Here is a 57,671-nt window from a genome sequence, read left to right on the forward strand (position 1 = left end):
TGAGTTATATTACCTAAACTTTTCGCTACATCATCAAAAACCTCCCGCAACCGATGACGGACAGCTAAAGTCTGTCCTTGATTCCATTTACTTCCTTCTGTAACATAAGGTGGATGGTGGAAAAATATTACCCGTCCCCTCACAGCAGAATTATGCCAAGATGCAATTAATCTATCTTTTAACCACGCCAATTGTTCAAAATCAACATTAGTATTAGTATGAGATTCCAATTGCTTTTCAATATCAATTTTTACCCCATTTATTTGGTCTAATTTAGCACTAAGTTCAGCCAGTAGTTCTGCTTCATCAGGTTTTTCTGAATTGAGTTTGTCACACTCTGCCAATATCTGTAATTCTTCCCTGTTAATTTCTTGACGACGTTGTGCTAATTCGCGTCGGAAATTATCCCCAGATTGGTTATTAGGTAAAGGATCTGGAGTATTAAAAGTATTAGAATCTAAGGCAAAAAAGTCAATACCACCGTAACAAAAATTATAATAGCGATTAGGTAAGCGAGTATAACTTCCTGGTTGATAACGTAAACATCTACCCGTATCAGTTTTAGCAATATAATGCTGATTTAAATGCTGTTCTAAATCGGCTGGAGAAATTGCCGCCAAATAATCTAAAAATGCTCTAGCATAAGCATCACCTTGATTTGATCCATGCCAACCAATTTCAATATCTTTATAACGGAACATTTTCCGCAAAGACAAAGTTGGGCCAGTTAGCAACCGATAGAGTAAAGGGACATCATAGTAATCATGATTACCCAAAACTGGCAAAATTGGCAACTTAAACACCATTTGATCATAAGCAATATTTTGCGGCTGATTACCACCAACCAGAAATTCCCGATAAGGTTCAATAAAATTTGTTGGGTAATATTCACGAGAACCCACCATATAAATCACATCACCCGTATGCAGCACAAACCGGCAATCATTACCATGATTTAAGATCATTTTCGCCACTTCCCGTTGGGGATGGTGGACAGAAGAGGATTTACTCCCAGTATCACCCATCACCATAAACGAAAACTCTGGACTTTGCTGGCTGCCATCATCTATTACCAGACAGGTTTGGTCAATTCCCTGTTGTAGAATACTTGAATGTTTCCACCTTACCCGTTGTTTCATCTTTTGAATTTTGACCGGAATCGCTGGTTCAGAAATTAGTTTCATATCTAAAAATTAGTTGAATTTATTTTTGAATTGGTTATCCTGCTCATCCTTAAATCCTGGATATCCTGATTCAGACAATTTCTATTCGCCCAATACTGGTAAACTAGCGAACACCTGTTTCACCAATTCTTGAGTTTTAGTTTCTAAGTATTGCCAATCCACATCACCATATTCATCAATTAAAGTAGTATCAATATCAACCGCTGTATTCTCTGAACTATAATTCAGAAAACATACTTGATAACACAAATCCCACAAATCTATATTGACTTGTTGTGCGTCACGTTGTAACAGCAAGTGATATCCTGGATGGGGCATGGGCAAACTAGCCAGAGTTTTTCTAATTTCCTCCGCTTGTATTGGTGTTGCGGTTTCCATTTCTTGCACCAACTGAGTTACCAAGGCTTTTGTTTCATCAGTAGTGTTAGCAGGCCAAGTCAACACATCTTGGTAAGTCCCTTTCCAGTCAGAGATATCCAACTGCTTGCGAATATTATCAATCACGCGAATAAAAGCAGGTTGCATCAAGATTTCAGCTTGTTGCCATGAGGTAGAATTAGTTATCTTAGGTGGCATAGCTAGTAAATAAGGACACTGATAGTAAAATTAACAATTTGGTTCGATGAAAAAACTATACTTTTAATTTAAATCTTTTCTCAAGATACCTGATTTCAGAAAGAGAAATTTGGAGATATTTATTACTAGCGGCAAAATTAGGCTGTAAAGCTGGAGAGGGAAATTATGATAGGAAAATTACTAGATCATCGCTACCAAGTCATTCGCGTCTTGGCCACAGGGGGATTTGGACAAACCTATATTGCCCAAGATACCAGACGGCCAGGCCACCCCATCTGCGTGGTTAAACACCTGAAACCAGCTAATTCTGACTCTAACATCTTTGTTACTGCTAAACGGCTGTTTAATAGCGAAGCAGAAACCTTAGAAAAATTGAGCAACCATGACCAAATCCCTAGACTTTTAGCTTATTTTGACGAAAATAAAGAATTTTTTTTAGTCCAAGAATTTATTGACGGACATACTCTCAACGAAGAACTCATTCCCGGACAGCCTTGGAGTGAAACCCAAGTCATGCAAATGCTACTGGAAATTTTGAGTATTCTGGAGTTTGTTCACCAAGAAGGTGTAATTCACCGCGACATTAAACCTGATAATATTATTCGCCGGGCGGCTGATTATAAATTAGTTTTAGTAGACTTTGGTGCAGTTAAACAATTACGCTCCCCCTTGGTCACGGTAGGCGGACAACAAACGGCTACAGTAGCTATTGGTACGCCTGGCTATATGCCGACAGAACAGGGACAAGGTAAACCCCGCCCTAATAGTGATATTTATGCTTTGGGGATTATAGCCATTCAAGCATTAACGGGAGTCCCAGCTAGTCAATTACAAGAAGATCCAGATACAGGGGAAATGAACTGGCAGCATTTAATTCCTATTAATCCTGAGTTAGTAGCAATTTTAACGAAAATGGTGCGTTACCATTTCAAAGAACGCTATCAAACAGCAACAGAAGCCTTACAAGCTTGTCAAGAATTGGTGAATGTCACCCCGGAATTTTCCCAACCCTCCCTATCTGGGCAAATTATTTATCAATCTCCTCAACCCCTAACTTCAAGATTTACACAGAAAACAATGGCGGTTTCTCCCGCTAATCATCTTCCTTTGCAACCTGAACCTCAACAATATATTCCCCAAGAATCCAATAAACCCGATCCTTTACCTTTATTAATTGGCATATTATTAGTAGGTAGTGTAGCCGCTTTATTTACAAATATATCCCCAAATTTCAAAAATTTAACTGGTAATTGGAAAGAAGAAAATACCAAATCAACAAATCATTGTATGGCTATAGTTGCAGCTAATTCTAATATTCGTTCTGAACCCAGTGCCATCAATTCTGATAATATTTTGAAAACCTTGGGTGCAGCTAGTGAATTTGAGGTGACAGGTAAACGGACCAATCGCGGCTGGGTAGAGATTAAACTTTCATCTGGTCGCTTGGCTTGGGCGCATTCTGATGTAATTTCTAATCGTGAGAAATGGACTGATTGCCGGCGAGATCAAGGTTTGGCTATTCAAACTGTAGATGATATTCCTTTAATTACATCTCGTCCAGTTCCTCTAGTAACAACAAAACCTATTCTCGAAACTCCCACACCTAAATCATCATTACCACCTGCTGAGAATAAGGAAAAAACGGTGGCAAAAGCTCGACAAAAATTTGAATCAGGAGATTTAGATGGAGCAATTTCTCTGCTAAAATCAACTTCAGGAAATGCTGTTTCTGGAATCAAAGAAACGGTTGATACTGTTAATCAATGGCAGAATGATTGGACAAAAGCCGAAGCTTTAGCTAAGGATATTAATAAAGCCATTGATAATGGTCAATGGGATCAGGTTTTAGCTTATCGAGATCATCCCGAAAAGCTCCCGAATATTAAATACTGGCGTGATAAATTAGAGCCAATGTTTAAACAAGCTGCTGAAAATGCCGCTAAACAAGTATTACCCCAAGAAAATAAACCCACTCCCACAGAAACGCCAAAAAATTGATAGAAACTTAATCACTATTCAATTGATAGCGGTTCAATTTTTCTTTATATGTTCGCCAATTGGGCATAAATTGATCCATTAAAGCCTGAAATTTAGCCCCATGAGTGCGTTCTAAAAGATGAGTAATTTCATGCACTATCACATATTCTAAACATATAGGCTCTTTTTTTATCAATTCCAAATTTAACCAAATGCGTTTATCTTGAATATTGCAAGTTCCCCATTTGGTTCTCATAATTTTTATTCCCCATTCATTTATATTCACATTAATTACTTTTTCCCATTTAGCTATTAATGGGGGAAGTTCTCTTTTTAATTGTTGACGATACCAAGAATTAAGGACTTTTTGACGTTGTTCTTTGTCGCTTCCTGGTTTTACATATAAATCCAGATATTGATTATTTCTAATTTCTACTTGGGGAGAATTTTGATAAATTACATTTAATATATAGCTTTTACCTTGAAAATAATGATTTTCTCCTGATAAATATTCTATGGTTTCTGGGCATAGTTCTGATTGAAATTTACTTTGATTTTTTTTAATCCATGGTAATTTGGAAATTGCAAATAATCGTACAGATTCATCATTAATATGTAACGGTGTCGCAATCCGCACTCTACCATCTGGAGGATAAACCGCTAAATGTAGGTTTTTAATATTCTTTCTGACAACATCTATAATTATTTCACCGACGGTTATCTGATAGGTTTGCATAGTTTTATTAGGAGTCATGAGTTAGTTATAATATAGCCAGGGAATAAATTCCCTGTCTAATAGCGAAAGTACGTTAAAACGTACTATTATTAACAATCTAAATTTATCATCCAACATCAAATAAATAAAATCAAAATAGTCGGTTTTAACCGACTTTAGCTTTTAGACAGGGAATTTATTCCCTGGCTTCTGGCTTCTGGCTTCTGGCTTTATCAATTATTTTAATAAGTAGGTGTGGTGTTTTGCAGTTGGGTAATTAAGTCTTGTCCGCTTTTCGTGCGGTAGATGTTTTCGTTGACACCTAAAAAAACGCCTTCGATTTGGTCGTCCAGTTCTTCGCGGTCGGTGATAATTAAGACACGGGCATTAGGATTAAATTCCCGAATCCATTTGGTTAACCAGACCATTGTTAAGCTTTTTCCACTACCTTGAGTGTGCCAAATTATGCCACCTTCTTGGCGGTTTATGTGGTCTTGGGCGGCTTTTATGCCTAGATATTGGTGAGAACGACAGAGTTTTTTGATACCACCGTCAAAGAGAATAAAGTTATAAATGATGTCGAGAAAGCGGTGTTTTTCGCACAGTTGCAGCAGGTGTTTATCTAAAATTTCTGTGATATGTTGATGACTGTCCTCTTTCCAAGTTAAATAATATTTTTCTGAGGTTTTTGTTGTTCCATAGCGTAGTCCTTGGGTATCGTTACCTGCTGCGACTAATTGAATTGTATTAAAAAAGGATTCAATAAATAATGAGGTTTGATTGTCTAGGTTTTGACGGATAGCTTCGGAAACGCTGACGGTGCTGCTTTTGAGTTCGAGAACTGCTAACGCAATACCATTAATGTATAAAACTATATCCGGTCGTTTATTATTTTCGCCTTTAATGCTGACTTCTTCGGCGATATAAAAGTCGTTTTTTAAGGGTTCTTGCCAATTTATCAGGTAAACGCTTTGAGTTTTTTCACTTACTTAGGCTTTGATGTTGATACCGTAACGCAATAAGCCATAAATTTCTTTGTTGATGTTGTAGAGGTTTTGGGTTGTGTCTGTGGTGAGTTTATTTAGTTCGTGAAGGGCTTTGGTGATGATGTCTTGATCATATTTTTGGGTATCGCGTAAAAATGCGATGAGTAGGTCGGTTTCAACGTTGCTGTTATTCTCGCGTTTGTGCCAATTTCCTAAGTATGTATAATCTAGTTGTTGCTGGAATAATTGCACTACGCGGTTTTGGGTTGCGCGTTCTGGTTGTCCGACTTGACTCATTACGTTACTCTTTGTTAATGATGGTTGTTAATGATTTAGATATTTTACTTTGTATTAGTTTGTTGGTGTAATAGTATTTTTACGTAAAGATGCAAATAATATCTTATATGTTATTATTTAAGATAATTAACTAATTGAGCAAACCATAAAAACATAACTGAAAATTTCCAGGAGAACAAAATCAATGATCACTTTAGAAATGGCAATTGCTAAAATTAGATAGTGATTTTATCATTTATCGTAAACATCGCAATCAAATCATTCCTTTGATTATGCCAGATATGGTTTGAGGGTCTAATCTTCATCTAAAGTCCTTTCTTCTGGTTCTGTTACTATTGCTAAACCTGCTAAAATTTGTCTAATTCTTTCTTTAGATAATGTACCGATTTTCTCCGTTAATAAGGCTTTATCAACTGTAAAAATTTGTGATACATTTACCACGCTTTGTCTATCTAAATTGGCTTCTCCTAATTCTAATAAAATATTACCAATTGCTTTAGCTCGTCTCAAGTTAGAAGTTAATGCACAAACTATGACTGTCCTGATTTGAGAACGATTGAATAAGTCATTTTGAATAACTACATAAGGACGCAGATAAGCTGGTTCTGAACCTATCGGTTCTCCTAAATCAATCCAGTATATATCACCTTGTTTAATTACCATTCTTTTTGTTGTAATTTCCCTTGATGATGTCGCATTTCTTCTAACATGATTTGTTCTGGTTCATCTAAACCATCTGCATAAGCTTCATTGATACTTTCTAATATTTGATGATGTTTTTTACGGTGTAAATATTCCTCGATTGCAATAGCAAATAACTTACTCCGGGGTATTTTCATTTCAGTTGCTAAAGCGTTGACTTGATCATACAATGATTGTTCTATAGAAATGGCTGTTTTGATGCTGGTCATTTAGTTATACCTTTTTTATGACTCAGGGTATAACTTGATTTTACTGTGTTTCTATAATTTTGACAACCAAGAAACTAATCAACAGATATTGCAGGGGTTTAGCATTGCGCTTTACCCCTACCCCGACGCAGGATATGGGTTTTCTACTATATAGTTAAGAATTTGGTGCGTTACATTATCGTTTTAGCGTAGCTATAGCCGCAGGGCTATACACACCATACGTATCCTTAAATCATATTTATTTTATGGTATGATGTCATCTAGTTTAAGTTTTAAATCTGGAAATAAAGGAGAAAAAATACTATTTCCTAAACGATATTTTTCTTGTTGATATACTCCATTAATTAATTGACAAATTGTTAATGTCGGTTGTTTAGGATTGCCAATAAATTGGATTCCTCCTAATGCCCGAAAGTCTATTATCCAATATTCTGGTATTTCTAAAAAAGCATATTCTTCTATTTTTCTGGCATAATCAGCTTGCCAATTTGTACTTACAACTTCTGCAACTAATTTAATGGTATTCCCATTACAAATTATTGGTTCTTTTTGCCAAAGTGGTTCTTGATTAAGTTTTATTTTATCTAAAACTATGACATCTGGACGGAGGGCTGTAGCTAACGCAGCAGGAGGTTTAATTAAGCAGGTTTTGGGAATTAACCAGTTTAATTTATTATGAATAATCTCGGTGTAAATTCTGCCGGCAATATTTCCAGCAACTTCTTCATGGGGTCCTGTTGGTTCGGTGTCTCTGAGTTCTCCGTCAATTAGTTCATAGCGGGTATTGTCCCCATATTCAATTAAAAATTGCTCAAAGGTGAGGGTTTTTACTGGGGTGTAAGTCATAGGTTTATATTGTCTCTGACGTTGATTTTATTTTAACGAATATTTAAGCCAGGGAATAAATTCCCTGTCTAATAGCTGAAGTCGGTTAAAACCGACTATGTTTTTTATTTAGAATATTACCAGCATAAATTTTTAATTATCATAGTGATGATTGAGATGTAAGTTCTAAAGCAGCCGCTAATATATCATCATCAGATTCTAGCTGATCTAAATTATCTAATTTGATATGTTCTATAATTTGACGGTGAGCTATTTCATATTGAATATTTACTAAGGTGCGTGCTATTTGGTGGGTGAGTTTTTGCCAATCTTCAGATGATGCTGTTGCATCTATATGTTTTAATGCTGTGTAAGCTTCTACTGGTAAATGAGATAAAAATTTTAAGGCTAAAGTAATATTTTGGGCTGGTGTTGTTTCTGCTATTTTAGATAAATCAATCATTTATACTGCACCTAATCATACTTTTCATATTATACAATATCCTGAAAACCCCCACCTTCAGGGACTTCGATAGTGGCATCTTCCACACCTGCATATCTGTCAGAAACGTATTTAACAAATAATAAAACCAATACATAATTTTTATACTGAGAGGCATCCATACCCCCCCGCAATTCATCACAGCTTTTCCATAAAGAACTGTAAAGTTCACTTTTCTTTATTGCCATTTTGTGTAGTAGCCTCAGATCCCCGACTTATTTAATCAATCCTCTAATTTATCATATAGCGGTATGCACTTGAGTAATATACAATCAGCAAATCGTAAAGCCTGTAGGGACGCAGTCCCTGCGCCCAGGATTATATTTCATCTGCGTTTATCTGCGTTTATCTGCGTTTAATTATTATTATCTAGTTCCCAATCTCTGACTGGGAATGCTACCACAGATTAGGGAAACGAGAAATCAGGTATTTCCCAAAAAATATCCCCACCGTAGGGGTAAAGCAAGAGCCTCATAGGTGTCAACTTAACATAAAACCGATGTCCCGCCTGGGAATGATAGCGTAGCGTGGCGTAAGCCATATTCCCAGTCTAATAGCCAAAGTCATCTAAAGATGACTGAATATCTCGAAAATCTTTAGTCCACTAAAGTGGACTTGAGCTATTAGACAGGGAATTGATTCCCTGTCGGGTGTGGAAGCCAAGGGATAAGTAGGGGCGTATTGCAATACGCCCCTACTTAAGTTGACACCAATAAGCACTGCTAAATCCCTACCTGCTTAGTGCATATCGTCGTATTCTGCCGTTTCCACCCTTCTAGATTCCATCCGTGAGGAAGGTAAAAACTCAGCCCGACGCACGGGATTTAAAGACGGTGTTTGTCCATTGTAGGGATGAATTACCTGAACAGTCCGGGTAGCCCGCTGTTTGGGTGCAAATAAGGAGAGAACACCAGCCACCACTACACCCCCACCAATAGTCAACGTAGCACCACCCACAGCCCAAAGCATTGGTGAAGACCACCAGTTATTTTGTTCGGGTTGTTGCTGTGCAGTAACCATTTTTTGTTGATTAGCTTGTTGAGCTTGCCATTGCTGTTGAGTCCAGCTTTGAGCTTGTACCTGGAATTGTTGGTTTTGTAACTTTAGTTGTTCATTGTCAGTTTTCAACTTCTCTATCTGCATATTCATTTTCAGCTTTTCCATTTCTAGCCGCTGATCAGAATTAGGAGCGGTTGGGGGCTGATTAGAATAGACAGGTTGCCCATAATTACCATACTGCATAGGGGGCTGCATCATCTGGGGTGCCATGACTGTCCCCGGCATTTGGGGGCTGACAGCAAAGTTAGATGATAGAGGGGTATTTGTCCCTTTCAGCAAGACTAAAGCCGCTAACCCAGCTACCGCGACTCCGCCAATAAATGCCATACTTTCACTCATTGCTGTTACCCCTCAAATCCTAATGAACAGTAACTCAGTTGTAACTGATGCACTCTCTCACACATAATTTTTTGCCTACTTCGATATTATATTAAAAGTCAAGATAACCCAGTGTATTAGTTAGTTTTTTTTCTATCCTAAGATATGCTGTTATTATTTAAGACGATTACAGTCAAATTGTCCAGTAAAAAATAACAAAAAAATACACTGTCTCTCAATTTCTCTCTTGGGTTTAAGAGGGATTTTTGATGGCTGTCTTGAGACTTTGGCAAAATTGAGCGATCGCTTCTAATCCCTGTTCTGGTGTGCCTTCTGCCAGTCGCTTCACAATGGCACTACCGACAATTGCGGCATCTGCGCCCCATGCTTTCACTTGTCGCGCTTGCTCAACATCAGAAATCCCAAACCCAACACCGATAGGTTTATCTGTCACATGACGAATTTGCTGGAGCAAATCAGAAACTCGTCCTTGTAGTTCGGTTCGGATTCCTGTGACACCAGTAACACTGACCAAATAGATAAATCCTTGGGAGGCGCGAGCGATCGCTTCTATTCTTTCAGGAGAACTCGTAGGAGCTACCAATAAGGTTAAATCTATTCCCATTTCTGCCGCTGGTTTGATTAGTCCTGCTGACTCTTCCAAGGGCAAATCAGGCACAACTAAACCGGATACTCCAGCATCTTTAATTTGTCCCAGAAACTTATCCACGCCTCGATATAAAATCGGATTGTAATAGGTAAATAAAATAATAGGCGATCGCAAACTCGGACTAATGCCTTTGAGCATTTCTAATACTTGCTCTAAAGTAGTCCCCCGTGCCAAAGCGCGAGTAGCCGCAGCTTGAATCACTGGACCATCAGCCAAAGGATCAGAATAGGGTACACCCAACTCAATAATATCAGCGCCAGAATTATCTAGAACCTGCAAAGCCTTAGCTGTAGTTTCTAAATCTGGATCACCAGCCGTAATAAAGGGAATCAACGCGCATTCTTGATTCCGTCTCAAATTTTCAAAGCAACGAGAAATAGCAGTCATTTGGGCTAGTCAGTGGTTAGTGGTCAGTGGTCAGTGGTCAAGAAACAACTGACAACTGAACAATAATAACCCTAAACCTGAGATTCTTTGTCTTGTGCCATCTCAGCTTGAAGTTTGGCTAATTCTTCAGGAGAAAGTTCATCAAGACGCTTTTGCAAAAAAGCCGTTTCATAAGCTTCTCGTTGTTGATGGTAGGTCATTTTATTCCCCATTGCTCGGAAAAGATAGGTACATAACCAGCCAATTAAGCCAGCTATCAATAAAACTTGACTCCAGATACCAGCATTCTGACTATCTAACCCTACTAGCTGCAAACCCACATAAGCCAAGCCACCAGCTACAAAAACGCCGAAGCCAATACCAATCGCGTCAATACGTCGCATGAGTTTTATGACCTACCAAAACTTATTTAAACAATTTGTCGGGGACGGGGATTCAAATTCACAAACGGGGAGAGAACAAGCAACCCCGGAAAGAAAAAGAACACTAAAAAGTACATAAACACCCGTTCCACAGAACCACACGTATACCATCTTAAGTTCAAGTAGAAAAAGACAGCAATGGGTATTACCAGCAAATAAGCGCCAGCCAAACTCAGATACAGTAGTGCTACAACCATATTCCTTACCGCAATTTGAACTATATTTGGTGCATTCACTTCCTATCTTATGCTGAATGGCTGGTTTGAGGAAATCGGTAATTGTCTTATTTTCCATCTTCCCAAATCCCATTGCCCAAAAATCGAAACTTATGATATAGTTGTCTACAGCCGTTAAGCGCGAGCTACATGGCTAAATTAAGATTTTGTTTCGGTGCTAAATGTCAAATATTAGCGTTAGCAAATAAAATTCTCAAATCTACTTGCCAAAAAAAAGCAATTAGTGGTATAACAGACAAGCGGGTGAATAACGCCCCAAAAAACTGGATAACACTTCGGGAGTGTGGCGGAATGGTAGACGCTACGGATTTAAAATCCGTTGACTTTAAACGGTCGTGGGGGTTCAAGTCCCCCCCCTCCCATCTAAAAAATAACTAAAAATGTGCTAAAACGCTAGGTTGGTTTTTTCCAAAGGTTTTGTTTAGCACATTTTTTTTTGGAGCCTAACAACCTATAGCAATAATGTGCAAGATCCAAACACACGCTATGGGACGGCTATATACAATCCAGGATTTGCTCAAACTCTCCTCACTTTGGATGTTAAAGGAAAAAATGCCCTTTCTTTACAGAATTTCACCCAATTCACAGATAATAGTCAACGGCAAAACTATTCTTCAATTGAGAACTTTAAACGTTAAATCTCTCAATGTAGGATAATAAAGCGATCGCTCTCAATCAGCATCATAACGAGCAATCTAATATCTAAAGTAGAGATTTAGCAATGCTCATTGGTGTCAACTTAAGTAAGGGCGTATTGCAATACGCCCCTACCTATCCGTTGGCTTCCACACCCGTGGTGGGAATCAATTCCCTGTCTAATAGCTAAAGTCCACCCTTAGTGGACTAAGGAATTTTCCCGGTGTTTAGTCATCTTGAGATGACTTCGGCTATTAGCAAGGAACTTGAGTTCTCTGCGGGATGTAGGTTTTACGTTAAGTTGACACTTGTGAAGCTCTTGCTTTACCCCTACTAATAACCAAAATAGAGATTTTCTGTTAATACTATAAAAGTTCAAATTCCTATTCTGTAAAATATATCTATGTCGCCAAATTATAATTCAATTAATAACTACAACAAAACCATAAAAATAATTAGTCTTGCCACAATAGCATTATCTCTAACTGCTTGTACCAGCACCTCAATTACACCACAATTAAAAACAAACACTGAACCATTAAAACTTGCTATTCCTAATAATCAAGCTAATTCCAAATCACAGCCACCGGCTAAAGTTGAAAACCTGACTTTTACCGTTCCTGAAAAATATCAAGCCAAAACAGTTTATAAAGTTGAACCCAGCAATAAAGAAAAAGTCATTGCACTAACAATTGATGATGGTCCATGGCCAAAAACCACCGCAGAAATGTTAGATATCCTTAAACAAAATGATGTGAAAGCCACATTTTTTTGGGTAGGAAGTGCGTTACAGGAAAATCCCGAAATAGCTAAACGAGTTGTAGCTGAAGGCCATGCTATTGGTAATCATACCTGGCATCATTGGTATCGAAATATGGATGAAGCCACAGCCAAAAGTGAAATTGAACGCACAAATGACCTAATTTACAAAACTACAGGTGTGAAAACATCCTTTTTTCGTCCTCCAGGAGGCTATTTAAACAACGGATTAGCCACTTATGCTAAAAGTAAAAAGAATTCCGTTGTTATGTGGTCAGTGACTTCAGCAGATACAGATCCGCGCGCAAAATATCAAGTCTTTATTAAAAATATTCTCAGAGATGCTAAACCCGGCGCTATTGTTTTAATGCACGATGGTGGCGGAAATCGTGAAAGAACGGTAAAAGCCTTGCCAGAAATCATTAGCGGACTTAAACAGCAAGGCTACCGATTTGTGACAGTTCCTCAACTCCTGGAAATGGAGCATTGAGAATTGATTTTGGGCGCTGTGCGCGTGCGTAAGAATTAATTTTGGGCGCTGTGCGCGTGCGTAAGAATTAATTTTGGGCGCTGTACGCGTGCGTAAGAATTAATTTTGGGCGCAGGCCCTGCGCCCCTACAAATGGGAAATTTACTCATTGACACTCTCAGGGCTAAAGCCGCTGAGATTCTTTGATCAAAGACATGACTTGCTCGTCCAGGATTTCTCCAGCACAAGTAGAGGTCTTATCTCCCAAAGCGTTGCTCATGTCTAGCATGAAAGTTCCGGTATGCCCTACCGTACTCAATCCTCGACTTAGGATATTTCTAGCTGCATTTTCATCTCTATCCATCACACAACCGCATTTACAAATATGCGTTCTGGTGGATAGAGATTTTTTGACAATTTCACCACAGCCAGAGCATTCTTGGCTTGTATATTGCGGATTGACCGCTACTGTGACTCTCTTGAATACTTTCCCGAAATATTCAAGCCAGACACGAAACTGATACCAAGATGCGTCGTTGATAGACTTGGCTAGACAATGATTTTTCACCATATTTTTAATTCTCAAATCTTCGTAGGATATCAAGTCGTTTGACTGAACTACGCACCGTGCTAATTTCACAGCATGGTCTTTACGTTTCCTACTTATTTTGAGGTGGCGTTTACCTAAAATCTGTCTAGCTTTGCCTCTATTTTTTGAACCTTTGACTTTTCTGGAAACACGACGTTGTGAACGTTTAAGAATCTTTTCTCCAATACGCAGAAATTTAGGATTCTCAATCATCACACCATTGGAGTCAGTGTAGTATTCTTTCAAGCCTACATCTAATCCAACTGTATTTCCTGATGGAGTTATATCTTCTTGGCGATTAACATCAATGCAAAACTGACAATAATAGCCATCAGCCCGTTTAACTAACCTAACTCGTTTAATTTGATTTATTTGATAAAAATGCAAATCACGAGTCCCTTTGATCTTTAATCTACCAATACCTTTTTTATCAGTGAATGTGATAGATTTACGATCTTCTGAAAGCTTCCATCCTGATGTTTTGTATTCGACAGAACGGCAGTCTTTTTGAAACTGAGGATATCCCTTTAATCCAGGAATATTCTTTTTACAGTTATCGTAAAACCGAGAAATAGAAGACCATGCTCGTTCGGCGCTGGCTTGTCGTGCCATTGAGTTAAGTTCATTAGCGAATGGAAAATTAGCCGCCAAAACAGCGCAATATTTCTGCAAGTCGTTTTTGCCCGTATCTTTTACGTCCATCCATAGCCGAATACAGCTATTCCGAACGAATTGAGCGGTGCGAATTGCATCATCTACTGCGCTAAATTGAACTGATTTCCCGTAAGTTTTGAACTCAAAAACTAGCATCGCTTTTACCTCCAACCTTATACTACTCTTCATGGCGTAAGATTGTCAAGATATTTAGCGGTACAAGATTTAAATAGGTTAAAACCTATCGTGTCGCTTATATCTCTTTCTCTGAAGCCACTGAGCTTTACGCTTACCGGATACTTCTGTAACGACGGCAGCACAGACTTGAGCCTCTTGCCAAAGTTTGTCCAAAATAAACTCCGCGCTATAGCTCATAGTCGTGACAAATACACCTACAGCATCATTATTGCCATCACATAACCAAGAACCTTCCAGGGTAACTTCTAGGTATTCAGTATCACAGTTAGATAAGCAGATGATTTCACTGTCATGGTGCTTCAATTCCGTCTTCAGTCTTTCTACTCCTGGCAAATCAAGAGGTAGCAAAAAGGAAGCTGTCGTGGGTTCAACACGCAAAGCTTGACTGACACGCAGTGCCAAAATCACCCTTTGTGCTACCCATGTTTCCAGAGATTGAGTGAGACACTCTAAATAAAAACCATTTTCCGTGTAAGTTAATTTCAGCATTCCTCTTGCTCTCCTGTTATTCCAGGTTTGCTTGCATATCAATCCAAAACTTCTCAGCAAATGTCACAGTCGGATGAACAGGTGCTTTAGGTAATTTCCGCAAGGGCATCCCAGCTTCAGCAGGTGTTTTATCGCCTTTACGAGAATTACATTTCGCGCAAGCTATGACTACGTTATCCCAAGTATGTCGGCCGCCTTTAGATCGGGGGATGACATGATCTAGGGTGAGATGTTTGTTAGTACCGCAATATTGACAACTGCTATGATCTCGTCGCAAAACCTCCCGACGATTCACCGCTGGAACTTTCCACATTCGTTCTGTCGCAGTAATTTTTAAGCGAATGTGTTTGGGTACAGAGAGGACAAATCTAGATGAGTGAATCAACCAACCTTCTTCTGTAGAAAATTCCAATGGTTCGGCTTTATTGCTGACTAGCAACACTATCGCCCGCTTGATATTTACCCGACACAGTGGCAAGTAATTCTGGGAAAACACGACCACAGATTGCTCTAATACTTGGATTGCGCTGATCACAGCCTGACTCCTTATCAAAAAACCCTCGCTTCTGTTTTAGACATAGCGGGGGTTAACAATTGACCTGATGGTTTTTCGTCTTATTTTGGTACAGCATTTTTTTGCTTTTACCTTTTGATGTCCTATTCTTTGCTCCCGCGTTTGATCTCTATTTGTGATTTTGTATTCATTGACACTCTCACCGTCTTTAGACACTGAAATTATTTAATCAATGAGCCGACTTGTTTAAGCAGGATTACTCCAACAAAAATAGAGGTCGATTCTCCTAAAGCGTTAATGACCGTATCCCTACCGGACTCGATATTGACATTTTATCTTTTACCAAATCTAGCTTTCCTAAACTGCAATACCGTTAGGTATGACTACGCACTTAACAAATCTAGTTAAGTTTTTACGCTGTTTAGTTATACTTAAATTATGGAGTTGCTCCTATTATATCACATCTACTGCGACCAGTTAATTTCTTACGTGACTAAAGTCACTCGAGTCGCTTATATCTCAGGTCTAAAGACACTGAGCTTTACGCTTACTGGGTAATCTTGTAAATTTATGTTGGGATATTTAAAATCATAAAACTTCGCGGGATGTGGGAAACTCAGTCACAAAGCGTGCTGAGAGGGAAACGGCACGAGCGGTAATAAAGGCAGTCAGTCTTTGCTTAACCATTACCGCCTTGGAGTTGTTCGATTCGGTGTGCTTTTGTATTGCACTTTCAATGGGACAATTACCATTTCAAATTTCACAACCCTGTACGCATAATGTTTTGCTCAATAGAGCCTCCCATTTCTGGGGTGATGTTAGCAACGACTGCGTTATAAGAGCTTGTTAGGCTGAAAGCACTGTTCCAGTGACTTTAGAACTGTTTAACTTACAGCGACAGAGCGGGGAACTAGCTTCGCATTCCGAGGTGTCGTGACTCAAATAACGGCTACCCTTCGACATCGCTTGTGGGTGGTCTGGTCAGTACAGCTTGTTTGATTTCTCTTACAAGCTCAATCCCTTTAGGGTTGAGTTACTGACAATTGCCTTTTGTGCTTTGCCCTTGATGTTGGCTATTTTTACCCATAAATGAATACTCCACCTCCGCAGCAGCAAATTCCCAACTGCCGGGGCATTTGGTAGCTTGTGAAGAAGTAGAGATGGGATAAATAGATTTCACAGAAAATTTCACTTATTGAACATTCCTTTAAACATACTACACTTGTATTACTATCCTGTCTATACCTTATAAGGAGAAAAAATCATGCAGACCATTACACGCACCCCAACAACTGATATGGAAGTTACCAGTATTCGTCTAGAACGGGAACTGAAAGAGAAACTCAAAGATATCGCTGGTAATCAAGGATATCAATCTCTAATTCGAGATATCCTCTGGAATTATATCCAGCAAAAATCAGGTGAGTGGAAACCCCGTTTTTCTAAATCTGATATTCGCGCTAGTATTGCTGCTGTGGCGCAACAGGAAGAGTTTTGTGTCCTCACGGGTAAATTAATTGAATCGCAACAGCCAATGTTATTAGGATTGACGAGGAATGGTGATATGGTTCCTCTGTGTCTTGAGAGTTTAGCTGGCTAGTACAGTAATTATAGTTAATTTTACCCAGATGCTACCCTGGTAACTGGGTAAAATACCAATTTTGAGATTTATTTAAGACAATTTCCCAGATCAAGTCAGGTTTACCGTGTAAATTCGGATGCAAAGCATGAGATTTCCGGGTTAATTATAAAGGAATTACGGTTTATATCTATTTCAAGAGACAGGATATCCTAAATGCCAGATTCACTCAATATCAAACTCTCAAATATTATTTTCACCATAACTGTTAATCAATTTATGGTTCTTGAGGAATAACAAAAGTATGATCTAAAGATGGATAACCAATGAGAAAACCTTTATTATCACCGCAAAAATATATAAATAATGGACAACAACTACATACATCTTCAGGTAATATGATGCAGCGCCAAGAGGAAATTGCTGATATTTTACCACAAAAGATTAATAAAATTATTGCTAATAGTTCGCTCACATCCTCCATTCTACCAGACATTGCTCATGCCATAGGAGTAACATTTAACATAGACTTTTGCTTGGTTACAGCAGTAAGTGATACATCTGGTGAAACGATAACGGCTTATTGGTGCAGTGAACAATTTTTGGGTCTATCACAAGTTAAAGAGATATTAGCTGATAAAGAATTGCTGTTTGAGTTACCCGTGGTGCAATGTGCAGATCAAAAATTAACTATTGAGGATATTTCTCTTATTCAAAAAACCTTAGTCAGTGGTTGGCAAGATATACCACTACCAATGAAATCTGTTTTGTCCATTTCTACACGATTTAATGGTCAAAGTAATGGCGTAATTAGTCTGATTAAATTCCAACCTTATCAATGGCAAGAATTAGAAATTAGAGGATTACAATCAATAAATTCATGTTGTGCCATCGCTTTTGTGCAAATAGCACAATTACAGATTTTAGCTACTCAAAAACAACATCTACACAAGGCTAATCAGCATCACAATTTGATTCAACAATTAACTATCTTTAATCGGAGTAAATTGGGGTTGAATCAAATGCTCCAGTTAGTTATTACTTCCACGGCTCAAGCCTTAGAAGTAGATCGGGGGTTATTGATTTTATTCAAATATGCAGATCCATTATTTAGAAATCTTCCTCAGCAGCAAATACCCAAGGTTAAAGCAACTTTAGTAGGAGCATGGACTAAGGACACACATACTACCGCTATTGGTGAATTAGATAACTTGGAGCAGTTTTTCTGGGTATCTGATTGTAGTTTATGTCAGCTTTTATTTACAGATCCAGGAAAACCAATCATGACTAATAATTGTACAGATAAAAATACTAGTAATCCTGCTGCTTTGTTTGCAATTGAAGAGTTTCCGCAGACGATGCTAATGCCTTTAGAAAGTCAAGGTAAAGTTTTAGGATTTGTAGTTTTACAACAAGCTACTACCCGCAATTGGGAAACAACAGACTTAAATTTCATAGAAATGCTTTGCGCTCAATTAAGTGTTGCTGTCATTCAGTCCCAAACATTACGACAAGTGCAAACTTTAGTAGATGAACGGACCCAACAACTCAAACGCAGTTTAGAAGTACAAGCAAAATTGTATGAAAGAACTCGGCAATATGTAGAACAACTACAAAAACTTAATGACCTCAAAGATGAATTTGTCAGCAACATTAGCGATCGCTTGCGCTATCCTTTAACAAATATGCTCATGTCTATTCGTAATTTACGTCTACCTGGAATATCTCCAGAACGTCAAGACCGATATTTAAACATCTTAGAATCAGAATGTACTAAAGAAATTAACTTAATTAATGACCTGTTAACCCTCAAGAAACTGGAATCTCACCAAGAAGCACCACAATTTGAAAGTCTAGATTTAAATACTAAGATTCAAAACCTCCTCACTTCCTTTGATCAACAATTTATAGATAAAGAATTAAGTATTTCCGTAGAATTACCGAATCAGCCTTTAAAGCTGCAAACAGAAGTAGAAAGTTTTGATCGAATTATCCAAGAACTATTAACCAATGTTTGTAAATATTCGGAGCATGATACAACTGTTCGGGTAAGAGTCACTCACCAAGTTGCAGATGAACTTGATCAGGCTATTATTAGAGTGACAAATACAGGACAGGGAATATCTGAAGAAGAAGCAGCTTATATCTTTGATAAATTCCGTCGTGGTAAAGGCCGCTGGATTCCCGGAACTGGCTTAGGACTTGCTTTGGTGAAGTCTTTAGTGCAACATCTTCATGGAGCGATCACTGTTGAAAGTGTTTCCATTCCTGATTCCCAACTCAGTGAAATTAGTTTTACACTAACTATTCCCCTATCTTCTCCACCTAATTAGCTTGTATTTCCAATAACTGACCACAATCTCCCCTAAAAAAGAATTTGAAGGTAACTGTTGCAGTGGTAGAAAACAAATAACTAAAAATTACCTTTAAAATCTGATAAATTGAGTGACATGGAAAAGTAGTGCCTAAATCAGATAGAGCATATCCTCCTGAAATATTCTCATAATTCTGACTTGGTGAAAATAACTTAATTTTTATAAATTGATTTTTTGTTTTTTTCGTTTACTTTCAACACACTGGACGCTTATTGTTTTTATTTATGATCGCAAAATCTAAAAAATTTCGTTGGCAAAAAACTAAATATTCGGTTTTATCTCGACAAATAGACATTTTCATGGCTGCGGGTAAATTTATGTTATATCTTTGGTGGGATAGTATTTTTCCCCAAGATTCTTTACAACATCAGAAAAATCGCGCCGCTTGGTTGGTTAATACTTTAATTGATTTAGGACCTACTTTTATTAAAATTGGTCAATCTTTATCAACCCGTGCTGATTTATTACCTTTAGAATATATAGAGGCTTTGGGAACTTTACAAGATCAAGTTCCCGCTTTTAGTAGTCAAGAAGCCATGAGTATGATTCAATTAGAATTAGGTAAACCTGTTCAACTTATCTATAAAGAATTTGAATCTAATCCTTTAGCTGCTGCTAGTTTAGGTCAAGTTCATAGAGCTAAATTATACACAGGTGAAGATGTAGTTGTTAAAATACAACGTCCAGGTTTAGAAGCTTTATTTAATTTAGATTTTAAGATATTATTACAATTAATTAAATTTTGTAATCGTTATTTTGTGGGAATGAGGAAATATAATTTAAACTTAATTTATGATGAATTTTTTAATTTATTATTTCAGGAAATTGATTATATTCAAGAAGGTAAAAATTCTGATAAATTCAGAGAAAATTTTCAGGGACATTCTCACATAATTGTCCCTAAAGTATATTGGCAATATACCACTACTAAAATATTAACTTTAGAATATAAACCGGGAATTAAAATTAATGATAAAGCTACATTACAAGCCTGTGGTATTAATCTTACTAAAATAAATGAAAGGGGTATTAGTTGTTATTTAAAGCAATTATTACAAGATGGATTTTTTCAAGTAGATCCTCATCCAGGAAATATGGCAATTAATCCAGATGGTAGTATTATTTTCTATGATTTTGGCATGATGTCAGAAATCGGAACTTTAGATAAAGATCAAATGATTAAAACTTTTTTTGCTATCTTAAAAAAGGATAGTAATGAAGTAGTAGATACTCTCATAAGCATGGGATTAATTGAACCTATGCCCAATATGACTCCAGTTAAAAGATTAATCACATTTTTATTAGATAAATTTACTGATAAACCCTTGGATGTTAAAGCATTGGGTGAGGTAAAAAGTGAACTTTATGAAATGTTTGAACAGCAACCATTTCGCTTACCGGCTCAAATGATATTTATTCTTAAAGCCTTAACCACATTAGATGGTATTGCGAGAACTTTAGATCCTCAATATAATCTTACAGCATCAGCCCAACCGTTTGTCAGAAGCATAGCAATTACAAAAAGTAAAGGCAATGCGATAGCTCAATTAAGTAAACAAACTAAGGATTTTCTGCAATATCAACTCACAAAACCGAATAGAACCGAAGTTTTATTTAAAAAATTAGAAGAAAGAGTTGAAAGGGGAGAGTTACAATTAATAGTTAAAAATGTTGAAAGCGATCGCATATTAAGACGAATTTATCTAGCAGTCAAAGCCTTAATCTATGCTTGTTTAACCGGATTTAGTCTTTTATCAGGATTAATCTTGATGATCAATAAGTATAATAATTGGGCAATAGCGGTTTTTTGTATATGTGGTTTTTGCCTGTATTTATTGGTGAGATCACTAACGAAATTAGCAGTGAGAGAGAAAATAGAAAAAATGGGTTAAGTCGCACTTGCCTAGGATGTTACAGCGGTTTCCGCTCTTATGAGGTACATCTTAGCCCCCTCATTGCTTGCGGGGAGGGGGTTGGGGGTGGGGTTCTTGTACCTCATAACATCGGGAAGTGCTGTAATTTTGTGGGTGACAGTCAGGGCAATTTATTTGTCAAAATTAACACCCTAGTGGTCTGTCAAGAACTAATTGACGGGTTCATTCGTTGCCGTTTTGATTCTTCCTTCTTCCTTCTTCCTTCGTGTCCTTCGTTCCTATATCCCTCCGGGACGCTCCGCGAACGTGGTTCGTTTCTTATCCGTCAAAATTTACTTGACAGACTACTAGGACGAGCATGAAAGTAAAGTACCAAAGACTTAACGGCAATATAAAAGTTTAACTTTATTCGATTGGTACATGATTAAATTTCAAGTCCCTTAACCTATTTTTATCTCTTTAGATAAATATAATGCCAAACGATGAGCTAAAGCCATAATTGTCAACGTATAGTTCTTTTCGGATATTTCAGGAATAACGCTGCCATCACAAATGTAAAGATTTTCGTGGTCGAATGACCTTAAATTTTTATTCAAAACTCCTTCATAACTATTGTTGGCCATGCGGCACGTACCAGCATAGTGAATTGAGTTTCCCGGCTTGGATGTATACGCAAACATCACAGTTCCTGAGCATTTGCGGAGGATCTGCTTCCCGTAGGAAATCATGCTTTGCTGCATACGAAGGTCATTTTCTGTTACTTCATAATCAACATCAACTTTGGGAATTCCATAAATATCTAGCTCTTGACTGGGAACAACACGGTTTGATTTCTTAACTTCAGGTTTGCCTTGAAAAAGTATGACAGCATAGCTTTTAAACAGTAATTTTGCTAGATGCTTTTTCATCCAACTTGGACAAGTTTCCAATCCATCTAAATAGTAAGGTCGTTTAGGATATGAATTATGGTATTGCGCCATATACCCACCGCGAAAGTTTTTATTATCAAACAAAAATCGAGGTAGTAATATATTATCTCCAAAACCAACATCATATTTTTCTTGCCTGCCAATCAGCTTCAGTAAAGAAGTACCTACGTTGGCCTTAATATTATCTTGCAGGTAACATCCTAAAGTTTCGGAACTATTTGCATATCCTTGTGGGAATAAATCATCGTGAGAATTAAATAGGATTCTTGGTGTTTCCATAGCACCAGCAGCTAGGATAAAAATCTTAGCCTCAATTTGAAATCTCTGGGACGTTTTAATATCTATATATTCGACAGCAGAAATTTGATGAGAATCTTGTTTCCTTTGCAAACGGATGACTTTACAGTTATATCTAATTTGGTAGTTACTTCTGTGAATTATTTGTGGAAGTAAATGGCTAGAAAACTTATACATACTTCCAGAACTACAGCCATAATGACAAGCACCACAACTTTGACAATGATGAGCAACTTCTGGACGTGTTTCCACCGCTTTCCGATTGGGAATAGCTTTAATATTCACACCACTGACTTTTTTTACGGCTTCCATCACAATTTTGTCAGCAGGACGCAGTGGTTTGGCTGGAATAAATTCTCCATCTGGTAAACAATCGAGACCTTCTTTAGTCCCACAAACACCTATTAATCTTTCAACTGCTGTGTAATGATCTTCAACATCGGCGTAGCTAATTGGCCAATTTGAATTAGAATCTCCGTAATCTTGACCGCGAAAATCTCTTTCTGAATATCTTAGGCAAACACCATTCCATAAATTTTGCTTGCCATTAAGTCGAAAAATCTGATGGTTACGAAAAACTTCTGCGGAACTGGATGAAGTCGACAATATGTCACTTTTAGCATACAGTTGATTTGCCTGAAAGTTATCATAGTGAAATGATTCTGGTTGGTCTAAAGGCCAAGGCATATCAGCAGCAATTCCGAAATTTTCCTCATGTTCAGGATTTAATTGGTTTGAGAAGTAATTGTTATCAATTTTTTCTCCATGTTCTAAGGAAATTACTGAAAAATTATTCATTGCTAACTGATGTGCTAATATTCCTCCTGCTGCACCAGTACCGACAATACAAATGTCCCATTTTTTTCCTGGAAAATTATTATCTAGGCTCATATTCACACTCAGAAATTGTTTATAAAGTAAATCTTAAATAGATCAATACCTTCACCATTTTTTTGCTTTGTCGGGTTTGGTTAAGAGGTTGTTTGATAGCGAAGCATGGCGTAGCTATAAAGTCATGATTGATGTATCCAATATCTTTTTACCCCACCCTAACCCTCCCCTTGTAAAGGTGAGGGAACTTGATTTTCCGGTTTCCCCCCTTTGTAAGCTACGGTGTACACACAAGTCTTCTAGAGTTGCCCCACAACGTTTAGATCCCCCCAACCCCCCTTAAAAAGGGGGGCTAAATTCTTCAAAGTCCCCCTTTTTAAGGGGGATTTAGGGGGATCGGATCACGTTTAGCATCCTGTCTAGAGATGTGTGTACACCGTAGCCTTTGTAAGGGGGGATTAAGGGGGGTAAAAAATCACAATGGATTACTTTTCAAACAACCTCTAAGGTATTGATAAATAATTTCTCACAATACTTTTGTCAGAAAATCATCGGATGCAAAATAGATATATTCAAAAAGCTTATTAAAAGTTTGCTGATATTTTTTATGTTTGCTTGGATTTATCTGAAATTTTCCTTTTTTGTCATTAAATATGTTCTCATCCACTAAGTCTGCTAAAAAATTGTTTAAATAATGATTCAACTCACAAATTCTATAAATTTCTGGAAGTTTCGGGAATAGAAAACTCGACAATGAGTGAGATTTGACCATTTCTCTTAGATAAGCGATTACTTGAATATTACTATTATTCATGACTTCTAAAAAAGGCATATTTTCAGAGATAAAACCTTGATCATAAAAGTATTTAATTGTATCTAAAATTGTCGTAGCAATTGGAGTTATATTATAGCCAAGCTCACTGATACTTTTTTTAGATTCACCATAATAATAAAGACAAGCGGGTTTAACAAAATCTGGATGATATGAGTTTTTGACTATATTAGGAAATAGCGAAGATAATTTCTTAAGCAACAACGACATGGAATGGGCTATGCCAACAGGTAACTCTTGAGGACTGCCAAAGCCAGTTATCATTACTATAAGATGATAAATTTCTGCCATGGTAAGATTATGTCCAGAAACAATATAGCGATCGCCACTTTGTCCATAAGTAAGTGCTGTAACATGAGCTTTTGCCACATCCCGAACATCGCAAACTGAATATCCTCCATTTACATAAAATGGGAAATTATGCTGACAGAACCTCAAAACCAAGCCTGATGTAGTAATTTGTGAGTTGCTAAAAGCTCCAGGTCCTAACATAAAACCTGGATTGATGATGACAATGTTATGATTTTTTCTAACGGATTCGAGTGCTATTTGTTCGCAGCCAATTTTTGCTAAATCATCAGGACTTAAATAGCTTTCGCTGATATGAGTCCGGTCAGAATCTTCAGAAAATATTATCGGTGTTTTACTACCAGCAATAGTAGATAGAGAAGATGTATACACTACGCGAATATCTTGATGATTTTTAAGGGCTGTAAAAAATTTCTGCGTAATTTCTACATTGCTGTTACATTCTGCGGCAAAGATAATTGCATCCATTCCCTCTAAGCATTTCTGGATATATTGGTAATCTTCTAAATCACCTTCATAATAAGTTATTTGATTGCTAAAGGTATCTGTAGAGTATTTAGACTTATTTGCGAGAGCAGCATATACATTAAAATTGTTTTTTACTAATTCCTGAATAATATGTTCTCCAAGAAAGCCTTCTGCACCAAAAACAATTATCTTGGGAGATATATTCATACAATATTTTTGCAAAATGACAATTTCAGCATTACATACATTGTAATTTTAGATGGTTCATTGGAAACAATTTACAAAGTTTTTATAGTTTTACCGCTCTCCTGAAATATTAGACTGTAATATTTATGCTCTATTTCTCTTTTCTCTAATATAATCAAAATGCCTCTAGGGCAATTAAATGTTCACAAGCGATTAATTAAAATTTTTTTGAGAACTGATTCCATCGTAGGGGAGAAATATTGTTCGCTTTCCTAATCGGTAGAATCATTTTGAGAAATCACCTAAATCAAAATTTTTGCTGATTCAGTGGCAACTAAACGGTCTTCTTGAAGAATTCCCAAAAGCTTTTCAAAGTCTTTTTTTTGTTCGTCTTCAAATAACTCTTTAGATTTCAGTTCAATCTGTTTTTCCAGTTGCTTCATAAAAGAAGATTTACCGCTACCCCATTCACCCTCAACAGAAATAGTTAGTGGTGCTTTAGTTTCAGGATGAGTTAAAAACTCAGTCATAGCAATGACATAAGGTGTCAAACCCAGACTATCTTTTCCCGTAGGTTGATCGCTAATGGTAATATTCTTTTGGTTCGATTCATCTGTAGATGCTGACATGATGATACAAAGCTAATAGTTTTGATATTCATGGTATAATATCATTCTTAAGTGCTTATGTAAATATAGCAAAACACACAACTATTAGACATATCCAGAAATGAAATGTGCAGTTTCTATAACCTTTGTAGAGACGCTCCATGGAACGTCTCTACTCTACTAAATTCTGTAGATATGCCCATACAAAAACTATATAAACATTAAAAAGGGATAAAAAAAGATTTCTCTTTTTCTATCCCTGATTTTAGTACCCCCAAGGGAATTCGAATCCCTGTTACCTCCGTGAAAGGGAGGTGTCCTAGGCCTCTAGACGATGGGGGCGTGTTTTTTTCTTCACTTTTAGTAATATAAAGGTTTTTTTTAGATATGTCAAGAGGTTTTGCAAACTTTTTTTTAGCCATAGGATTCAGGGGTGCAGGGAGACATTCACGATATCTCAGATGTCAGGGCAGGGAATGTCTCGGTTAAAAGTATCAGAATCTCTATCTATGGGTTTTTCCCTTTTGCAAGAAAAAATAATCAGACTACAATTTTTGTAAACTTAATGTTTATGATTCTTTAGAGAGGATTTTGAAATTAATGGCTCAAAATCTACAACATGGAAGCACCTTTTGAAATCACCCTCCAGATGGTGATCACTGTTTTTGCAGGCATTAGCGCTCAGGTAATGGCTGCATATTTCAAACTACCCAGCATTGTCTTACTACTCCTATTAGGCATCCTTTTAGGTAAAGACGGTCTGGGACTATTGCAACCGCACTTACTAGGCACAGGATTAGAAGTGATTGTTTCCCTAGCAACAGCAATCATTCTGTTTGAAGGTGGACTCAAATTAGATCGACGGGAGTTGGGCAAAGTTTCCCTCAGTCTCCAGTTACTTGTGACACTGGGAACACTGATCACCCTGCTAGGGGGAAGTTTAGCCGCTCACTGGTTAGGTGAGTTTCCTTGGAATATAGCAGTTCTCTATGCCTCTATTGTCGTCGTTACTGGACCTACTGTAATTGGTCCATTGATTCAACAAATTAATGTAGATCGACAAGTAGCAACGCTATTAGAAGGAGAAGGGATTTTAATTGATCCCGTGGGAGCTATCCTAGCTTACGTTGTCCTAGATACAATTTTAAACGGTGATACAGACCCAATTAATGCCATTATTGGTCTAATTTTACGTTTCGCGGTGGGTGCGGGCATTGGTGGCGTTGGTGGGTACTTAATGAGTTGGATGTTCAAAAGTGCCAACTTCATTTCCTTTGAACTGAAAAATCTGGTTGTATTGGCGGTGTTATGGGTGTTGTTTGCCCTAGCGCAAATGATCCGTTCTGAATCGGGAATTATGACCACAGTAGTGGCAGGTGCGGTATTTGCTAACTCCTCAGTTCCAGAAGAGCGGTTATTGCGAAGTTTTAAAAATCAGTTAACAATTCTCAGCGTTTCTGTATTGTTCATCCTCCTAGCGGCTGATTTATCTATTGCCAGTGTGTTCGCTTTAGGTTGGGGAAGTCTATTCACCGTTTTGGTGTTAATGTTTGTAGTCCGCCCAATTAACATTATTTTGTGTACTTGGAATAGTGATCTGAATTGGCGACAAAAACTGTTTTTAAGTTGGGTTGCACCTAGGGGCATAGTTTCCGCATCTGTAGCTTCCTTGTTTGCGATTTTACTGACGCAGCGAGGCATTAATGGTGGTGACTCGATTAAAGCTTTAGTTTTTTTGACAATTATTATGACGGTTTTTTGTCAAGGTTTAACTGCTGGATGGTTGGTTAAATGGTTACGAATCACCTCTCAAGATGCAACTGGGGCGGTAATTGTTGGTTGTAATCCCTTGGGTTTATTAATTGCCCGCTTTTTTCAAGAACGGGGAGAAAGTGTAGTCATGATTGATACTGACCCAGAATGTTTAGCTCAAGCTGAAGCTCAAAATCTCCGCGTGATTGCTAGTAGCGCTTTGGACGGAGAAATCCTGGAAGAAGCTGGAATTGGTTCTATGGGGACTTTTTTGGCCATTACAAGTAATGGTGAAGTAAATTTTGTCTTAGCACAACGGGCTGCTGAGGAATTTAATCCCCCCCGTGTTTTAGCTATATTCCCTCGTCACCCTCAAGGTTCTCCTTCGGAGAATAGTAAGGTTAATCAAGCTTTTGTGTCAGATTTACCGATAAAAACTTGGAATGAATATTTGAGTAGTGGACAAGTGAAGTTGGGAACAACAACATTAAATGATGCAGAATTTTCCTCTCAAAAACAACACATACAAGAAAAAATTCAAGATGGGATTTTAGTCCCACTATTGTTAGAACGAGAAGAACATCTACTAGTAATGTCTGCTACTGAAGAATGGGAAATAGGCGATCGTATTATCTATCTATTATATGATGCCCGTCCTAATCTTTTAAAACTTCTATCCGGTGCCAGTCAATCCACACCCCTAACGGTAGAAACATTAGCAGAAGTTGAAGAAGTAAGAGTTAAAAATACTAATGTTTAAAACAAGTTTCTTTTGTTATCCCCATAATCTTCTTCCGGCTTTACCTTCTAATCTATCATGGGTATCTTTGAGCAAAGTAGGAATATCTAAATTTTCTGGACATTTGGGCAAACAATCACCACATTCTGTACAACGATTCGCTTTCATTCCCGGAAACCAATGACCAGCATTTTCAAACATTCCATAACGATATTTACCATAATCTGTCATATCGTAGGCTACGGCTAAATTTCGTAATCTTAAAACTTCGGGAATATGAATATTTTCCGGACAAGGTAAACAAGCATAACATTGACTACATTTATCAGTTAATAAAACATGATTTTGCTGATGTTCTAATTTTTCAAAAATAGCAATTTCGGCTTTTGTTAATTCGTTATTATGATCAAAAAGTTCTGGAGGTATTACTAACTCTTCCGGTTTTGATGGTCCAACACTCAAAGTAGTAATGCGTTTGTCACTAAGCAGAAAATGATAATTTAAATCTAATGGTGTGAAGGGATGACAGATTTCTTTTAACCTTTGGGGTGGAGTATATAATTTTCCGCCTTTATCAGCAGGAGAAATAATAAAAACGCCCATATCTTTCTCTATTGCTAACTGAATCGCGGGGGCATTATGTTGGAAAAAATAGTAATAATGGAGATTAACAAATTCAAATAAATTTGTATTTATAGCTGCTAGAATTACATCTAATGAACCGTGGGTAGAAAAACCAATATGTCGCACTCTCCCATCATTTAGAGCTTCCTCTACTGCTTGCATACAACCGTTTTTAGATTGTACCCATTCTAAATGTTGCCAAGTATTTAATCCATGAATTCCTAAACAATCCAGATAATCTAAATTTAACCGGTTTAAAGATTCATCAATATACTGACGCATAGTATCAGCATCCGCTGTGGGGGGAATTTTGGTAGTAATATAAAGTTGACTACGAGGTACTGATAAACCAGCTTGTATAGCTTTACCTAAATATATTTCACTGTCACCATAACCTCTAGCTGTTTCTAGATGATTAATTCCTAAAAATAAAGCTTTTTCAATAGTCTGTTGAACATTTTCGCTATTAGTTAAATAGCGCATTGTTCCTAAAGAAAAAACAGAAAGGTGTAAATTAGTTTTACCAAAACGACGATATTGCATATAACAATTAACAGGGTTGAAAGATAACTAGGGCTTGCTGAAAAAGTCGTGAAACAAATTGAGGAGAATTGAGTGGGTAGTTAGACAGGAATAAAGATAAGTTCTTGTTGTCTAAAATTCACCAAAATATCAATAACTACCGATCAATAACCGAATTAATACTTAATTAAATTACCATTATTTGGTCATATTTCTTGAAGTATTTGTGTGTGAAATTGTGATCTGTCCTAATCACTTTTCTAGTGACCTTAATTTGATAAAATATATGTCCCCGTAGTGTACAATTTTTAATTAAAAAATCATTTTGATTATTCTTCTAAATTCGATCATTATCAACTTTAGAAAAAGTTCTTACATATTCCCTAAAAACTGAATATAATTGAAACAATATTTTACCATTGTTTATTTTTGTTACCAAATACCTTTGTTGTAAAGACTGTAAACCATTATTAAAATTAACTGATGATAAGTTTAAACTTTGCCTTAATTCTTCTCTGGACATAGGTTGTTCAAACTTACTCAGTTGTACTACTATTTCTTTTTCTGTGGGTGATAGATAGTTAAATATCTCTTGAAAATGAGACTGAATTTTATTGGTAATATGTAAAGTATTCTCAGCTAGAAAATTAGTTACTTGACCATCATAGTTTTTATTAATTAACATGGCAATATTTTTTAAATACATCAAATTACCTTCATATAACTTGATTAAGTTTAACCAGCTTTCTTCATCTTGTAATCCTGTGTTTTTTAAAATATCTGTATTGTCTAATCCTGATAATTCTAAATATCTAATAGGATATAATTCCTCATCTAAACATTCCATTTCTGGACATTGTTCTTGACTAATTAATATGATATGACTTTGATGTTTAATTTCTGTAATCATTGTGAAAAGTTTTTGATAATCTTTGTATTCAGTTTGATATTGTCCAGCAAACTGACCAGTGGTGAATATATTTTGCACATCATCAAGGATAATTAAACATTTTTTATTAGTGAGGATATCAAATAATTGTTTTAATTTATTGTCTATAGTTTGTTTGGGTTCTTTTTGACAAGTATTTAATAAATCATTAACCAGTAAATCTAAGGATTTAGGGAATTTTAAACTTTTCCAGATAATTACTTCAAATTGATCTAAATTTAAATCAATAAATCTTTTGATAAGAGTGGTTTTACCAATTCCAGATAAGCCTAAAATTGAAATTAAATGGATATTTTGATTTAATATCCAACTAGATAAAGTATTAATTTCCGAAGTGCGATCGCAAAATTTGGTTATTTTGGGAGCTAATTTTAAATCTTGATAGAGTTGATGTTTAATACTTTCTTTTGTATTTTCAAAAGAGGATTTAGTATTATTAGGACAATAATGAATATTACCATTAACAATATTAACAAGCTGAGAATTAATAACTCTTTCGATTGTCCAACAAAAATTATGCTTATTAACATCTTCTCCTAAAGATTCCGATAAAATTTGCCATAATTTACGTCCAACACTTCTAACGCGACTTTCACTACGATTACACTCTTCCGCAATTGTCTCATAAGTTTTTCCTTCATAGACTCCTGTAATGACAGTTTTTTGTAGATCATCTAAACGTTTTCCTGTCTTATTTATGATCAATTGATCTGCAAATTGTAAAATTTCAGTAACATTCATAACATCAAATTATGATAAGGTTTTCAGCAATTATAGCGTATTGTTACGCATCGTTGTAAGCTATTTTAATACATTAGTTAATATTTTATTACAAAAACATAGTCTTTTATAGGCTTTTATTTACTTAAATTTTGAAAGAAAATACGAAATCAGGAAAAATAAGTCTAAAAATATGAAATTATCAAAGTTTTTGACTACGTTGGTTTTCACCGCAACTTTAGCTGTTTCTCAAATGGTGGATTTATCCAATCCGAAACAAGTTCAAGCACAAACTTCTGGTTGTGGTAGTGGTTCAAGTTGGTATTTACTTCGAATACTCTCACCCATTGGTTCTAGTCAGTTTAGAGTGGCTTGTAATGAACATGATGCTTGTTATGATACTTTAGGCAAATCACAGCAAGAATGCGATAAGGCTTTTCATAACAGAATGTTAGGTATATGTGCAAAAGACCATAATACTTGGTTCGGAAAACCTCTAAAAATAGCTTGTAATGGAAGGGCTGATGCTTACTACACAGCTGTTATGGAAAATGGTGGTGATGCTTACAACGATGGTCAAACTAAAGCAAGAGCTTCTCAACCAACTATAACACCAGATATAGTTGTAAACATAAGAAATGGATATCGTCTTATTTTTGATCGCTCAAAAGGTACGGGTTTCATTGTAACTGCTCAGGGACAAATCATTCGGACATATGGGAGTTGGAGCCCTAACTGGACGATTATTCATGCAATAAGACCGGATATGGTTATACTATATGACCCTTCAGGTCATGCTGGAATTTATCGCATAGCTGAAAATGGAGATATGTCATTCTTATATGAATACAAAGGCTGGGGTAAAAATCATCGCTCATTTACAAATGTAGGAGATAGTTTAGTAAGAATTGAGAATGCTAATGGACAAGCTGGTATATATCGAGTAGCAGATAATGGAATGTTTTATGATTACAAACCATAAAGATTGAAATCATAGTTATTGGAGTGCGGCAGACAAAAAAGTTATTGTTTTAATCATTAACTTCAATATCTCATGCACCCAACACTTATATCAAATTTTCATAAAATGAGATGTATAGGGTGATGAGAGTGATATAGCGGTTCTGGGTCGGATGAAATACAATTTAGGGCGGGGAAACCGCGCCCCTACAGAGTTTGCAATTTAATGACTGTATCTCACCTAAGTACATACCGCTATAGTGAACCGCTCCTTATGAATCGCTTTTGGGTTATGAGTTGGGAGTGCGATAGCGAACCGCGACCTAGAAATCGCTTTCACAAACTTCTACCTTTCAATTTCCCAATCTTCTATTTTTAAACCTTCAACTCTGACAAATTCCTTAGTATTATGAGTGACTAAAATTAAATCATGAGACAGTGCAATAGAAGCAATTAACAAATCATTATAACCAATAGGAGTACCAATATTAGCTAATTGAGCGCGAATCCTACCAGCATTTAAAGCTGAAATATCATCTAAAGGCAAAGAAATAAATACTTCTAAAAATCGCTTAACTTTTGCCCAAACTTGATTAGGATTATCACTTCTCATCGCTCCATAAAATAACTCTAATTTAACAACTGAACAAACCGCAATATCTTCTAAATCAGTGTTTTCTAATTTCCTGCGAATAATCAAATCTTCATTCAGATATTTAATACATACATTTGTATCCAACAAATATTTCATGACAATTTAAAATCCTCTAAATCATCAAAAACACCCTCTGAATCTATAGTTAAAGGAGTATCTTTTAAACATCCTGAAGTTTCTTCAAAAAAATTAGCAGGCCAACCTTTTCCTTTAGGTTGATTTTGCTGTTGAGAATCATTAATAGGTTTTAAAATAACAGTAATATTAAAATCAGTATTACTAACATCTACAGGAATATCTAAATGCAATATTCCATCTTGACCAACATGAGAGTTTAAGGTTATTGTTTGCATAGTATTCAATCACATTAAATAGATTGGTTTTTACTAACATATACCTGATTATAAATCATATATTGAAAAGTGTTAGATTAAACATAACAACAAGCGCAATAGAAGGTATCACTTGTTAGATTATGAGTGGAGGATTATTATTACATCCTAAAAAACAATGCCTCTCATTATTATATAATGAGAGGCATTGTTATTGTAAATATTAAACCTGGCATCGAGCTATTTTCACGGAGGGCTACCCCTCAACTATCGTCGCCGCAGCAGCGTTTCACCTCTGAGTTCGGGAAGGGATCAGTGTGGTTCCACCGCGCCATAGACACCAAGAAAGACTTTTGGGTCAGTTGTCAGTTGTCCATTGTCAGTTGCTACTGACCAATGACCACTGACGAACAACAAAACCCTGAAGACTGCAAAAAGAAAGAGAATTAACAATAACAAAATCGAATAGAGGTCAAGCCCTCGGTCTATTAGTACTTCTTTGCTTCATACATTACTGTACTTCCACATAAAGCCTATTAACGGGTGTTCTGCCCGTGACCTTACCTACTTATCGTAGTGAGAGTACTCATCTTGAGGTGGGCTTCCCACTTAGATGCTTTCAGCGGTTATCCTCTCCGCACTTGGCTACCCAGCGTTTACTGTTGGTACAATAACTGGTACACCAGCGGTGCGTTCCTCCCGGTCCTCTCGTACTAAGGAGGACTCCTCTCAATACTCTTGCGCCTGCACCGGATATGGACCGAACTGTCTCACGACGTTCTGAACCCAGCTCACGTACCGCTTTAATGGGCGAACAGCCCAACCCTTGGGACGTACTTCCGCCCCAGGTTGCGATGAGCCGACATCGAGGTGCCAAACCTCCCCGTCGATGTGGACTCTTGGGGGAGATCAGCCTGTTATCCCTAGAGTAACTTTTATCCGTTGAGCGACGGCCATTCCACTCTGCGCCGTCGGATCACTAAAGCCTACTTTCGTACCTGCTCGACTTGTCAGTCTTGCAGTCAAGCTCCCTTTTGCTTTTACACTCGTCGCACGGTTTCCAAGCGTGCTGAGGGAACCTTTGCGCGCCTCCGTTACCTTTTAGGAGGCGACCGCCCCAGTCAAACTGCCCACCTGAAACTGTTCCCCAACCGGCTTACGGTCGTGGGTTAGAATTCTAGCTTCGCCAGAGTGGTATCTCACCGTTAGCTCCCTACTCCCCAAAAGGAGTAGTTCACCGCTTCCCACCTATCCTGCGCAAGCGAAGCCCGAACACAATTCCAGGCTACAGTAAAGCTTCATAGGGTCTTTCTGTCCTGGTGCAGGCAGTCCGTATCTTCACAGACATTCCTATTTCGCCGAGTCTCTCTCTGAGACACCATCCAAATCGTTACGCCTTTCGTGCGGGTCGGAACTTACCCGACAAGGAATTTCGCTACCTTAGGACCGTTATAGTTACGGCCGCCGTTCACCGGGGCTTCAGTCGCCAGCTTTACTTTCGCTGACCGGCTTCTTTAACCTTCCGGCACTGGGCAGGCGTCAGCCCCCATACGTCCTCTTACGAGTTGGCGGAGACCTGTGTTTTTGGTAAACAGTCGCTTGGATCTCTTCACTGCGACCCACTTCTTAGGTGGGCACCCCTTCTTCCGAAGTTACGGGGCCATTTTGCCGAGTTCCTTAGAGAGAGTTATCTCGCGCCCCTTGGTATTCTCAACCTCCCTACCTGTGTCGGTTTCGGGTACGGGTGTTCTATCTTCATCACATAACTAGCTTTTCTTGGCACTATCCTTCACCACGCAGGGTTCGTAAACCCTTCCCAAACCAATCAGGGTATGGCTATCTTTGATGCGTCCCTAATCATGCTCCCATAGAACAGTAAGTGACTATTGACACTTTGTCCATCGACTACGCCGTTCGGCCTCGCCTTAGGTCCCGACTAACCCAGAGTGGACGAACCTGGCTCTGGAACCCTTAGGGTTTCGGGGTGTATGATTCTCACATACATTTGCGCTACTCAAGCCGACATTCTCACTTCCGTTTCGTCCACAGCTGCTCGCCGCTACTGCTTCAACCTACGACGGAACGCTCCCCTACCGATTAATAAATTAATATCAATCCCACAGCTTCGGTACATCACTTAGCCCCGTTCATTTTCGGCGCAAGATCGCTTGACTAGTGAGCTATTACGCACTCTTTCAAGGGTGGCTGCTTCTAGGCAAACCTCCTAGTTGTCTAGGCAATCTCACCTCCTTTATCACTTAGTGATGATTTGGGGACCTTAGCTGGTGGTCTGGGCTGTTTCCCTCTTGACAATGAAGCTTATCCCCCACTGTCTCACTGGCAATGTCTTCTTCTGGGTATTCTGAGTTTGTCTCGATTTGGTACCGGTCTCCCAGCCCGCACCGAAACAGTGCTTTACCCCCCAAATTTAATCATTACCGCTGCGCCTCAACACATTTCGGGGAGAACCAGCTAGCTCCTGGTTCGATTGGTATTTCACCCCTAACCACACCTCATCCGCTGATTTTTCAACATCAGTCGGTTCGGACCTCCACTTGGTGTTACCCAAGCTTCATCCTGGACATGGTTAGATCACCAGGGTTCGGGTCTATAAACACTGATTTAACGCCCTATTCAGACTCGGTTTCCCTTTGGCTCCAGCATTCTCGCTTTAACCTACCAGTGCCTATAAGTCGCCGGCTCATTCTTCAACAGGCACGCGGTCATCCGTTAAATCGGACTCCCACTGCTTGTAAGCTTATGGTTTCATGTTCTATTTCACTCCCCTTCCGGGGTTCTTTTCACCTTTCCCTCGCGGTACTTGTTCACTATCGGTCACACAGTAGTATTTAGCCTTACGAGGTGGTCCTCGCTGATTCACATGGAATTCCTCGTGCTCCATGCTACTCGGGATTCAGCTACTATCCTTTGGTTTTCAACTACGGGACTTTCACCCCCTCTGGTACAGTATTTAGCTGTTTCGTCTAACCTAACGGATTCGATATCGCTGTCCCACGACCCCAAAGGATAAATCCCTTGGTTTAGGCTCTTCCCCTTTCGCTCACCACTACTTAGGGAATCTCTAGTTTGATTTCTCTTCCTCCAGCTACTAAGATGTTTCAGTTCGCGGGGTTGGCTCTTTCCTGTCTATATATTCAACAGGTAGTACATAGGGTTGCCCCATTCGGACATTTCCGGATCTTAGTTTGCTTCCAACTCCCCGGAACATTTCGTCGGTAACCACGTCCTTCATCGCCTCTGTGTGCCTAGGTATCCACCATTAGCCCTTATTAGCTTGACCACATTTCTTTTTGTCTGCTTTGATGAAACATTCTCATGTTTCACGTCTGCTCTGCTAATTCTCTTTCTCTTATGCAGTTTTCAAGGTTCTGGCTGGAATTTAACCCAGCATTCAAAAACTATTTTCATAGTTTCAGGTGCTATCTTTTTTCCAAATGTGGAGGTTAGCGGACTCGAACCGCTGACATCCTGCTTGCAAAGCAGGCGCTCTACCAACTGAGCCAAACCCCCAAAAAGAACTCAAAATTTCTAGTCATGCTTCAAAAATATTTACTTCTGACTTTTGACTTTTGACTTTTGATTTCCTTCAGGTGGGCCATCCTGGACTCGAACCAGGGACCTCACCCTTATCAGGGGTGCGCTCTAACCACCTGAGCTAATAGCCCTAATCGAACCAAATCATAGTTTGAAAGCTTTACTTCAAGTCTGCGACCGACCTAGGTTAGACCAACTTAGTTTCTGTTGATAATTTTCATTACCTTCGATTTCTAAATGGATTAGGTCTCCCTAAAAGGAGGTGATCCAGCCACACCTTCCGGTACGGCTACCTTGTTACGACTTCACCCCAGTCATCAGTCCTACCTTAGGCATCCCCCTCCTTGCGGTTGGGGTAACGACTTCGGGCGTGACCAACTTCCATGGTGTGACGGGCGGTGTGTACAAGGCCCGGGAACGAATTCACTGCAGTATGCTGACCTGCAATTACTAGCGATTCCTCCTTCACGAAGGCGAGTTGCAGCCTTCGATCTGAACTGAGCTCCGGTTTATGAGATTCGCATCACATCGCTGTGTAGCTGCCCTTTGTCCGGAGCATTGTAGTACGTGTGTAGCCCAAGACGTAAGGGGCATGCTGACTTGACGTCATCCCCACCTTCCTCCGGTTTGTCACCGGCAGTCTCTCTAGAGTGCCCAACTTAATGCTGGCAACTAAAAACGAGGGTTGCGCTCGTTGCGGGACTTAACCCAACATCTCACGACACGAGCTGACGACAGCCATGCACCACCTGTGTTCACGCTCCCGAAGGCACTCCCAATTTTCACCGGGATTCGTGACATGTCAAGCCTTGGTAAGGTTCTTCGCGTTGCATCGAATTAAACCACATACTCCACCGCTTGTGCGGGCCCCCGTCAATTCCTTTGAGTTTCACAGTTGCCTGCGTACTCCCCAGGCGGGATACTTAACGCGTTAGCTACGGCACAGCTCGGGTCGATACGAGCTACGCCTAGTATCCATCGTTTACGGCTAGGACTACTGGGGTATCTAATCCCATTCGCTCCCCTAGCTTTCGTCCCTCAGTGTCAGTCTTGGCCTAGCAGAACGCCTTCGCCACCGGTGTTCTTCCTGATATCTACGCATTTCACCGCTACACCAGGAATTCCTTCTGCCCCGACCACACTCTAGCTTTGTAGTTTCCACCGCCTTGATCACGTTGAGCGTGACTCTTTAACAGCAGACTTACAATGCCACCTGCGGACCCTTTACGCCCAATCATTCCGGATAACGCTTGCATCCTCCGTATTACCGCGGCTGCTGGCACGGAGTTAGCCGATGCTTATTCCTCAGGTACCGTCATTTTTTTCTTCCCTGAGAAAAGAGGTTTACAACCCAAGAGCCTTCCTCCCTCACGCGGTATTGCTCCGTCAGGCTTTCGCCCATTGCGGAAAATTCCCCACTGCTGCCTCCCGTAGGAGTCTGGGCCGTGTCTCAGTCCCAGTGTGGCTGATCATCCTCTCAGACCAGCTACTGATCGTCGCCTAGGTGCGCCTTTACCACACCTACTAGCTAATCAGACGCAAGCTCTTCTTCAGGCAGCAAGCCTTTCACCTCTCGGCACATCCGGTATTAGCCACCGTTTCCAGTGGTTGTCCCGAACCTGAAGGTAGATTCTTACGCGTTACTCACCCGTCCGCCACTATCTCCGAAAAGACCGTTCGACTTGCATGTGTTAAGCATACCGCCAGCGTTCATCCTGAGCCAGGATCAAACTCTCCATTTTGGTTCGTCTGTTATAAGCTCTTTCAACCGTTTTTACAACCACGGTCAGGTTATTTTCTTTTTCTGACGCAGGGTACTTGCTGTATTCTGGCTTTCAAACTATAATATTTTCAAGGTTCGGTGTGACTTTCGGCGTTGCTTTTGTTTCGCTTCGCTTCAGGCACTTATTTAATATATCGAACATCCTTTGGTTTGTCAACTACTTTTTCAATCTTTTTTGAAGATTGTTTTTTATTCGCCTGAAAACTGCTCACAATGCTGGGTTTAGTCCACAATGGGTGAGGAATTGTTGACTCAAGGAAGAGTAAATAGTGAATTTTCAGTCGGTAATAGCGATATTGCATCAGTTTTGGGGACAGCGTGGGTGCTTGATTGCCCAGCCCTATGATATGGAGAAGGGCGCAGGTACTAAGAATCCCCATACTTTTCTCAGGGCTTTGGGTCCTGAGCCTTGGTCTGTGGCTTATGTTGAACCTTGTCGTCGTCCTACAGATGGACGTTACGGGGAAAATCCAAATCGGTTTCAACATTATTATCAATACCAAGTTTTGATTAAACCGTCACCAGATGATATCCAGGAAATTTATCTTGATTCTTTACGGGCGTTAGGGATTTGTCCTGAAGACCACGATATTCGGTTTGTGGAAGATAATTGGGAAGATGCGACGGTGGGGGCTTGGGGTACGGGCTGGGAAGTCTGGTTAGATGGGATGGAAATTACTCAATTCACCTATTTCCAGCAATGTGGGGGAATTGATTGTCGTCCTGTATCTATTGAGATTACTTATGGTTTGGAGAGATTGGTGATGTATCTCCAGCAAGTGGAGGCAATTACGAAGATTCAATGGACGGATGACATTACTTATGGTGATGTTCATCTTCAGGGTGAAATTGAGCAGTGTACTTATAATTTTGAAGCGTCAAATCCTGAGATGCTGCTGACGCTGTTTGGTTTATATGAGCAGGAAGCTACTCAATTAACAGAGCGAGGTTTGGTTTTACCTAGTTTGGACTATGTGATTAAGTGTTCTCATGCTTTTAATTTGCTTGATGCTAGAGGGGTAATTTCGGTAACGGAACGGACTCGTTATATTACTAGGATTCGGCATTTGGCTCGGAAAGTAGCTCATTTATATGTTGAGCAAAGGGAGAAGCTGGGTTTCCCATTGCTGAAAAATACCGTAAGTTAAACAATAGGACTGGAATAAAATTTTTAATCCCCCTCCGCTGGGCTACGGTGTACATACAAGTCCTACCTGTCTTTGTTTCGGCCTATTTCGCCCCCTAAATCCCCCAATTCTGGGGGACTTTGAAAATTCTTGTTCCTCCAATTTTGGGGGGTAGGGGGTGATTCAATCACTTGCGTATACACGGTAGCTACGCTGGGGGAGATAGAAAAGTTGAAAAGTACAAATAATGGTGTCTGTCAGATGATAAATATAAATGCGGTTTTAGAACCAATTGCAGCTTGGTTTCGTTCCTTCGGTGTTCCTGAACCGATTGTGCATTGGGGACATCCAGCAATGATGGGGATTGTGATTTTTGTGGTGGGGACTTTTGTTGGTGTGACTGGCTGGCGTGGTAAGTTGCTGGAGGATAAAGATGCAGCGATTAAAAGCCGTAATGCTCATCGTCAATTAGCACCTTGGTTATTTATATTTTTGGCAGGTGGATATACTGGTGGGGTTTTGTCGTTGGTAATGCAGCAAAAACCACTGTTTGCAAGTCCTCATTTTTGGACTGGTTCACTGGTACTAATACTGTTATTAATTAATGGTGTAATTTCTCTAAGTGGATTTTTTGGAGATAAAGCTGGTTTGCGTGCAGTTCATGCTTATTTAGGAAGTACAACTCTTTTGATTATGTTTGTTCATGCTGTATTAGGGTTGAATTTAGGCATTTCTTTGTGATGTTATTATTGCCAAAGCCACCAAAGATGAATTATATCTTTCCAAAGCAGGTTAAATATTGATGCTATATTTTTTGGTTTGGGTGCTTTGGCAATAAACATAGTAATCTTTGTGAACATATAGGTTGGTTAGTTGATTTACATATAATTAATAAATTTTGGCTGAAATATAGTGATAGTAAATTTGGTTTTAGCATCCAAAAGCATATTGTTCAAAATCATCAACAGTTTGCAGTTAGATTTGGGTGGATAGAAAATATTACTAATAATGAATGGGTAAAATATGAAGACTATAATTTCAGTTTAGATGCTTCTAAAGGACATTTTGCCTCAACGTCTCGAATATTGGGGTTAGTGTTAAGAAAAGTTAACGAACTTCCACACAGATTAAATATTTTTTACTGACGAATTTATCCGTCTTTTATTACTGTCGGGAGATAAAAATTTGAAACCCTTAGGGACTTCCAAGAAATAAATTATCCCAATAAACGAACCACAGAGGCACAGAGAACACAGAGAGAGAATTTTTGCGTCAGTTTTGGGACATTTTTTTATTTGGAAGTCCCTTATTCATCAAGGCTTTTACTGATTTAACAAGGGTTTGGTTTTTATATTAGAAATAAAATGTTGAAACCTTTAACAAATCTGGATTTCAAAAGTATGAGATTATGAGATCATATATACTGTCTTTTAAACTCAAAGTATAGTCAAAGGGGTCTAAACAAATGGTAGAAAATCGTAAGTCAACAGCAATCATCACAGGTGCTTCTTCGGGAGTGGGTTTACAAGCAGCCAAGGCTCTCGCTGATAAAGGACAATGGCACGTTATCATGGCTTGTAGAGATTTGATTAAAGCCGAAAAAGCTGCCCAAAGTGTAGGAATGCCAGCAAATAGCTACACACTTATGCAGATTGATTTAGGTTCTTTAGAAAGTGTGAGACAATTTGTCAACAATTTTAGGGCTACTGGCAAATCTTTGGAAGCTTTGGTTTGCAATGCTGCCATTTATATGCCTTTAATCAAAGAGCCTTTATTTTCTCCCGAAGGATTTGAATTAACTGTTACCACAAATCACCTCGGACATTTTCTTCTGTGTAATTTGATGTTACCAGATTTGCAAAAATCACCTGCGGCTGATAAAAGATTGGTAATTTTGGGAACTGTTACCCACAACCCAGATGAATTGGGTGGAAAGATTCCTCCTCGTCCAGATTTAGGTAATTTTGAAGGTTTTGCAGCGGGTTTCCAAAATCCCATTTGCATGATTGACGGTAAGCAATTTGAACCAGTTAAAGCTTACAAAGATAGTAAGGTTTGTAACGTTCTTACCATGCGCGAACTACATAACCGTTTTCATGAGTCCACTGGTATTACTTTCAGTTCTCTCTATCCTGGTTGTGTGGCAACAACGGCTTTATTCCGCAATCATTATCCTTTGTTCCAGAAGATTTTCCCTCTTTTCCAAAAGTATATTACTGGAGGATTTGTAACTGAGGAATTATCAGGAGAACGGGTTGCAATGGTAGTTGCTGATCCTGAATACAAACAATCTGGTATTTATTGGAGTTGGGGAAATCGTCAAAAAGAAGGACGGGAATCTTTTGGACAAAAGGTTTCTCCCCAAGCCCGCGATGATGAAAAAGGCAAGCGAATGTGGGATCTTAGCTACCAGTTGGTAGGATTAGGAAAAGCATCTGAAAAAGCCAAATCTTTGATTTAGTCAGTTGTCAGTGGTCAGTGGTCAGTGGTCAGTGGTCAGTAGTAAGGGGAAAAAATTTCCACCTGCTCCCTGCTCCCTGCCCCCTGCTCCCTGCCTCTTGCCTCTTGCCTCTTGCCTCTTCCCTAAATTGAATAATAAAGTGGAAAAGATTTAGCATCTTTAGGTTTAACATAAACCTTTTCTTGTGGTTCTAATTTTAATTGATCGAACCGTTCTCTTGTTAAATGTGCTGTCATCATTTGTCCGTCATCTAAGGTTAATTCAACTTGAATTTCCCAACCTAAATGAATGATTCTGCTCACTGTAGCTTGTGCTGTTGTTCCATTACTAACGGTTTCGATAATGATATCTTGGGGACGCAAAAATGTTTCTGGATTTGTTGATTCAAAACCGCTACTTTGAAAGATTTTTGCAGAACTAGGTAATACATTCACAGGACCGATAAAACTCATCACAAATGCAGATGCCGGATGATCATAAATTTGTGCGGGTGTTCCTACCTGTTCAACTTTACCTTTATTCATCACCACAATCTCATCAGAAACTTCCATTGCTTCTTCTTGGTCGTGAGTAACGAAAACTGTGGTAACATGAACCTCATCATGAAGACGACGTAACCAAGCTCGTAAGTCTTTACGGACTTTAGCATCAAGAGCGCCGAATGGTTCATCTAATAAGAGGACATTAGGTTCTACAGCCAATGCTCTAGCTAATGCTACCCGTTGTCTTTGTCCACCGGAAAGTTGCGAAGGATAGCGATCGCCTAATCCACTTAATTGGACCAGTTCTAGTAACTGTTCTACTTTTCCCTGAATTTTCTTTTTGGGAGCTTTGCGAATTTCTAAACCAAAGGCAATATTTTTACGAACAGTTAAATGTTTAAATAGGGCATAGTGCTGAAACACAAACCCAATATTTCTTTCCTGCACACTTTGATTGGTGGCATCTTTACCTGTGAGAATAATTTTGCCTGTATCTGGTAATTCTAAGCCCGCTATTAATCGCAATAGAGTAGATTTACCAGATCCAGACGGACCAAGTAAAGCCACCAGCGAACCACTCTGAATTTCCAGGTTTATCTGTTCAACTGCTTGGAAACTACCAAATTGTTTAGAGACGTTTTCAACTACTATGCCCACTGGTTTTACACCTCTGCAAATAATCTACGGTTTTTAAGTAGGAATACCGTACTTTATATTTATATCACAAATATTTGCAGTGGTATCATTAAAATTCATGAACATCAACAAATTTGAAGTTTTTGGTTAAACAATCCAAAATTGAGTCATGTTCTAGACCGAAAAATAAGGTAGAGCCGATAATCCATACCCATGTAACGTCTCTACAAAGATTCTAAAAAACGCATTTTGAATTCTAGTGGTACTAGTAGTCTGTCAAGTAAATTTTGACGGATAAGAAACGAACCACGAAGGCACGAAGGACACGAAGGAAGAAGGAAGGAAGAAGGAAGAATGAAAATGGCAACGAATGAACCCGTCAATTAGTTCTTGACGGACTACTAGTACAGTCCGGCATAAGTTAATGAACCATTCCGAATCTGTGAAAAGCTTATCCGTATTCATTCTAAATTCTAAATTCTAAATTCCGAGAAAGCGGTACTATTCTCGATTTTGAGCTTGTTCCAGACAAATTTTCATTTGTTTAGACAATACCTTAACATTGGGTTCATTGAGGAGGGAAAGATGAGAACCAGGAATGTACTTAACATCTAATTCACCTGTGATGATCTCACTCCAACCAAATTCCGGTTGATATACTACGCCTATACCATCTGCGCGATTTTCATCTTTAGTGCGGAGGAGAGTTACTTTCCCCCCATAAGGTTGAAAGACATAAGTATTCAGAGCTTGAGTATTAGCATTAATAATGTCTATATACTGATTAGCTTCAGGTAGTCTGGAAGCAGTTTTCACGATATCGGTAAATTTGTGAAAGTAAGACTGATAAACCTTTTCAATCTGGTACTTGGCGTGTTTATACCAACCTTTAGCCCTGTTATAAAAATATTTAGGACCACGGTGGACAATATGATTGATATGTAAAGAAATTCGTTTCAGGAATGATAACCGGCGTTTATATCCAGGACGACAGGTATCTAATAAAGCTAAAAGTGCTACTTCTTGACCTTGACTATGGAGTTGTTGGGCTATCTGATAAGCAATAATACCTCCAAAAGAATATCCTCCCAAAAAATAAGGTCCTTGAGGTTGAACGGTTTGAATTTCTTGCAGATATAGTGAGGCCATATCTTCAACCCTAAATAAAGGAGGCTGTTTTCCGTCTAGTCCTTGGGGTTGGAGTCCATACATGGGTTGTTCTGACCCTAAATTGATTGCTAAATTCCGATAACATAATACTTCTCCCCCCAAAGAATGAATCATAAACAAGGGTGGTTTTTCCGTTCTATAAAACTTACCCAAAATTACCAAAGTCTAGACACATCTGGACAGCGATAATCTTAGTGTTTATTTCCTGCTTCATCGCGGTCTTGGAATGACTTCCAATCTTGTTTGCCCGCTCCACAGACAATCTCGGTAGAACTTACCGTTTCTGACCGTAGTTCCTAAAAGGAACCGCTACGCTACAGGGATAAAAATATCCGCAAACCATCGGTCAATGTTTTTAGCGGCGTTGAGGTCACGATCCTCTGTATGTCCGCAATCAGGACAAATATAAACGCGGTTTTTTAATGGCATTTTATGACGATGATTACCGCAGTTAGAGCATATTTGAGAACTGGGGAAAAACCGATCCACAAGGATTAGTTCACTCCCGAATTTCTCAGTTTTATACTCTAACTGCCGTTTAAATTCATACATACCACAGTCAGCGATAGCACCCGCTAATTTATGGTTTTTCAAAAATGCCTTAACGTGCAAATCCTCTATCCTTACAATGCTGTGATTTTTAGCTAGATAGTAGGTTAATTTGTGTATGGAATCCTGGCGAATATTAGAAACTTTGGCGTGTAATTTAGCTAATTTTCTCACAGCTTTTTTACGGTTATTAGAGCCTTTAATTTTCCTGCTCACACTACGCTGTAAACGTTTCATGCGTTTACTCATCCGTCGGTAGGCTTTAGGATTCCCGAATACTTCACCATTACTGCAAACTGCTAACTCCTTAATTCCTATGTCAACGCCAATGGTCGGTCTGTCTGCAAGTATAGGAGGTTTTTCAACTTCGTATTTAACAGAAATAAACCATTTATCAGCCTGTCTAGAAATCACGCAATTATGAGTTGCTGTAATCGGTAAAGGTTCTGCTAAACGTACCCAGCCAATTGACGGTAATTTAATTCTTTTACCATCATTTTTAATCGCTGGTTTCGCCTTAGTTCCTGATTCTAAATAGAAAGAATCGTGTTGTCCTTTTTTCTTGAATCGTGGTTGTTTTGATGTTTTTTTGAAACACCTATCCCAAGCCTGGCGTAAATCAGCTAACGCCTTCTGAGGAACATTTTTATTAACTTCGTAATACCAAATATGCTCAGATTTTACCTCAGCAACTAACTTTTTATGCAGGTCAATCGCTGATGGTAATTTAAGTTTTTCGCCTTCTTTTTGAGTAGCTAAGATATCTATAACTTGAGCATTTGCCCAGTTGTAAGCGTGTCTAGCTACTCCAGATGCTTTACGAAAAGCTGTAACCTGTCCGTTATTTGGAATTAACGCGGTTTTGAATGATAAAAGCATTGATTCGACCTTTCAATGTTGTGTTATAATACCTAGTATACCCGATACTCTAGGATTTGGCAATACCTAAAACTAAATTTAAACCACAAAATCAAGTAGCGGACGATAAATCACCTTTGCAGTTTAAGGTGTTGCCTGGGGTCAGAGAAAAAATTAAAACCGTCCCTAACACAGCAGCAACGGTTAAGGGAATTTGTTGATCAACTAATTGAAGACTTGGACAAACAGTAATATATGGATAGTTATGGGGAGAAATTATCAAGCTGTTCCTACCCCCTTGAGGTTGAATTTCTACTAAAGATGACCAATTGGGGGTATTTACTAAAACTGGTTCTTGGTGGATAATTTGGGACATGGCTGCCACTGTAGATGATGGAAACAAAGCAGCTAGAGGGAGTTTTTTGGCAAATTTTCGTTCTATCTCTGCAAATAACCGCACTGCTAATAAAGAATTTCCTCCTAATTCAAAAAAATCATCTTTAATACCAATAGGTTGCACACCTAATAAATTTTCCCAAATTTGAATTAACTGGTGTTCTATATGGTTCTGGTAATTAACAAAACTTTTAGTTATTTCTGGTTTGATTAAATTAAATGCTGGTAGTCCCTTTCTATCTAATTTACCATTGGGTGTTAATGGCAAAGCATCTAAAAAAATAAAAGCACTAGGGAGCATATATTCAGGTAGTTTATTCTGTAAATATGTGCGTATTTCTTTAGTGGTAGGTGCTGGGTTTTGCTTGAGAACAAGATAAGCGATAAGACGTTTATTTTCTGGAGTATCGTCTGTAGCTATGACCACTGCTTCTTTAATATTGTGGATTTTCAGCAGTTCCATCTCAATTTCTGCAACTTCAATGCGAAAGCCGCAAATTTTTACCTGAAAGTCTTTTCTCCCTTGATGAACTAAACAACCATCTGGTTGAATATAGCCTAAATCACCTGTGCGGTAAATTCTTTTTTTGCTATTTTCAATATCTGGTAAAAATACAGTTTGTGTTAGTTCTGGTTTTTGCCAATAACCGAGAGCTAAATATTCACTTTTAAGGGCAATTTCTCCAATTTTACCATTTTCAACTTCTACCCCAACTTCATCCAATAGCACAATTTCCATATCTTCCACTGGATAGCCAATAGGTACGGTACTATTTTCGATTTTCGTATTTTTATCAACTATAAAATTGCGAAAAGTTCCAGCTTCTGTTGCCCCTAAACTGGCATATAAAAGACAATCAGGAGCAAAATATTTTTTGTAGTTTTCAACATCTCTCATTAAGGTTGCTTCACCACCTAATTTAACTAGGCGAATTTTGGGAAACTGTTCTGCACCTGTGAGGGTATCTACAAAATGGCGAAATAGGGTTGTAAAGGAATGATAAATTGTAATTTCAGAATCAATTAGCCAATTAACTAAATTAGTTAATCCCTGTTCTTTGACATCAAATGAATAGAGACTAGCACCATTAAGCAAGGTGTAGAAAATACATAATATTCCCCCCAAAGCACTACAGGAATAGAGAAACACTACACGATCTTGATGGCTAATTAATAAAGTTTTTGTATCATTCATACAGTAATGCAGGGAGTTACGATGATTCTGTACTACTCCTTTAGGTTTACCCGTTGAGCCACTGGTGTAAATAATATAAGCTGGTGTTTCTGGTGATATAGTAATAATGGGATTTTTGCCGGAATTATGGCTATCAATATTGTCTATATTAAATAACTGACAATTATTAGTAGCAGCTTCCGCTAGTTTTTTAGCCAAGTCTAAATTCAGATTATTGGTAATAAATGCAACGGCTTGAGAATCTTCAATAATATAAGCAAGTCTCTCAATGGGAAATGTGGGATCTAAAGGAACAAAAATTTTCCCTGTTTTCAATACTCCTAAAATACTAGTAATGAAATCTGCACCTTTTTCTAGTAATAACACTATTACTTCTAGTTTGTTTTCTCCTTGGGAAAGAATGACATTTGCTAACCGATTAGCATTGTTATTTAGTTGTGTATAGGTAAGGATTTGATTCTGGGTTTTGATAGCAATAGCATGAGGATATTTCTTAACTTGTTTTTCAAATCGGCTAGGGATTGACTGTTCAATCTCTGACTTGGGAAAGTGGATAAAGGTTTTCGGTGGAATAATTAAATGATTGCAAACAAACTTTTGTGGGAATAATGTATTGGGAATTGTTTGATACATATTAATCCTTGGTATATAAAATCTAGCCTTATCAGCAGATATTAGATTAAAAATCCTAAATCTAAAAAAGTTGGTGGCTTTAATTCAAAATTTAGATCATAGAAAAACCAACTTTTATCCAAAATAGATTGATTTGGTGAATTTTATTTGATATCTTTTTCAGTCATTTTTACTTCCTTTGATGGAATTAATGATTTACATTCACAAAAACAAATGGTACGAGAAATTATCATAACCTGCCATACTCAAGGATGAGTTTTCACAAAATCTTTATCTATACTTTGTTTTCAAACTAAGAATTGTATGCAAATTAACTAAATTAATGTAAAAATATATAGAACTAATATTTGATTTTTGAAATATACGTAGGGTGGGAAATGCCCACCGGATACAGCGCATTTCGCTGTTATGAGGTACAAGCTTAAATAATGAAACTCTTGTGGTATAGGCATCTTAACCGCTAGATGTGTACCTCATAACACCGGGAAGTGCTGTAAGGGTTTTGGTGGGAAATGCCCACCCTACTTAAAATTTTTCAAATATCATTTATGATTCCTATAGATACCGGACTTCTTTAAGAAGCCAGGTATCTGGGTATTATGTTTTTTAGAGACTATCTCTCTCTAACTGATCAATTACTCTTTGCAAATACCAATCATCTGACATTCCCGGATAATTATATTCTTGTTGCTGAATTAAACGTTCTGCTATTTCCCACTGTCCCCCTACTAACCGCAAAAGCCGCTGACGGATAATTTCATATTTCTGATTTTTGGTTTCAGAAGGGGATGTTTGGATTTTTTGTAACCTATTTAATATCTGTTGGTAATTTTCCCAGTCTTCTTGTTCACAATAAATACTAGCTGCTTTTTGATAATCAGATATAGCATTTTGCATTTCTTCTAACAATGTATAGGTAAGACCACGATTATAGTAAGCTGGAGGATAATCAGGATTTATTTGCAGTGCTTGACTATAATCTTGAATTGCATCCAAATAATTACCCATTTCTCGATAAATATTACCTCTACCAACATAAACTAAAGGATCTTCAGGCTGTATTTTTAATGCTTGGTTTAAATCGGATAATGCACCTTGATAATCACCAATTTGGGAACGAGCTTTTCCCCGATTGCGATAAACAAGGACATCTTGAAAATTTAGTTGTAGTGCTTGATTAAAATCCGCTATAGCTTCTCGATAATTACCAATTTTACATTGCACTATACCGCGACAACAATAGGCTTGAGCATCATTGGGATCAGCTTTTAATACCCAATTTAAATCAGCAATGGCTGCTCTAGTGTCTCCCTGTTCTGCTTTTGTTAATAATTGCTGAAAATATTGATTAGTAGAAAGAGGAGATATAGGTGCAGATTTAATTTGTGGTTCTATTGGTTTTTCTAAGGGTTGTAGCTGTTTAATCTTCTGCAAACAGCTTTGACATTTTTCCTGATCTTTTTGTGCTAGATATAATTCGGCTGCCTTTTTAAAATTTGCCATTGCATCTGGAATATATCCTTGTTTTCGTCGCACTATCCCTCGTAAATCATAAGCAGCAGCATCATCAGAATTAAGACAAATTGCCCTTTCTACATCATCTAAAGCACCAGGAAAATTTTTTAATGTTAATCTAGCTAAAGCGCGACAATAAAAAGCCTCTCCCCTAGATTCATCTAATTTGATAGCTTCAGTATAATCATAAACTGATTGCAGAATGTCCCCAGAATCATAATATGCTAAACCCCGTTGGATATATGCCTGACTAAAATCAGGATTTTGCCCGATAGCAGCGGTAAATTCGGCGATCGCACCTGTATAATCTTTTTGTTGGGCTTTTTCTAATCCGCGATGATAAAATTCGTCATTCATACTATTAATTGGAAAAAATTAATTATTTATCATTTTAAGTATATAGCAATTATAAATCATGTTTTAACAACAAGATCCCCGACTTCTTCAAGAAGTCGGGGATCTGAATATTCCTATTCAAAACTAGAAAACTAGCTGGGGAATAATCTTAAGTTACTATGAAGAAATGCTCTACCTATTTATAACTAATGCTCAATTGGCTCTATAACTACCCAACACTATATCCTGGGATTTTACTCAAACGCTACAAGCGGTTTTTTGCTGATGTTCAACTAGACTCTGGAGAGGTAGTAACAGCACATTGTCCGAATACAGGTCCCATGACAGGAGTTTCTACTATTGGTAGCGCTGTCCAAATTTCTAAAAGTGATAATCCTCAACGCAAATTAGCTTATACCTTAGAATTAATTCAAGTTAATGATCTAGCAACGACTTGGGTAGGTGTAAACACGGCTTTACCTAATCGAGTCATCAAATTAGCCTTACAGCAGCATTTATTCCCAGAATTGGGAGAATATGAACAGGTTAAGGGTGAAGTGGTTTATGGAAAAGATCGCAAAAGCCGAGTAGATTTTTATTTGACAGGTAGTGCTGAACTACGACCAATTTACTTAGAGGTAAAAAATACAACTTGGTCAAATGGAAGTTTAGCCTTATTTCCCGACACAGAAACCACCAGAGGACAAAAGCATTTACGGGAATTAATGGAAGTGTTACCCCAAAGTCGCTCAGTAATGCTGTATTTTATTAACCGAGGTGATTGTTTAGAATTTGCACCTGGAGATATTACAGATCCTCTATATGGTCAGTTATTACGGGAAGCAATTCAACTAGGCTTAGAAGTCCTCCCATGTCGCTTTGATATATCTCCAATAGGTATTCGTTATTTAGGTTTAGCGGAATTGAAAATTTAATCAACCCAGAGAAAAAATGTAGAGACAATTCATGAATTGTCCCTACTTCAGAAAATTAATCCCAATTTTCTGCAAGACCGCACAAAGTCATCAAATCCATTAATTTATCCGTCCTTATCTGCGTTTAATTATTATTAATTTTCCAGTCAGGAATATCAACTGATTTTAGCTGATATCCCTGCTGAATATACTACTACTTAAAATTGATGAGAACTGAGAAAAGCGTCAACTTCAGCCGCAGTGGGTTGAGATGCGATCGCCCCTGGTTTAATAGTAGTTAATGCCCCCACAGCACTGGCATAGGTAACAATCCTTTTAGCTGTGGCTGCATCTTTGAGACTGTGAATCCCAGCTTGTTGCAATTGATGGATAAACCCAGCTAAGAAACCATCTCCTGCACCGGTTGTATCCACAACAGACATCGGGAAAGCGGGAATTTTCCCTTCGTTTTCACCTAAACAATAGGCACAACCATGTTCACCATCTGTCACCAAAACCCCTTCTAAAGAATTAAGTCTATAAGTAATTGCTCCTGGGTCTGTTGTATTAAATAACCATTGTGCTTCTTCTTTGGTCAGTTTGAGAAAATCAAATCGTTTTAACAATGAGAGAATTTTGGTCTTGGCTGTGTTTTCATCTTGCCAAAATACTGGTCGCCAATTGACATCCAGAATAATTTTTAGGTCATATTGTTCTGCTAACTCTAAAGCTCGCAAAACTGCTTTTTCACTTTCAGGATAAGCTAGTTCTAAAGTTCCTACCACCAAAAAATCGGCTTCATCAAAAAGCGCGATAGGTAACTTTGTCGCTTGAAGACGGGTATCAGCAAATTCTGAAGTATCATATTTACCAAAACCTGCAAAAGTGCGATCGCCCGCTAAATCCCTGACTACATATACTTGTCTAGTTGGTGCTGTCGAATCACGTTGCACACCCGTTGTATCTACACCAACATCTTTTAATAATGTTACCAATGTATTTCCTGGTTCATCCTCGCCTACTGCTCCCATAAATCCGGCTGATGTTCCCAACTTCACCAAAGCACAAGCCACATTAGCGGGCGCTCCTCCGGGGTAGGGAGTCCATGATTGCACTTCTTCTAGCTTAAGTCCCAATTGATCAGCTAAACAGTCAAACAAGACTTCACCAAGACATAAAACAGAGGGATTACTCATTTCATTTTTGATTTTCGATGGGGCATAATCTAAATTTAGTTTGACACTAAGCTAGATATATTTTTGATGATCAAAAAAATGTCCCTCATTCAGCAAGAGCCTTTTTACTCATCTTAGTTAGAATAAATACCTTTGATCTGTAGCGGTGATGACTACAAACCTAAAATCAAAAGAAAATCTTGACATTAGTATTATTAGCAACATTTAAAACTATCTACCTCGGAAAGAATCTTCTAGAATGGAGAATAATATTTGAGTACATATACCAAGGGAGGAATAGTAAGTCATGGCTACTAGTGAGTCTGGGATCCGTGTTAGTCTGTCAGACAGAGAACTGCAAATTATCGACTTAGTGGCCACCGGCTTAACTAACCAAGAAATTGCAGCGAAACTGGAAATTAGTAAACGCACAGTTGATAACCATATCAGTAACATTCTCAGCAAGACAAAAACTGATAACCGTGTGGCTTTGGTGCGTTGGGCTTTACAGTGGGGTAAAGTTTGTTTGAATGATGTTAATTGCTGCTCTCTTCCACCTGGGAATGATGAAAGTATCTCCTATTGACATACTCACCGACCTGAAGGTGCGGTGATTCTTGACGCTTCACTGACTGACGCTAACCGTTGCTAGTCTTACTCTGTCTGGAGCGCCCGTTTAGAGTCGTGGCAATGCCCTATCCCGACTTTATTTATATTTTTTGCGGCGTTCTCGTCTCGGTCGTGTTCAGTCCCACAATTCAGGCACTTAACCGACCGAATTTTTAGATCAAGTTTCCCCCATTTGTAGCCACATTCAGAGCAAATTTGGCTGGTCGGTTCCCATCTACTAATGACGTGAAATGTCCTGCCAAACTTCTGTGATTTAGCTTCACATAACGTCCGAAACTCTCTCCATCCCTGAAGACTAATCGCCCTAGCAAGTTTGCGATTTTTAACCATGCCCGATACACTCAAATCTTCTAAAACGATAACTTCATTTTCGCTAACTATTTTGGAGGATAATTTGTGCAAAAAGTCTTTTCTGGTATCAGCTATTTCGTTATGTAGTTTTGCAATTTGAATTCGGGTTTTATTTCTTCGTTGTGAGTCTTTTGGTTGCCGTGCTAATTTCTTCTGAAGTTTGCGAATCTTCCTGTCTAATTTTGAGTAATCGGGGCTTTGGGCTTTTTCTCCATTGCTCATGACAGCAAAAGTTTTTATCCCCAAATCAATACCGATACTTTGGTTTTTAGCATCAATATTAACGGGTTCAACTTCTACTACAAAACTGAGAAAATAACGGCTAGCACAATCCTTTATTACTGTTACAGAGCTAGGAGCGGAGGGTAAATCTCTTGACCAAATCGGGCTAACGTTACCAATTTTGGCTAGATAAACCTCATCCCCTTTGATTGAAAACCCACCGATTCTAAATCGTGCTGACTGCTGATTAGTCTTCTTTTTGAACTTAGGACGACCTAATTTTTTACCTTTGCGTTTCCCTTTTAGAGAATCAAAAAAGTTTTTATAGGCAACTCCCAAATCTGCAACCGATTGTTGCAAAGGAATATTAGAAACATCAGACAACCATTGCCGCTCAATAGTTTTTTTTGCTTGAGTAATAACCAACTTTTGCAAGTCGTTGTTACTTGGTAGTTTTTCTGCTTGTTTACACATAGCCAGCGCATCATTCCAAACCACGCGAACACAACCAAACAATTGAGCTAAAAGCTTTTGCTGTTGGTCTGTAGGGTAGAAACGGAGTTGATATCTGGCTTTCATGGTTAATGCTATAATTGGGCTGTAAATTAATTATATATTGGTCTGCACAAAATGGCAAGTCCCCTCAGAAGAGAAAGACACAGCGTTACAGACTTAAAGATTCATTTGGTTTGCGTTACGAAATATCGTCGGGCTGTGTTTACTGGTGAAAGTCTTGATTTAATTGAAAAAACATTTCGTGAGGTGGCTGAAAAAATGAATTTTAAAGTGCTTGAGTTCAACGGTGAAGGAAATCACGTTCATGCACTGATTGAATATCCTCCTAAATTATCTGTTTCTCAAATAGTAAATGCTCTAAAAGGCGTATCTAGCCGCAGATATGGACAAGCCGGATATAACCCACATTCCGCACCCACAACTGTCACACCCCAAGCAAACGGATGTATTTAGTACATAAGAACTAAATGTTGAGAGGATTTGTTAAAGCTAAATAGGAATTATTACTATTAAGTTAGAGATACAGTTAAATATTCACGACTAAGTACGAAATTATTGGTTCTTAGGTTATTTTGATAGAAAACTTAGTTTAAAATCATTGAAAGGTTTATCCTCAATGACAATGAAAAAACTAAAAAAATGTGTTGACTCAACAGAAAAATGAGAAAATACAAAACAGATACTTTTGTGGAGTTTCTGTTGTCATGTTGAATATAAAAGACCTTGAATTGAAGAAGATTGACCATTTAGGAATAGTAGCAGGAATAGTAGATTCAATTGGGATAGTAGAAATAATTAATAATTTACTAGGGTCAGAACCAGAAGAAAAAGTCAGTGCGGGTCAGGTAGTAAAGGCGATGATTTTAAATGGATTAAGCATGATGTCACAGCCTTTATATATGTTCCCAAAATTCTTTGAATTAATCGCTTGTGAACACTTAATTGGTGCAGGAGCAAAACCAGAATATTTCAACGATGATAAGCTGGGAAGAGTATTAGATAAATTATTTATAAAAGGACTAGATACAACATTTTTAGCAGTCAGTTTAAATGCGGTAAAAATATATCAGATATCACTTTCATCATCACACTTGGATTCGACATCATTTCATGTAGATGGAGAATATGAAAATAGTTTACCATCAGTAATATTTAAAAATCAAAAAGAATCAGGTTCATTGGAAAAAGAAAATGAAGAGAGTCAATCACCTCAAGCGATAAAGCTGACCTATGGTTATTCAAGAGATCATCGTCCAGATTTAAAACAATTTATTACACAATTAGTATGTTCAGGAGATGGAGATATACCAATATATATAAAAGCAGTATCAGGGAATGAAGTTGATTCTAAAAAATTTGGAGAAATCGCAGTTGAATATCAGAAAAGAATACAAGTTGATAGTTTGATAGTAGCAGATAGCGCATTATATACAGAATCAAATATCAAGTTAATGTCGAGTCTCAAATGGTTAACCAGAGTACCCTTAACGATAAAATCAGCAAAAAACTTAGTGATGAGTTTAGCAGAATCGGAATTTGTTAAAAGTGAAAAAGTAGGATATTCTTATGCCGAAAAGAAAATAACTTATGGAGATATAGAACAAAGATGGTTAGTTGTGCAAAGTCAAGATAGAAAAAAATCTGACTTAAAGAAATTATCAAAGAAAATAGAAAAAGCTTTGACTAATACTCAAACTAAGTTAAAAAACCTATCGCAAGAAAAATTTGCTTGTGCTGCTGATGCTAGAAAAGAATTAATCAAAATAAGTAAAGAATTTAAATATCATCAAGTAGAAAATATCGAAGTTATCGAAAAAAGTCCTAACATCAAAGAAGAAAATCAATCAAAATACTATCAAATCTTAGCAACAGTTGCTGAAAATAAAGATGCTATTGACCAAGAAGTATTAAGTGCAGGAAGGTTTATAATTGCCACAAATGTTTTATCAGAAAAAGAACTGAGTAAAGAGAAAATGCTGTCTGAATATAAAGCACAGCAATCCTGTGAACGAGGATTTAGTTTTCTCAAAAATCCTTTATTTTTAGCAGATAGTATTTTCCTGAAAAGCCCAGAAAGAATAGAGGCATTAGCAATGATAATGGGGTTATGTCTGCTAGTTTATACTCTAGCACAAAGAGAAATTAGGGCTGCTTTAAAATCCTTAAACTATACTGTAAAAAATCAATTGGGCAAAGCCATCAACAATCCAACAATGCGGTGGATATTTCAATGTTTTCAATCAGTTCATCTTGTTACTTTTCAACAAAAAACAGACTTTTATAACTTAACATCTGAAATGAAGTACATTCTTCTATTTCTCCCAGAAGCTTGCCGTAATTACTACAGATATATAAGTTGATTTATCAACATTATTAATAGTTTAATTATACAATTTGACTCATTAATTTTATTAATGAGTTTAAGTTTTAATGCTATTTTTAAGTTTATTTCTAGAAGGATATAAGTTATGATTAAGTCTTGATAGACTAACAATAAAATTATATTATATTTTTTGCCAGAAACCACCCTTATTCTTTATTGCTTCTTATTGAGAATACATCTGAATCAATTTTCCTATCTAAAATTTGTTTTTTTATATATCAATGTATTCTTTTACTCCTTCTTCATCAATTTACCTCCGTAATCACCGTTTGTGACAGTCAAGGGTGCGGAATGTGGGATATAAAAAACCCCACAAAGAATCTCTATGGAGTCCCAGCTATTTTGCCACTTCAGTCGGTGGTGCGCCACTAGAAATATTAAAAGAGTATATTAAGAATCAAGAAAAGCCGTCCTAGAAGGACGGGGCTTGTGTCCCGTCATTTCGGTCAAGAAGCTGATTAATCAAGCTTGTTTACTGCTTTATAGGTAGTTGATTTACGCTGTTGTGTACTACTTTGCATATTTAAAAAGTAAGGTCAAAGCACAGGTATCTAGAGGCGTAAATCAATTATCCTGGAAATATACTTTTAATTATCGTTGCGAACATTATTAAATTATGTATAAACAATTGTTGAAACCAATTATCTTTGTAATTACAAGCATCGTCACTATATTACCACAGGTAAGTATTGCCGCCCCAAAAGGTTTTCAGTCCCCCAGTGGTAATATTTTCTGTGAGCTAATTCCAGGAGAAATAAATAGTTTAAGGTGTGAAATCAATACTTCACTAAAACCTAAACCTCCAGAACCCTATCCTGGATATTGCGGGTTTGATTGGGGAAGGGGTTTTTTATTACCTGCTGACGCTAGACCAGAAATTTTGTGTATTAGTGATACTATTGCTAATAAAAATAAAACCGTTTTGGCTTATGGACGGACTTGGAACAATGGTGGTTTTAAATGTGTTTCCCAAAAAACAGGTTTGACTTGTACTAATAGTAATGGTGTTGGTTTTTTTCTCAGTCGAGAAAAATGGCGAGTATTAGGTCTTTCTAGACCTTAGTTACAAATCGGCTGCTTTTGAAAACCCTTAGCTTGTCCGTAATACACATTTTTAAACTGCACCTGATTTGTCCCAGGATTGTAGAGAGTATAAGTTGCTTTTCCTAGAGTCCGTCCCACATTTCCCACACCAATCACTTGACGAGGGTTAATAGTGACAGTTTGTGGAGACAATTGATGATCAAGAGTAGTGATTTCACTGCTAATAGAACCAGCTTGTAACTGATACTGAAAAGTTAACCCAGAACGACCACAAAATAGATTATTTGCTTGCATTCGTGACAATCTATCTAACATTTGAATTGGGGGAGTATCGGGGGTCAGTTCATCATTTACCCCCATTGTCGAACCGTGTATTAATAAACAATCTAATTCAAAAAATCCAAAATCCAAATTTCTCAACCATTCTACAGTTGGACGGGAAACACAGTCCCACAACATCTGCACAGTATCACCACCATATTTTGCCAGTAATTCTGGTGCGTCTCCAGTCGGACCCAAACCATGTAAAATCAAACACTGTTCTTCCCACCATCCCTTACAAACCATTGGTGCTAATTCACCCCGTCGCGGTGATTTCACCCTTTCCACTAGCTGTTCACATTCTCGCCTTGGACCGACTAAATCACCGATAATATACAATGCCTCTACATAACGGTTTCTCAGCTTAATATCAGCTATCACAGCTTCATAAGCTGCCAAATTTCCTTCAATTCCACTCAATATCGCCCACATAATTTTAGGTTCTATATTTTTATATCTCACGCAAAGGCGCAAAGGAAGAAAGGAATACAGAGTTTTATTATTG

The 57,671-nt window shown here is 37.9% G+C and carries 47 protein-coding genes, 4 tRNA genes, 3 rRNA genes and 5 pseudogenes (1 of these 59 running past the window's edge); 19 read left to right on the plus strand and 40 right to left on the minus strand.

Going from position 1 to position 57,671, the window contains the following annotated elements:
• Both EZY12_05595 and EZY12_05600 read right to left on the minus strand, forming a co-directional pair.
• Positions 1-1,184: the 5' portion of a metallophosphoesterase gene (locus EZY12_05595; protein QSX69135.1), read on the minus strand. Its footprint begins 385 nt before the window's first position; the window shows 1,184 of its 1,569 coding nt (coding positions 1-1,184); it begins with the start codon at positions 1,182-1,184; its stop codon lies off the left edge, out of view.
• An 81-nt stretch (positions 1,185-1,265) separates the two neighbouring features.
• Complete coding sequence (locus EZY12_05600; protein ID QSX69136.1) at positions 1,266-1,760, minus strand: hypothetical protein; 495 nt, start codon at positions 1,758-1,760, stop codon at positions 1,266-1,268.
• 165 nt (positions 1,761-1,925) lie between these two features.
• Between EZY12_05600 and EZY12_05605 the strand changes: the two genes are divergently transcribed.
• Entirely contained in the window at positions 1,926-3,758 is a 1,833-nt protein-coding gene (locus tag EZY12_05605) for a protein kinase (protein QSX69137.1), read from the plus strand.
• 7 nt (positions 3,759-3,765) lie between these two features.
• On the opposite strand, the gene EZY12_05610 is transcribed toward EZY12_05605, so the two are convergent.
• From EZY12_05610 to ndhL, 13 genes and pseudogenes are all read right to left on the minus strand, one after another.
• Positions 3,766-4,473 (minus strand): M48 family metallopeptidase, encoded by a 708-nt coding sequence (locus EZY12_05610; protein QSX70532.1) that lies wholly within the window; start codon positions 4,471-4,473, stop codon positions 3,766-3,768.
• 221 nt (positions 4,474-4,694) lie between these two features.
• Complete coding sequence (locus EZY12_05615; protein ID QSX69138.1) at positions 4,695-4,880, minus strand: hypothetical protein; 186 nt, start codon at positions 4,878-4,880, stop codon at positions 4,695-4,697.
• Positions 4,881-5,129: 249 nt separating this feature from the next.
• Positions 5,130-5,414, minus strand: a pseudogene (locus tag EZY12_05620) (type I restriction endonuclease subunit R).
• Between the two features lie 27 nt (positions 5,415-5,441).
• Entirely contained in the window at positions 5,442-5,735 is a 294-nt protein-coding gene (locus EZY12_05625) for a hypothetical protein (GenBank protein QSX69139.1), read from the minus strand.
• Positions 5,736-6,029: 294 nt separating this feature from the next.
• On the minus strand, positions 6,030-6,398 hold the full coding sequence (locus EZY12_05630; GenBank protein QSX69140.1) for a type II toxin-antitoxin system PemK/MazF family toxin: 369 nt from the start codon (positions 6,396-6,398) through the stop codon (positions 6,030-6,032).
• Positions 6,392-6,646 (minus strand): ribbon-helix-helix protein, CopG family, encoded by a 255-nt coding sequence (locus tag EZY12_05635; protein QSX69141.1) that lies wholly within the window; start codon positions 6,644-6,646, stop codon positions 6,392-6,394. The genes EZY12_05630 and EZY12_05635 overlap by 7 nt, the downstream gene beginning before the upstream one ends.
• A gap of 243 nt (positions 6,647-6,889) precedes the next feature.
• Positions 6,890-7,492: a Uma2 family endonuclease gene (locus EZY12_05640; protein ID QSX69142.1), complete on the minus strand. Its 603-nt coding sequence runs from the start codon at positions 7,490-7,492 to the stop codon at positions 6,890-6,892.
• A 139-nt stretch (positions 7,493-7,631) separates the two neighbouring features.
• Positions 7,632-7,934, minus strand: coding sequence for a hypothetical protein (locus tag EZY12_05645; GenBank protein QSX69143.1), 303 nt, complete (start codon positions 7,932-7,934; stop codon positions 7,632-7,634).
• A gap of 32 nt (positions 7,935-7,966) precedes the next feature.
• Positions 7,967-8,161 (minus strand): annotated as a pseudogene (locus tag EZY12_05650) (SAM-dependent DNA methyltransferase).
• 550 nt (positions 8,162-8,711) lie between these two features.
• Positions 8,712-9,371, minus strand: a complete 660-nt coding sequence (locus tag EZY12_05655; GenBank protein ID QSX69144.1) for a heterocyst differentiation related protein — start codon at positions 9,369-9,371, stop codon at positions 8,712-8,714.
• 232 nt (positions 9,372-9,603) lie between these two features.
• Positions 9,604-10,407, minus strand: a complete 804-nt coding sequence (gene trpA, locus EZY12_05660) for a tryptophan synthase subunit alpha (protein QSX69145.1) — start codon at positions 10,405-10,407, stop codon at positions 9,604-9,606.
• A 71-nt stretch (positions 10,408-10,478) separates the two neighbouring features.
• Positions 10,479-10,790 (minus strand): DUF3007 family protein, encoded by a 312-nt coding sequence (locus EZY12_05665; GenBank protein QSX69146.1) that lies wholly within the window; start codon positions 10,788-10,790, stop codon positions 10,479-10,481.
• 26 nt (positions 10,791-10,816) lie between these two features.
• A complete protein-coding gene (gene ndhL, locus EZY12_05670; protein ID QSX70533.1) occupies positions 10,817-11,041 on the minus strand; it encodes an NAD(P)H-quinone oxidoreductase subunit L in 225 nt (74 codons plus the stop codon).
• A 301-nt stretch (positions 11,042-11,342) separates the two neighbouring features.
• On the opposite strand from ndhL, the gene EZY12_05675 reads away from it, so the two are divergent.
• The 3 genes from EZY12_05675 (at position 11,343) to EZY12_05685 (ending at position 12,950) form a co-directional block, all read left to right on the plus strand.
• Positions 11,343-11,427 (plus strand) — tRNA-Leu (locus EZY12_05675).
• A 102-nt stretch (positions 11,428-11,529) separates the two neighbouring features.
• Entirely contained in the window at positions 11,530-11,703 is a 174-nt protein-coding gene (locus EZY12_05680; GenBank protein ID QSX69147.1) for a hypothetical protein, read from the plus strand.
• 401 nt (positions 11,704-12,104) lie between these two features.
• A complete protein-coding gene (locus tag EZY12_05685) occupies positions 12,105-12,950 on the plus strand; it encodes a polysaccharide deacetylase family protein (protein ID QSX69148.1) in 846 nt (281 codons plus the stop codon).
• A gap of 163 nt (positions 12,951-13,113) precedes the next feature.
• Here the strand turns inward: EZY12_05685 and EZY12_05690 are convergent, their stop codons facing one another.
• From EZY12_05690 to EZY12_05705, 4 genes and pseudogenes are all read right to left on the minus strand, one after another.
• Positions 13,114-14,328 (minus strand): transposase, encoded by a 1,215-nt coding sequence (locus EZY12_05690; GenBank protein ID QSX69149.1) that lies wholly within the window; start codon positions 14,326-14,328, stop codon positions 13,114-13,116.
• A 144-nt stretch (positions 14,329-14,472) separates the two neighbouring features.
• A pseudogene (locus tag EZY12_05695) lies at positions 14,473-14,859 on the minus strand (hypothetical protein).
• 16 nt (positions 14,860-14,875) lie between these two features.
• Positions 14,876-15,394, minus strand: coding sequence for an HNH endonuclease (locus tag EZY12_05700; protein ID QSX69150.1), 519 nt, complete (start codon positions 15,392-15,394; stop codon positions 14,876-14,878).
• A gap of 1,012 nt (positions 15,395-16,406) precedes the next feature.
• Positions 16,407-16,565: a hypothetical protein gene (locus EZY12_05705; GenBank protein QSX70868.1), complete on the minus strand. Its 159-nt coding sequence runs from the start codon at positions 16,563-16,565 to the stop codon at positions 16,407-16,409.
• A gap of 72 nt (positions 16,566-16,637) precedes the next feature.
• Between EZY12_05705 and EZY12_05710 the strand changes: the two genes are divergently transcribed.
• The 3 genes from EZY12_05710 to EZY12_05720 all read left to right on the plus strand — a co-directional run bounded on the left by EZY12_05710 (position 16,638) and on the right by EZY12_05720 (position 21,219).
• Positions 16,638-16,973, plus strand: a complete 336-nt coding sequence (locus EZY12_05710) for a hypothetical protein (GenBank protein ID QSX69151.1) — start codon at positions 16,638-16,640, stop codon at positions 16,971-16,973.
• Positions 16,974-17,278: 305 nt separating this feature from the next.
• Positions 17,279-19,285 (plus strand): GAF domain-containing sensor histidine kinase, encoded by a 2,007-nt coding sequence (locus EZY12_05715; protein ID QSX69152.1) that lies wholly within the window; start codon positions 17,279-17,281, stop codon positions 19,283-19,285.
• Positions 19,286-19,551: 266 nt separating this feature from the next.
• Positions 19,552-21,219: an AarF/ABC1/UbiB kinase family protein gene (locus EZY12_05720; GenBank protein QSX69153.1), complete on the plus strand. Its 1,668-nt coding sequence runs from the start codon at positions 19,552-19,554 to the stop codon at positions 21,217-21,219.
• 422 nt (positions 21,220-21,641) lie between these two features.
• On the opposite strand, the gene EZY12_05725 is transcribed toward EZY12_05720, so the two are convergent.
• The 4 genes from EZY12_05725 to EZY12_05740 all read right to left on the minus strand — a co-directional run bounded on the left by EZY12_05725 (position 21,642) and on the right by EZY12_05740 (position 26,003).
• Entirely contained in the window at positions 21,642-23,318 is a 1,677-nt protein-coding gene (locus EZY12_05725; protein ID QSX69154.1) for a GMC family oxidoreductase, read from the minus strand.
• Between the two features lie 466 nt (positions 23,319-23,784).
• Positions 23,785-25,074 carry an NAD-dependent epimerase/dehydratase family protein gene (locus EZY12_05730; protein QSX69155.1) on the minus strand — a complete coding sequence of 430 codons (1,290 nt, stop codon included), beginning with the start codon at positions 25,072-25,074 and terminating at the stop codon, positions 23,785-23,787.
• Between the two features lie 281 nt (positions 25,075-25,355).
• Positions 25,356-25,682, minus strand: a complete 327-nt coding sequence (locus EZY12_05735) for a hypothetical protein (protein ID QSX69156.1) — start codon at positions 25,680-25,682, stop codon at positions 25,356-25,358.
• A gap of 248 nt (positions 25,683-25,930) precedes the next feature.
• A tRNA-Glu gene (locus EZY12_05740) sits at positions 25,931-26,003 on the minus strand.
• 277 nt (positions 26,004-26,280) lie between these two features.
• Here EZY12_05740 and EZY12_05745 point away from each other — a divergent pair.
• On the plus strand, positions 26,281-28,173 hold the full coding sequence (locus tag EZY12_05745; protein ID QSX69157.1) for a cation:proton antiporter: 1,893 nt from the start codon (positions 26,281-26,283) through the stop codon (positions 28,171-28,173).
• Between the two features lie 15 nt (positions 28,174-28,188).
• On the opposite strand, the gene EZY12_05750 is transcribed toward EZY12_05745, so the two are convergent.
• Together EZY12_05750 and EZY12_05755 are read right to left on the minus strand one after the other, a co-directional pair.
• Positions 28,189-29,319, minus strand: coding sequence for an aldo/keto reductase (locus EZY12_05750; protein QSX69158.1), 1,131 nt, complete (start codon positions 29,317-29,319; stop codon positions 28,189-28,191).
• A gap of 316 nt (positions 29,320-29,635) precedes the next feature.
• The gene (locus tag EZY12_05755; protein QSX69159.1) at positions 29,636-30,988 is read right to left on the minus strand and encodes an AAA family ATPase; all 1,353 of its coding nucleotides are present in this window, start codon (positions 30,986-30,988) and stop codon (positions 29,636-29,638) included.
• A 172-nt stretch (positions 30,989-31,160) separates the two neighbouring features.
• Between EZY12_05755 and EZY12_05760 the strand changes: the two genes are divergently transcribed.
• Positions 31,161-31,949 carry a hypothetical protein gene (locus EZY12_05760; GenBank protein QSX69160.1) on the plus strand — a complete coding sequence of 263 codons (789 nt, stop codon included), beginning with the start codon at positions 31,161-31,163 and terminating at the stop codon, positions 31,947-31,949.
• Between the two features lie 324 nt (positions 31,950-32,273).
• Here EZY12_05760 and EZY12_05765 read toward each other — a convergent pair whose 3' ends face one another.
• From EZY12_05765 to EZY12_05795, 7 genes are all read right to left on the minus strand, one after another.
• Positions 32,274-32,678 (minus strand): type II toxin-antitoxin system VapC family toxin, encoded by a 405-nt coding sequence (locus tag EZY12_05765; GenBank protein ID QSX69161.1) that lies wholly within the window; start codon positions 32,676-32,678, stop codon positions 32,274-32,276.
• Positions 32,675-32,935, minus strand: coding sequence for a hypothetical protein (locus EZY12_05770; GenBank protein ID QSX69162.1), 261 nt, complete (start codon positions 32,933-32,935; stop codon positions 32,675-32,677). Before EZY12_05770 ends, EZY12_05765 begins: the two co-directional genes overlap by 4 nt.
• Before the next feature lie 206 nt (positions 32,936-33,141).
• Positions 33,142-33,259: ribosomal RNA gene (rrf, locus tag EZY12_05775) — 5S ribosomal RNA — on the minus strand.
• Between the two features lie 123 nt (positions 33,260-33,382).
• Positions 33,383-36,215 (minus strand): 23S ribosomal RNA (locus EZY12_05780).
• A gap of 157 nt (positions 36,216-36,372) precedes the next feature.
• Positions 36,373-36,445, minus strand: a tRNA-Ala gene (locus tag EZY12_05785).
• Positions 36,446-36,526: 81 nt separating this feature from the next.
• Positions 36,527-36,600: transfer RNA gene (locus tag EZY12_05790), tRNA-Ile, on the minus strand.
• A gap of 124 nt (positions 36,601-36,724) precedes the next feature.
• A 16S ribosomal RNA gene (locus EZY12_05795) occupies positions 36,725-38,211 on the minus strand.
• Together the 16S, 23S and 5S rRNA genes with 2 tRNA genes alongside form the textbook arrangement of a ribosomal RNA operon.
• Before the next feature lie 310 nt (positions 38,212-38,521).
• Here EZY12_05795 and glyQ point away from each other — a divergent pair.
• The 4 genes from glyQ (at position 38,522) to EZY12_05815 (ending at position 41,840) form a co-directional block, all read left to right on the plus strand.
• Positions 38,522-39,400 (plus strand): glycine--tRNA ligase subunit alpha, encoded by an 879-nt coding sequence (gene glyQ / locus EZY12_05800; protein ID QSX69163.1) that lies wholly within the window; start codon positions 38,522-38,524, stop codon positions 39,398-39,400.
• Between the two features lie 240 nt (positions 39,401-39,640).
• Positions 39,641-40,120 (plus strand): DUF4079 domain-containing protein, encoded by a 480-nt coding sequence (locus EZY12_05805; GenBank protein ID QSX69164.1) that lies wholly within the window; start codon positions 39,641-39,643, stop codon positions 40,118-40,120.
• 68 nt (positions 40,121-40,188) lie between these two features.
• Complete coding sequence (locus tag EZY12_05810) at positions 40,189-40,524, plus strand: GUN4 domain-containing protein (protein ID QSX70534.1); 336 nt, start codon at positions 40,189-40,191, stop codon at positions 40,522-40,524.
• 320 nt (positions 40,525-40,844) lie between these two features.
• Positions 40,845-41,840 carry a protochlorophyllide reductase gene (locus EZY12_05815; protein QSX69165.1) on the plus strand — a complete coding sequence of 332 codons (996 nt, stop codon included), beginning with the start codon at positions 40,845-40,847 and terminating at the stop codon, positions 41,838-41,840.
• Positions 41,841-41,962: 122 nt separating this feature from the next.
• Here EZY12_05815 and EZY12_05820 read toward each other — a convergent pair whose 3' ends face one another.
• The 5 genes and pseudogenes from EZY12_05820 to EZY12_05840 all read right to left on the minus strand — a co-directional run bounded on the left by EZY12_05820 (position 41,963) and on the right by EZY12_05840 (position 49,631).
• Entirely contained in the window at positions 41,963-42,979 is a 1,017-nt protein-coding gene (locus tag EZY12_05820; GenBank protein QSX69166.1) for a TOBE-like domain-containing protein, read from the minus strand.
• A gap of 480 nt (positions 42,980-43,459) precedes the next feature.
• Positions 43,460-44,242 carry a hypothetical protein gene (locus EZY12_05825; GenBank protein ID QSX69167.1) on the minus strand — a complete coding sequence of 261 codons (783 nt, stop codon included), beginning with the start codon at positions 44,240-44,242 and terminating at the stop codon, positions 43,460-43,462.
• A gap of 195 nt (positions 44,243-44,437) precedes the next feature.
• Complete coding sequence (locus tag EZY12_05830; protein QSX69168.1) at positions 44,438-45,556, minus strand: transposase; 1,119 nt, start codon at positions 45,554-45,556, stop codon at positions 44,438-44,440.
• Between the two features lie 268 nt (positions 45,557-45,824).
• Positions 45,825-47,759, minus strand: a pseudogene (locus EZY12_05835) (AMP-binding protein).
• Positions 47,760-48,365: 606 nt separating this feature from the next.
• Positions 48,366-49,631: a tetratricopeptide repeat protein gene (locus EZY12_05840; protein QSX69169.1), complete on the minus strand. Its 1,266-nt coding sequence runs from the start codon at positions 49,629-49,631 to the stop codon at positions 48,366-48,368.
• A 188-nt stretch (positions 49,632-49,819) separates the two neighbouring features.
• On the opposite strand from EZY12_05840, the gene sfsA reads away from it, so the two are divergent.
• A complete protein-coding gene (gene sfsA / locus EZY12_05845; protein QSX69170.1) occupies positions 49,820-50,545 on the plus strand; it encodes a DNA/RNA nuclease SfsA in 726 nt (241 codons plus the stop codon).
• 197 nt (positions 50,546-50,742) lie between these two features.
• Here sfsA and EZY12_05850 read toward each other — a convergent pair whose 3' ends face one another.
• A complete protein-coding gene (locus tag EZY12_05850) occupies positions 50,743-51,720 on the minus strand; it encodes a carbohydrate kinase (protein QSX69171.1) in 978 nt (325 codons plus the stop codon).
• A gap of 286 nt (positions 51,721-52,006) precedes the next feature.
• On the opposite strand from EZY12_05850, the gene EZY12_05855 reads away from it, so the two are divergent.
• Positions 52,007-52,285, plus strand: coding sequence for a response regulator transcription factor (locus EZY12_05855; GenBank protein QSX69172.1), 279 nt, complete (start codon positions 52,007-52,009; stop codon positions 52,283-52,285).
• Positions 52,286-52,353: 68 nt separating this feature from the next.
• Here the strand turns inward: EZY12_05855 and EZY12_05860 are convergent, their stop codons facing one another.
• Positions 52,354-53,481 (minus strand): transposase, encoded by a 1,128-nt coding sequence (locus EZY12_05860; GenBank protein ID QSX69173.1) that lies wholly within the window; start codon positions 53,479-53,481, stop codon positions 52,354-52,356.
• A 51-nt stretch (positions 53,482-53,532) separates the two neighbouring features.
• Here EZY12_05860 and tnpA point away from each other — a divergent pair, with 51 nt between their 5' ends.
• The 4 genes and pseudogenes from tnpA to EZY12_05880 all read left to right on the plus strand — a co-directional run bounded on the left by tnpA (position 53,533) and on the right by EZY12_05880 (position 56,864).
• On the plus strand, positions 53,533-53,871 hold the full coding sequence (gene tnpA / locus EZY12_05865; protein QSX69174.1) for an IS200/IS605 family transposase: 339 nt from the start codon (positions 53,533-53,535) through the stop codon (positions 53,869-53,871).
• A gap of 251 nt (positions 53,872-54,122) precedes the next feature.
• Entirely contained in the window at positions 54,123-55,778 is a 1,656-nt protein-coding gene (locus tag EZY12_05870; protein QSX70535.1) for an IS1634 family transposase, read from the plus strand.
• A gap of 328 nt (positions 55,779-56,106) precedes the next feature.
• A pseudogene (locus tag EZY12_05875) lies at positions 56,107-56,217 on the plus strand (transposase).
• Between the two features lie 200 nt (positions 56,218-56,417).
• Entirely contained in the window at positions 56,418-56,864 is a 447-nt protein-coding gene (locus EZY12_05880) for a hypothetical protein (GenBank protein ID QSX69175.1), read from the plus strand.
• Here the strand turns inward: EZY12_05880 and EZY12_05885 are convergent.
• Positions 56,861-57,598, minus strand: coding sequence for a metallophosphatase (locus EZY12_05885; GenBank protein QSX69176.1), 738 nt, complete (start codon positions 57,596-57,598; stop codon positions 56,861-56,863). The two genes, EZY12_05880 and EZY12_05885, sit on opposite strands and share 4 nt — an antisense overlap.
• Positions 57,599-57,671: the final 73 nt, after the last annotated feature.

The organism is Dolichospermum sp. DET69, from assembly GCA_017355425.1.
GTDB lineage: Bacteria > Cyanobacteriota > Cyanobacteriia > Cyanobacteriales > Nostocaceae > Dolichospermum.

Bases quoted from the DNA above. Each gene is read 5' to 3' on its own strand.
- EZY12_05610 (QSX70532.1), bottom strand. From the start codon at position 4,473: ATGCAAACCTATCAGATAACCGTCGGTGAAATAATTATAGATGTTGTC.
- EZY12_05600 (QSX69136.1), bottom strand. From the start codon at position 1,760: ATGCCACCTAAGATAACTAATTCTACCTCATGGCAACAAGCTGAAATC.
- EZY12_05870 (QSX70535.1), top strand. From the start codon at position 54,123: ATGTTGAATATAAAAGACCTTGAATTGAAGAAGATTGACCATTTAGGA.
- EZY12_05730 (QSX69155.1), bottom strand. From the start codon at position 25,074: ATGAATATATCTCCCAAGATAATTGTTTTTGGTGCAGAAGGCTTTCTT.
- EZY12_05760 (QSX69160.1), top strand. From the start codon at position 31,161: ATGAAATTATCAAAGTTTTTGACTACGTTGGTTTTCACCGCAACTTTA.
- EZY12_05635 (QSX69141.1), bottom strand. From the start codon at position 6,646: ATGACCAGCATCAAAACAGCCATTTCTATAGAACAATCATTGTATGAT.
- EZY12_05860 (QSX69173.1), bottom strand. From the start codon at position 53,481: ATGAAAGCCAGATATCAACTCCGTTTCTACCCTACAGACCAACAGCAA.
- EZY12_05885 (QSX69176.1), bottom strand. From the start codon at position 57,598: ATGTGGGCGATATTGAGTGGAATTGAAGGAAATTTGGCAGCTTATGAA.
- EZY12_05725 (QSX69154.1), bottom strand. From the start codon at position 23,318: ATGAGCCTAGATAATAATTTTCCAGGAAAAAAATGGGACATTTGTATT.
- EZY12_05615 (QSX69138.1), bottom strand. From the start codon at position 4,880: ATGGTCTGGTTAACCAAATGGATTCGGGAATTTAATCCTAATGCCCGT.
- EZY12_05630 (QSX69140.1), bottom strand. From the start codon at position 6,398: ATGGTAATTAAACAAGGTGATATATACTGGATTGATTTAGGAGAACCG.
- EZY12_05805 (QSX69164.1), top strand. From the start codon at position 39,641: ATGATAAATATAAATGCGGTTTTAGAACCAATTGCAGCTTGGTTTCGT.
- EZY12_05855 (QSX69172.1), top strand. From the start codon at position 52,007: ATGGCTACTAGTGAGTCTGGGATCCGTGTTAGTCTGTCAGACAGAGAA.
- EZY12_05735 (QSX69156.1), bottom strand. From the start codon at position 25,682: ATGTCAGCATCTACAGATGAATCGAACCAAAAGAATATTACCATTAGC.
- tnpA (QSX69174.1), top strand. From the start codon at position 53,533: ATGGCAAGTCCCCTCAGAAGAGAAAGACACAGCGTTACAGACTTAAAG.
- EZY12_05755 (QSX69159.1), bottom strand. From the start codon at position 30,988: ATGAATGTTACTGAAATTTTACAATTTGCAGATCAATTGATCATAAAT.
- EZY12_05830 (QSX69168.1), bottom strand. From the start codon at position 45,556: ATGCTTTTATCATTCAAAACCGCGTTAATTCCAAATAACGGACAGGTT.
- EZY12_05625 (QSX69139.1), bottom strand. From the start codon at position 5,735: ATGAGTCAAGTCGGACAACCAGAACGCGCAACCCAAAACCGCGTAGTG.
- EZY12_05665 (QSX69146.1), bottom strand. From the start codon at position 10,790: ATGCGACGTATTGACGCGATTGGTATTGGCTTCGGCGTTTTTGTAGCT.
- EZY12_05715 (QSX69152.1), top strand. From the start codon at position 17,279: ATGAGAAAACCTTTATTATCACCGCAAAAATATATAAATAATGGACAA.
- EZY12_05685 (QSX69148.1), top strand. From the start codon at position 12,105: ATGTCGCCAAATTATAATTCAATTAATAACTACAACAAAACCATAAAA.
- EZY12_05720 (QSX69153.1), top strand. From the start codon at position 19,552: ATGATCGCAAAATCTAAAAAATTTCGTTGGCAAAAAACTAAATATTCG.
- EZY12_05745 (QSX69157.1), top strand. From the start codon at position 26,281: ATGGAAGCACCTTTTGAAATCACCCTCCAGATGGTGATCACTGTTTTT.
- trpA (QSX69145.1), bottom strand. From the start codon at position 10,407: ATGACTGCTATTTCTCGTTGCTTTGAAAATTTGAGACGGAATCAAGAA.
- EZY12_05765 (QSX69161.1), bottom strand. From the start codon at position 32,678: ATGAAATATTTGTTGGATACAAATGTATGTATTAAATATCTGAATGAA.
- EZY12_05850 (QSX69171.1), bottom strand. From the start codon at position 51,720: ATGAGTAATCCCTCTGTTTTATGTCTTGGTGAAGTCTTGTTTGACTGT.
- EZY12_05815 (QSX69165.1), top strand. From the start codon at position 40,845: ATGGTAGAAAATCGTAAGTCAACAGCAATCATCACAGGTGCTTCTTCG.
- EZY12_05655 (QSX69144.1), bottom strand. From the start codon at position 9,371: ATGAGTGAAAGTATGGCATTTATTGGCGGAGTCGCGGTAGCTGGGTTA.
- EZY12_05645 (QSX69143.1), bottom strand. From the start codon at position 7,934: ATGATTGATTTATCTAAAATAGCAGAAACAACACCAGCCCAAAATATT.
- EZY12_05825 (QSX69167.1), bottom strand. From the start codon at position 44,242: ATGATTCATTCTTTGGGGGGAGAAGTATTATGTTATCGGAATTTAGCA.
- EZY12_05690 (QSX69149.1), bottom strand. From the start codon at position 14,328: ATGCTAGTTTTTGAGTTCAAAACTTACGGGAAATCAGTTCAATTTAGC.
- EZY12_05880 (QSX69175.1), top strand. From the start codon at position 56,418: ATGTATAAACAATTGTTGAAACCAATTATCTTTGTAATTACAAGCATC.
- sfsA (QSX69170.1), top strand. From the start codon at position 49,820: ATGCTCAATTGGCTCTATAACTACCCAACACTATATCCTGGGATTTTA.
- EZY12_05840 (QSX69169.1), bottom strand. From the start codon at position 49,631: ATGAATGACGAATTTTATCATCGCGGATTAGAAAAAGCCCAACAAAAA.
- EZY12_05770 (QSX69162.1), bottom strand. From the start codon at position 32,935: ATGCAAACAATAACCTTAAACTCTCATGTTGGTCAAGATGGAATATTG.
- EZY12_05710 (QSX69151.1), top strand. From the start codon at position 16,638: ATGCAGACCATTACACGCACCCCAACAACTGATATGGAAGTTACCAGT.
- EZY12_05640 (QSX69142.1), bottom strand. From the start codon at position 7,492: ATGACTTACACCCCAGTAAAAACCCTCACCTTTGAGCAATTTTTAATT.
- EZY12_05605 (QSX69137.1), top strand. From the start codon at position 1,926: ATGATAGGAAAATTACTAGATCATCGCTACCAAGTCATTCGCGTCTTG.
- EZY12_05750 (QSX69158.1), bottom strand. From the start codon at position 29,319: ATGCAATATCGTCGTTTTGGTAAAACTAATTTACACCTTTCTGTTTTT.